The 55754-nt window shown below is 65.8% G+C and carries 54 protein-coding genes, 2 tRNA genes and 2 pseudogenes (1 of these 58 running past the window's edge); 36 read left to right on the forward strand and 22 right to left on the reverse strand.

What is annotated here, in order from left to right; translation table 11 throughout:
• The 5 genes and pseudogenes from AB3X89_RS30155 to AB3X89_RS30175 all read left to right on the forward strand — a co-directional run.
• Nucleotides 1-1072: pseudogene (locus tag AB3X89_RS30155) on the forward strand (ribonuclease E/G); the annotation flags it as partial.
• 191 nt (nt 1073-1263) lie between these two features.
• A complete protein-coding gene (moaA, locus tag AB3X89_RS30160; RefSeq protein WP_368586541.1) occupies nt 1264-2373 on the forward strand; it encodes a GTP 3',8-cyclase MoaA in 1110 nt (369 codons plus the stop codon).
• Between the two features lie 11 nt (nt 2374-2384).
• Nucleotides 2385-3011, forward strand: a complete 627-nt coding sequence (gene mobA / locus AB3X89_RS30165; protein ID WP_368586542.1) for a molybdenum cofactor guanylyltransferase MobA — start codon at nt 2385-2387, stop codon at nt 3009-3011.
• Between the two features lie 61 nt (nt 3012-3072).
• Nucleotides 3073-4389 (forward strand): gephyrin-like molybdotransferase Glp, encoded by a 1317-nt coding sequence (glp, locus tag AB3X89_RS30170; protein ID WP_368586543.1) that lies wholly within the window; start codon nt 3073-3075, stop codon nt 4387-4389.
• Between the two features lie 102 nt (nt 4390-4491).
• Nucleotides 4492-4767 (forward strand): hypothetical protein, encoded by a 276-nt coding sequence (locus tag AB3X89_RS30175; RefSeq protein ID WP_008923126.1) that lies wholly within the window; start codon nt 4492-4494, stop codon nt 4765-4767.
• Between the two features lie 56 nt (nt 4768-4823).
• Here AB3X89_RS30175 and AB3X89_RS30180 read toward each other — a convergent pair whose 3' ends face one another.
• The 5 genes from AB3X89_RS30180 to pncB form a co-directional block, all read right to left on the reverse strand.
• Nucleotides 4824-6272 (reverse strand): DNA recombination protein RmuC, encoded by a 1449-nt coding sequence (locus tag AB3X89_RS30180; protein ID WP_368586544.1) that lies wholly within the window; start codon nt 6270-6272, stop codon nt 4824-4826.
• Nucleotides 6269-7258 carry a 2-hydroxyacid dehydrogenase gene (locus tag AB3X89_RS30185; protein ID WP_368586545.1) on the reverse strand — a complete coding sequence of 330 codons (990 nt, stop codon included), beginning with the start codon at nt 7256-7258 and terminating at the stop codon, nt 6269-6271. The genes AB3X89_RS30180 and AB3X89_RS30185 overlap by 4 nt, the downstream gene beginning before the upstream one ends.
• Before the next feature lie 48 nt (nt 7259-7306).
• Nucleotides 7307-8743: a sodium:proton antiporter gene (locus tag AB3X89_RS30190; protein ID WP_368586546.1), complete on the reverse strand. Its 1437-nt coding sequence runs from the start codon at nt 8741-8743 to the stop codon at nt 7307-7309.
• Between the two features lie 91 nt (nt 8744-8834).
• Nucleotides 8835-9497, reverse strand: a complete 663-nt coding sequence (locus tag AB3X89_RS30195; RefSeq protein WP_368586547.1) for a lactate utilization protein C — start codon at nt 9495-9497, stop codon at nt 8835-8837.
• A 188-nt stretch (nt 9498-9685) separates the two neighbouring features.
• Nucleotides 9686-10882 carry a nicotinate phosphoribosyltransferase gene (gene pncB / locus AB3X89_RS30200; protein ID WP_368586548.1) on the reverse strand — a complete coding sequence of 399 codons (1197 nt, stop codon included), beginning with the start codon at nt 10880-10882 and terminating at the stop codon, nt 9686-9688.
• A gap of 290 nt (nt 10883-11172) precedes the next feature.
• Here pncB and fdxA point away from each other — a divergent pair, with 290 nt between their 5' ends.
• The 8 genes from fdxA to AB3X89_RS30240 all read left to right on the forward strand — a co-directional run bounded on the left by fdxA (nt 11173) and on the right by AB3X89_RS30240 (nt 15731).
• Complete coding sequence (gene fdxA / locus AB3X89_RS30205; RefSeq protein ID WP_090801209.1) at nt 11173-11496, forward strand: ferredoxin FdxA; 324 nt, start codon at nt 11173-11175, stop codon at nt 11494-11496.
• Nucleotides 11497-11613: 117 nt separating this feature from the next.
• Nucleotides 11614-11689 (forward strand) — tRNA-Asn (locus tag AB3X89_RS30210).
• A gap of 62 nt (nt 11690-11751) precedes the next feature.
• A tRNA-Asn gene (locus AB3X89_RS30215) sits at nt 11752-11827 on the forward strand.
• Nucleotides 11828-11980: 153 nt separating this feature from the next.
• Nucleotides 11981-12457: a CreA family protein gene (locus AB3X89_RS30220; protein ID WP_368586549.1), complete on the forward strand. Its 477-nt coding sequence runs from the start codon at nt 11981-11983 to the stop codon at nt 12455-12457.
• 126 nt (nt 12458-12583) lie between these two features.
• Complete coding sequence (locus tag AB3X89_RS30225) at nt 12584-13426, forward strand: AraC family transcriptional regulator (RefSeq protein WP_368586550.1); 843 nt, start codon at nt 12584-12586, stop codon at nt 13424-13426.
• A 188-nt stretch (nt 13427-13614) separates the two neighbouring features.
• Nucleotides 13615-14376: an AzlC family ABC transporter permease gene (locus tag AB3X89_RS30230; protein ID WP_368586551.1), complete on the forward strand. Its 762-nt coding sequence runs from the start codon at nt 13615-13617 to the stop codon at nt 14374-14376.
• Nucleotides 14373-14696 carry an AzlD domain-containing protein gene (locus AB3X89_RS30235; RefSeq protein ID WP_368586552.1) on the forward strand — a complete coding sequence of 108 codons (324 nt, stop codon included), beginning with the start codon at nt 14373-14375 and terminating at the stop codon, nt 14694-14696. The genes AB3X89_RS30230 and AB3X89_RS30235 overlap by 4 nt, the downstream gene beginning before the upstream one ends.
• Nucleotides 14697-14963: 267 nt before the next feature.
• Nucleotides 14964-15731, forward strand: a complete 768-nt coding sequence (locus AB3X89_RS30240; RefSeq protein ID WP_176105434.1) for a DUF4088 family protein — start codon at nt 14964-14966, stop codon at nt 15729-15731.
• Between the two features lie 30 nt (nt 15732-15761).
• On the opposite strand, the gene AB3X89_RS30245 is transcribed toward AB3X89_RS30240, so the two are convergent.
• The 4 genes and pseudogenes from AB3X89_RS30245 to AB3X89_RS30260 all read right to left on the reverse strand — a co-directional run bounded on the left by AB3X89_RS30245 (nt 15762) and on the right by AB3X89_RS30260 (nt 18896).
• Complete coding sequence (locus tag AB3X89_RS30245) at nt 15762-16877, reverse strand: 3'-5' exonuclease (RefSeq protein WP_368586588.1); 1116 nt, start codon at nt 16875-16877, stop codon at nt 15762-15764.
• A 172-nt stretch (nt 16878-17049) separates the two neighbouring features.
• Nucleotides 17050-17901, reverse strand: a pseudogene (locus AB3X89_RS30250) (ATP-dependent helicase); the annotation flags it as partial.
• A 120-nt stretch (nt 17902-18021) separates the two neighbouring features.
• Nucleotides 18022-18285 carry a hypothetical protein gene (locus tag AB3X89_RS30255; protein ID WP_368586553.1) on the reverse strand — a complete coding sequence of 88 codons (264 nt, stop codon included), beginning with the start codon at nt 18283-18285 and terminating at the stop codon, nt 18022-18024.
• 92 nt (nt 18286-18377) lie between these two features.
• A complete protein-coding gene (locus AB3X89_RS30260; RefSeq protein WP_368586554.1) occupies nt 18378-18896 on the reverse strand; it encodes a hypothetical protein in 519 nt (172 codons plus the stop codon).
• A 358-nt stretch (nt 18897-19254) separates the two neighbouring features.
• Here AB3X89_RS30260 and AB3X89_RS30265 point away from each other — a divergent pair, with 358 nt between their 5' ends.
• From AB3X89_RS30265 to fumC, 5 genes are all read left to right on the forward strand, one after another.
• On the forward strand, nt 19255-19473 hold the full coding sequence (locus AB3X89_RS30265) for an RNA-binding S4 domain-containing protein (protein ID WP_013090085.1): 219 nt from the start codon (nt 19255-19257) through the stop codon (nt 19471-19473).
• A gap of 295 nt (nt 19474-19768) precedes the next feature.
• Nucleotides 19769-21184, forward strand: coding sequence for an MATE family efflux transporter (locus AB3X89_RS30270; RefSeq protein ID WP_368586555.1), 1416 nt, complete (start codon nt 19769-19771; stop codon nt 21182-21184).
• 343 nt (nt 21185-21527) lie between these two features.
• Nucleotides 21528-22487 carry a bile acid:sodium symporter family protein gene (locus AB3X89_RS30275; protein WP_368586556.1) on the forward strand — a complete coding sequence of 320 codons (960 nt, stop codon included), beginning with the start codon at nt 21528-21530 and terminating at the stop codon, nt 22485-22487.
• Between the two features lie 128 nt (nt 22488-22615).
• Nucleotides 22616-24337: a phospholipase D family protein gene (locus AB3X89_RS30280; protein WP_368586557.1), complete on the forward strand. Its 1722-nt coding sequence runs from the start codon at nt 22616-22618 to the stop codon at nt 24335-24337.
• 15 nt (nt 24338-24352) lie between these two features.
• The gene (gene fumC, locus AB3X89_RS30285; RefSeq protein ID WP_368586558.1) at nt 24353-25750 is read left to right on the forward strand and encodes a class II fumarate hydratase; all 1398 of its coding nucleotides are present in this window, start codon (nt 24353-24355) and stop codon (nt 25748-25750) included.
• A gap of 73 nt (nt 25751-25823) precedes the next feature.
• Here fumC and AB3X89_RS30290 read toward each other — a convergent pair whose 3' ends face one another.
• Nucleotides 25824-26330: an acyl-CoA thioesterase gene (locus AB3X89_RS30290; protein ID WP_368586559.1), complete on the reverse strand. Its 507-nt coding sequence runs from the start codon at nt 26328-26330 to the stop codon at nt 25824-25826.
• 119 nt (nt 26331-26449) lie between these two features.
• Nucleotides 26450-26590, reverse strand: a complete 141-nt coding sequence (locus AB3X89_RS30295; RefSeq protein ID WP_368586560.1) for a hypothetical protein — start codon at nt 26588-26590, stop codon at nt 26450-26452.
• A gap of 186 nt (nt 26591-26776) precedes the next feature.
• Here AB3X89_RS30295 and AB3X89_RS30300 point away from each other — a divergent pair, with 186 nt between their 5' ends.
• On the forward strand, nt 26777-27490 hold the full coding sequence (locus AB3X89_RS30300; RefSeq protein WP_368586561.1) for an ArsR/SmtB family transcription factor: 714 nt from the start codon (nt 26777-26779) through the stop codon (nt 27488-27490).
• Between the two features lie 172 nt (nt 27491-27662).
• On the forward strand, nt 27663-30272 hold the full coding sequence (locus AB3X89_RS30305; RefSeq protein WP_368586562.1) for a DUF6600 domain-containing protein: 2610 nt from the start codon (nt 27663-27665) through the stop codon (nt 30270-30272).
• A 104-nt stretch (nt 30273-30376) separates the two neighbouring features.
• On the opposite strand, the gene AB3X89_RS30310 is transcribed toward AB3X89_RS30305, so the two are convergent.
• A complete protein-coding gene (locus AB3X89_RS30310; protein ID WP_176380321.1) occupies nt 30377-31348 on the reverse strand; it encodes a thymidylate synthase in 972 nt (323 codons plus the stop codon).
• A 246-nt stretch (nt 31349-31594) separates the two neighbouring features.
• Nucleotides 31595-32989 carry a sigma 54-interacting transcriptional regulator gene (locus AB3X89_RS30315; protein WP_368586563.1) on the reverse strand — a complete coding sequence of 465 codons (1395 nt, stop codon included), beginning with the start codon at nt 32987-32989 and terminating at the stop codon, nt 31595-31597.
• A 539-nt stretch (nt 32990-33528) separates the two neighbouring features.
• Between AB3X89_RS30315 and AB3X89_RS30320 the strand changes: the two genes are divergently transcribed.
• The 9 genes from AB3X89_RS30320 (at nt 33529) to AB3X89_RS30360 (ending at nt 42068) form a co-directional block, all read left to right on the forward strand.
• The gene (locus tag AB3X89_RS30320) at nt 33529-34005 is read left to right on the forward strand and encodes a hypothetical protein (RefSeq protein WP_368586564.1); all 477 of its coding nucleotides are present in this window, start codon (nt 33529-33531) and stop codon (nt 34003-34005) included.
• A 119-nt stretch (nt 34006-34124) separates the two neighbouring features.
• A complete protein-coding gene (locus tag AB3X89_RS30325) occupies nt 34125-34676 on the forward strand; it encodes a hypothetical protein (protein ID WP_368586565.1) in 552 nt (183 codons plus the stop codon).
• Nucleotides 34673-35377 carry a hypothetical protein gene (locus AB3X89_RS30330; RefSeq protein WP_368586566.1) on the forward strand — a complete coding sequence of 235 codons (705 nt, stop codon included), beginning with the start codon at nt 34673-34675 and terminating at the stop codon, nt 35375-35377. The genes AB3X89_RS30325 and AB3X89_RS30330 overlap by 4 nt, the downstream gene beginning before the upstream one ends.
• Before the next feature lie 25 nt (nt 35378-35402).
• Nucleotides 35403-36752 carry a hypothetical protein gene (locus AB3X89_RS30335; protein WP_368586567.1) on the forward strand — a complete coding sequence of 450 codons (1350 nt, stop codon included), beginning with the start codon at nt 35403-35405 and terminating at the stop codon, nt 36750-36752.
• Between the two features lie 105 nt (nt 36753-36857).
• Entirely contained in the window at nt 36858-37571 is a 714-nt protein-coding gene (locus AB3X89_RS30340; RefSeq protein WP_368586568.1) for a C39 family peptidase, read from the forward strand.
• Nucleotides 37572-37578: 7 nt separating this feature from the next.
• Complete coding sequence (locus AB3X89_RS30345) at nt 37579-38388, forward strand: peptidase C39 (protein WP_368586569.1); 810 nt, start codon at nt 37579-37581, stop codon at nt 38386-38388.
• A gap of 95 nt (nt 38389-38483) precedes the next feature.
• Nucleotides 38484-39935, forward strand: a complete 1452-nt coding sequence (locus tag AB3X89_RS30350; RefSeq protein WP_368586570.1) for a hypothetical protein — start codon at nt 38484-38486, stop codon at nt 39933-39935.
• A gap of 24 nt (nt 39936-39959) precedes the next feature.
• The gene (locus AB3X89_RS30355) at nt 39960-41474 is read left to right on the forward strand and encodes a sigma 54-interacting transcriptional regulator (protein WP_368586571.1); all 1515 of its coding nucleotides are present in this window, start codon (nt 39960-39962) and stop codon (nt 41472-41474) included.
• Nucleotides 41475-41567: 93 nt separating this feature from the next.
• Nucleotides 41568-42068 (forward strand): dihydrofolate reductase, encoded by a 501-nt coding sequence (locus AB3X89_RS30360; RefSeq protein ID WP_368586572.1) that lies wholly within the window; start codon nt 41568-41570, stop codon nt 42066-42068.
• Nucleotides 42069-42167: 99 nt separating this feature from the next.
• Here the strand turns inward: AB3X89_RS30360 and pmbA are convergent, their stop codons facing one another.
• Nucleotides 42168-43538, reverse strand: coding sequence for a metalloprotease PmbA (pmbA, locus tag AB3X89_RS30365; RefSeq protein ID WP_368586573.1), 1371 nt, complete (start codon nt 43536-43538; stop codon nt 42168-42170).
• Nucleotides 43539-43689: 151 nt separating this feature from the next.
• Between pmbA and yjgA the strand changes: the two genes are divergently transcribed.
• Both yjgA and mog read left to right on the forward strand, forming a co-directional pair.
• Nucleotides 43690-44298, forward strand: coding sequence for a ribosome biogenesis factor YjgA (gene yjgA / locus AB3X89_RS30370; RefSeq protein ID WP_152853923.1), 609 nt, complete (start codon nt 43690-43692; stop codon nt 44296-44298).
• Nucleotides 44279-44920: a molybdopterin adenylyltransferase gene (gene mog / locus AB3X89_RS30375; RefSeq protein WP_368586574.1), complete on the forward strand. Its 642-nt coding sequence runs from the start codon at nt 44279-44281 to the stop codon at nt 44918-44920. The genes yjgA and mog overlap by 20 nt, the downstream gene beginning before the upstream one ends.
• Before the next feature lie 38 nt (nt 44921-44958).
• Here mog and orn read toward each other — a convergent pair whose 3' ends face one another.
• Nucleotides 44959-45570, reverse strand: coding sequence for an oligoribonuclease (gene orn / locus AB3X89_RS30380; protein ID WP_368586575.1), 612 nt, complete (start codon nt 45568-45570; stop codon nt 44959-44961).
• A gap of 227 nt (nt 45571-45797) precedes the next feature.
• Here orn and AB3X89_RS30385 point away from each other — a divergent pair, with 227 nt between their 5' ends.
• Genes AB3X89_RS30385 through AB3X89_RS30395 form a run of 3 tightly spaced genes read left to right on the forward strand, consistent with a single transcriptional unit; the run spans nt 45798 to nt 48365 of the window.
• Nucleotides 45798-47057: a M48 family metallopeptidase gene (locus AB3X89_RS30385; protein ID WP_368586576.1), complete on the forward strand. Its 1260-nt coding sequence runs from the start codon at nt 45798-45800 to the stop codon at nt 47055-47057.
• On the forward strand, nt 47054-48043 hold the full coding sequence (gene rsgA, locus AB3X89_RS30390) for a ribosome small subunit-dependent GTPase A (protein WP_368586577.1): 990 nt from the start codon (nt 47054-47056) through the stop codon (nt 48041-48043). Before AB3X89_RS30385 ends, rsgA begins: the two co-directional genes overlap by 4 nt.
• A gap of 1 nt (nt 48044) precedes the next feature.
• The gene (locus tag AB3X89_RS30395; RefSeq protein WP_176380308.1) at nt 48045-48365 is read left to right on the forward strand and encodes a DUF2007 domain-containing protein; all 321 of its coding nucleotides are present in this window, start codon (nt 48045-48047) and stop codon (nt 48363-48365) included.
• 72 nt (nt 48366-48437) lie between these two features.
• Here the strand turns inward: AB3X89_RS30395 and AB3X89_RS30400 are convergent, their stop codons facing one another.
• The 6 genes from AB3X89_RS30400 to rpsP all read right to left on the reverse strand — a co-directional run bounded on the left by AB3X89_RS30400 (nt 48438) and on the right by rpsP (nt 52821).
• Nucleotides 48438-49376, reverse strand: a complete 939-nt coding sequence (locus tag AB3X89_RS30400) for a CobD/CbiB family protein (protein ID WP_368586578.1) — start codon at nt 49374-49376, stop codon at nt 48438-48440.
• 149 nt (nt 49377-49525) lie between these two features.
• The gene (locus tag AB3X89_RS30405) at nt 49526-50284 is read right to left on the reverse strand and encodes a CoA pyrophosphatase (protein WP_368586579.1); all 759 of its coding nucleotides are present in this window, start codon (nt 50282-50284) and stop codon (nt 49526-49528) included.
• A gap of 87 nt (nt 50285-50371) precedes the next feature.
• On the reverse strand, nt 50372-50758 hold the full coding sequence (gene rplS / locus AB3X89_RS30410; RefSeq protein WP_167050256.1) for a 50S ribosomal protein L19: 387 nt from the start codon (nt 50756-50758) through the stop codon (nt 50372-50374).
• A gap of 146 nt (nt 50759-50904) precedes the next feature.
• Nucleotides 50905-51672, reverse strand: coding sequence for a tRNA (guanosine(37)-N1)-methyltransferase TrmD (gene trmD / locus AB3X89_RS30415; RefSeq protein ID WP_368586580.1), 768 nt, complete (start codon nt 51670-51672; stop codon nt 50905-50907).
• A gap of 25 nt (nt 51673-51697) precedes the next feature.
• On the reverse strand, nt 51698-52432 hold the full coding sequence (rimM, locus tag AB3X89_RS30420) for a ribosome maturation factor RimM (protein WP_368586581.1): 735 nt from the start codon (nt 52430-52432) through the stop codon (nt 51698-51700).
• A gap of 134 nt (nt 52433-52566) precedes the next feature.
• Nucleotides 52567-52821: a 30S ribosomal protein S16 gene (gene rpsP / locus AB3X89_RS30425; RefSeq protein ID WP_013090118.1), complete on the reverse strand. Its 255-nt coding sequence runs from the start codon at nt 52819-52821 to the stop codon at nt 52567-52569.
• Nucleotides 52822-52992: 171 nt separating this feature from the next.
• Between rpsP and AB3X89_RS30430 the strand changes: the two genes are divergently transcribed.
• A complete protein-coding gene (locus AB3X89_RS30430; RefSeq protein WP_368586582.1) occupies nt 52993-54177 on the forward strand; it encodes a sorbosone dehydrogenase family protein in 1185 nt (394 codons plus the stop codon).
• A 197-nt stretch (nt 54178-54374) separates the two neighbouring features.
• On the forward strand, nt 54375-54842 hold the full coding sequence (locus AB3X89_RS30435) for a TM2 domain-containing protein (RefSeq protein WP_368586583.1): 468 nt from the start codon (nt 54375-54377) through the stop codon (nt 54840-54842).
• A gap of 35 nt (nt 54843-54877) precedes the next feature.
• Here AB3X89_RS30435 and AB3X89_RS30440 read toward each other — a convergent pair whose 3' ends face one another.
• Nucleotides 54878-55754, reverse strand: the 3' portion of a protein-coding gene (locus tag AB3X89_RS30440) for a PA0069 family radical SAM protein (protein ID WP_368586584.1). It continues 275 nt past the right edge of the window; the window shows 877 of its 1152 coding nt (coding positions 276-1152); its start codon lies beyond the right edge, outside the window — the gene reads right to left on this strand; its stop codon occupies nt 54878-54880.

Consider the following 55754-nt stretch of genomic DNA (forward strand, 5'->3'; position numbering starts at 1 on the left):
GCGCCGCGAGCGTGGTGAACGCGCTGAACGCGTCGAGCGTGGCGAGCGTCGCAAGCCGCAGGCGGAAGCCGCCGCGGCGCTAACCCAAACCGACACGCAAGCCGCCGACGAACTCGCGCGCAACCGCGCCGCAGCCGGTGAAAACGGCGTGCCGGTCGACCAGGAAGCGGTCGCGCGTGACGGTGAAGAGCGTCGTCGTCGCCGTCGCGGCCGTCGTGGTGGTCGTCGCGAGCGTGAAGAGGACGTGAATGGCAACCTCGCGGCGGACGTCGCGGAAGCGGAAGGTGACAACGTTGCCGCCAGCGACGAAGCGCCGGTGCGTATCGAGCAGCCTGTCGAGCACACGCCTGCGGCCAGTGAAGCGAAGGACGTGACCCCGGTCGAAGTGGTGGTCGCCGCTGTCGCAACGCAAAGCGCCGTCGTGACCGAACTGCATGCGGCAGCCGAAACGCCGGCTCTCGCCGCGGAAAATGCCGCGAAGACCGAAAAGGTCGTGCCGGTCGAGCAGGCTCCGGTGGCGGCGCAACCGGCTATCGAAACGCCGGCGCAAGCAGAGCAAGCCGCGCCGGCCGCGAGCGAACCGGTCGCGCCGGTTGCCCCGGTCGAACCTGCCGCACATGCCGAATCGCCGGCAGTCGAGCCGGCGCTGGAAGCGCAACCGGCCGTCCCGAGCGAACCGCAAGCCGCCCCGGCTGCGCTCGACACCGCGGCTCCGGCCACGATCGTCGAGGCACCGGCAGCCGTGCCGGCACCGCAGGCCGAGATCGTCGAGCCGCAACCGGTCGTCGCACCGGAACCGGCCGTGGCCGAACCGGCGCACGTCGCTGCGGCCCCGCAGCCGGCGCCCGTGCGCAGCGCAGCGCCCGCCGCCGCATCGGCCGATGCATTGCAGCCGATCCTCGAGCAAGCTGGCCTGATCTGGGTGAACACCGACGCCGACAAACTGCGTGCCGCGCAGGAAGCGGCGGCGCAGACGGTCAAGCCGCCGCGCGTCGTCCGCGAGCGCAAAGCGCTGCCGCCGGTCGACAACACTCCGATGCAACAGGTCGAGACGATCAAGCATCCGCAGTAAGCCGCGTCGTTGTACGTGAAAAAGCCCGCCCTTCCCGGCGGGCTTTTTTTTGGGACGTTTTGTCCTGGCCGCAAGGCGCGCCACGTCGCTCCCCGTATACCCCGACAACGCGCGCCGTCCGCCTGCCATCACGGGCATTTCCGATAGAATTAATCATCCGCGATCCGTTCAAGCCTCTGACGAAGCACTCCATGCCACGACGCATCATCCCTGTTGCCGATCTCAGCGCGGCGCCGGTCATCACCGGCCCAGTGCAGGCGCCTAGCGGCGCGCTGCACGATGCGCTCGCGCGTCCGCTGCACGACCTGCGCATCTCGGTGACGGACCGCTGCAACTTCCGCTGCGTCTACTGCATGCCGCGCGCGGTGTTCGACAAGGACTATGCGTTCCTGCCGCACAGCGCGCTGCTGAGTTTCGAGGAGATCGAGCGGCTCGCGCAGCAATTCGTCGCGCATGGCGTCGAGAAGATTCGCCTGACGGGCGGCGAACCGCTGCTGCGCAAGAACCTCGAGTTCCTGATCGACCGGCTCGCCCGCTTGACCACCCCTGCCGGCCGCCCGCTCGATCTCACGCTGACCACCAACGGCTCGCTGCTCGCGCGCAAGGCGCGCAGCCTGAAGGACGCCGGCCTCACGCGCGTGACCGTCAGCCTCGACGCGCTCGACGACGCACTGTTTCGCCGCATGAACGACGCCGACTTCGCGGTCGCCGACGTGCTCGACGGCATCGCCGCCGCTCAGGCGGTCGGGCTCGCCCCGATCAAGGTGAACATGGTCGTCAAACGTGGTACCAACGACGGCGAAATCGTCCCGATGGCGCGTCATTTCAGAGGCACGGGCGCGGTGCTGCGCTTCATCGAGTACATGGACGTCGGCACCTCGAACGGCTGGAACATGACCGAAGTGCTGCCTTCCGCCGACGTCGTCACGCGCATCGCCGAGCATTTCCCGCTCGTTCCGCTCGAAGCGCACAGCGCCGCCGAAACCGCGCAACGCTGGGGTTATGCCGACGGCGGCGGCGAGATCGGCGTCATTTCGAGCGTCACCCGCGCGTTCTGCGGCAATTGCACGCGCGCGCGTTTGTCGACCGAGGGCAAGCTGTACCTGTGCCTATTCGCATCGGGCGGGCATGACCTGCGCGCGCTGTTGCGCGGCGGTGCGAGCGATGCCGAGATCGCCACCGCGATCGCCGAAATCTGGCAGGGCCGCAGTGACCGCTACTCGCAGCTGCGCGGCAGCCAGCCGGCCGATTCGAGCGAGCCGGCCGGGCGTCGCGTCGAAATGTCCTACATCGGCGGCTGAGCGGCCGGCGCATGTCCATCCCCCGCGAACAGATCACCGGCCTCGTGCTTGCGGGCGGGCGCGGCACGCGCATGCGCGGCGTCGACAAGGGGCTGCAGCCGCTGCACGGCGAAGCGCTCGCCGCTCACGTGCTACGACGCCTCGCGCCGCAGACCGGCCCGCTGATGATCAGCGCGAACCGCCATCCCGACATCTATGCCGCGCTCGGCGCGCCGTATCGCGCGACGGTCGTCGCTGATCCGCTGCCCGACTTTCCCGGCCCGCTCGCCGGCATGCTCGCCGGACTGCGTGCCGCCGGCACGGCCTACCTGCTGAGCGCGCCCTGCGATTCGCCGTGGCTGCCGGCCGACCTCGCCGTGCGCCTCGCTGATGCGCTCGACGCGAACCACGCCGATATCGCGACCGTCACCACCGTCGACACTCATGGCGAAACTTCGCTGCACCCAGTGTTCGCGTTGATGCGCACCGCCGTCGCGGACGACCTGGCCGCCTGTCTGGCCGCAGGGGAACGCAAGGTCCGCGCGTGGTACGCGCGCCACAAGACGGTCGAAGTCGTCTTTGCCGACGAGCGCGCGTTCTACAATGCCAACTCGTTACAAGAACTCGCCGACCTCGAACGTAATCGAGGCCCCGGCTGACATCCGCTCCGGCCGCACGGCAATAGCCGCGCCCGTCTCCGGTCGCGACGCCCAGCCATTCATGACCACGCTCAACGACTTTTCACGCTGCGTCGCGCAGTACGATCCTCATGCGCTACCCGTCCCGGCCGCTCAGGCGATCGTCCGGCAGTGGGCGACGCCCGTGGCGGCCGTCGAGCGCGTGGCGTTGCGCGATGCGCTCGAGCGCGTGCTCGCCGCCGACATCGTGTCGCCGATCGACGTGCCCGCGCACGACAACTCCGCGATGGACGGTTACGCGTTTAATCACGCGGCGCTCACGGCCGGTATGCGAGGCGGCGCGGACAGCGTCGAGCTGACCGTCGCCGGCAAGGCGCTCGCGGGCCATCCGTTCACGGGCCGCGTCGCGGCGAACCAGTGCGTGCGCGTGATGACGGGCGCCTGCATACCCGCCGGCTGCGACACCGTCGTGCCGCAAGAGCGGGTCGAGCGCGACAGCGCAGATTCCCCTTCGATCCGCTTCGCGGCCAGCGCGGTCGCGGCGGGCGCGAACCGCCGTCGCGCCGGCGAAGATCTCGCGCGCGGCCACGTCGCGCTGCATGCCGGGCGCATCGTGCGCGCGTCGGACCTCGGCCTGCTCGCGTCGCTCGGCATCGGCGAAGTCAGCGTGCGGCGGCGTCTGCGGGTTGCGTTCTTTTCGACCGGCGACGAGCTGCGCTCGCTCGGCGAGCCGCTCGACGCCGGCTCGGTCTACGACAGCAACCGCTACACGCTGTTTGCAATGCTGCGGCGCCTGAACGTCGACGCGCTCGATCTCGGCGTCGTGCGTGACGAGCCGGCCGCGCTCGAAGCCGCGCTGCGCAGTGCCGCGGCCAATGCCGACGTGGTGCTGACTTCGGGCGGCGTGTCGGTCGGCGAAGCGGACTTCACGAAGCAACTGCTGCAGACTTTCGGCGACGTCGCCTTCTGGAGTCTCGCGATGCGCCCCGGCCGGCCGCTCGCGTTCGGCCGCCTGTGGTCCGGCGCCCAGCCAGGGCTCGGCAAACCTGCGTTATTCTTCGGCCTGCCCGGCAATCCGGTCGCCGTGATGGTGACGTTCTATCAGATCGTGCGCGAAGCGCTGCTGCTGATGGCCGGCGCGACGCCGCGGCCATTGCCGGTGATTCACGCGACGAGCCGCGCGGCGGTGAACAAGCGCGCGGGCCGCACCGAATTCCAGCGCGGCATCGCCGAACAGGACGCGCACGGACACTGGCACGTGAGCCCGACCGGTTCGCAAAGCTCCGGCGTGCTGAGTTCGATGAGCGAAGCGAACTGCTTCATCGTGCTCGGCCACGACGAGGGCGAAATCGACGTCGGCGATCGCGTGTCGATCATGCTGTTCGACGGTCTCATCTGACGTTCCAGGCGGCGCATCGATCGCACGACATCGGCACTACATCAGCATCTGATCCGCACTCCACCCACTACCACTACTAAGACACACTGGGGTTTGACTTACATGAAAAAACAGATCTCGTTCATCGCACCAGGACAGACGGCCAAAGCGCTGATCCTCGTGTATCTGACGTTCTCGGTGCCGATCGTGCTGCTCGGCGTGGTGGTCGCTTTCGTTCGCTACGGTTCGGTGGAGCTGAGCACGGTATTCAGCGCGCTGCTGTTGAACGCGATCCTCGGCTTCGTGCTGTTGTGGATCGCGTGCCACGCCTACAACTGGGTCGCGTCGCGCTTCGGTGGTATCGAAATCCATCTGGCCGACGCACCGGAAGAAGCGTGACGGGCGATGCGCTGGCGCGTCGGGCCAAAAGAACCCGGATTCCAGCGCTTCACCCGTCATTGCTCATCGGGTTCCACACCCGACAGCGCATCCCCGAGCAACCCGCTCGCCTCCTCGCCCGGTAACGCCTCGACGTCGCGCAGTTTGCGGTTCATCATGCGCGTGCGCGTTTCGGCGGCCTCGATCGAACGTGTGACCGTTTCGAGCTGCGCCTTGGTCTTCGCGAGCACGTCGCCGAATTTGCCGAACTCCGTCTTCACTGCGCCGAGCACCTGCCACACCTCGCTCGAACGCTTTTCGATCGCGAGCGTGCGGAAACCCATCTGCAGACTGTTGAGCAACGCGGTCAGCGTGGTCGGCCCCGCAATCGTCACGCGATAGTCGCGCTGCAGCAGATCCGAGAGCCCCGGCCGGCGCAGCACTTCGGCGTACAGGCCTTCGGTCGGCAAAAACAGCAGCGCGAAGTCGGTCGTATGCGGCGGCGCCACGTACTTCTCCGCGATGGTGCGCGCCTCGGCGCGAATCCGCACTTCGAGTGCGCGCGATGCTTCCTCGACCGCAACGGGATCGGCGCGCTCCTGCGCTTCGATCAGCCGCTCGTAATCCTCGCGCGGGAATTTGGCGTCGATCGGCAGCCATACCGGCGTATTCGCGCCGCCGGGTTCCGGACGCCCCGGCAGTCGAATCGCAAACTCCACGCGATCAGCGCTCTTCGGCACGGTCGCAACGTTCTTCGCGTATTGATCGGCGGTGAGCAGTTGTTCGAGCAAGGCTTCGAGCTGCACTTCACCCCACGTGCCGCGCGTCTTCACGTTGGTCAGCACGCGCTTCAGATCGCCGACACCGGCCGCCAGCGTCTGCATTTCGCCGAGCCCGCGATGCACCTGTTCGAGCCGGTCGGACACCAGCTTGAACGATTCGCCGAGCCGTTGCTCTAGCGTCGCATGCAGTTTTTCGTCGACGGTGCGGCGCATCTCCTCGAGCCGCGTCGCGTTGTTCGCCTCGATGTCCTTCAGACGCTGCTCGATCGTCGCGCGCACTTCGGCGAAGCGCCGGTCGTTCGCCTCGGTCAGTTGGCCGAGTTGCAGGCTCAGCGTGTCGCCGAACTGCTTGAGCGAGCGGCCCTGCTCGTCGCGCGCCTGCTGCGCCTGCGCCTGCAGGCTGTGACGCACGGCATCGAGCTGCTGCGCGAAGCCGTCGATCTTGCCCCCCTGCACCGTGGTCATGCTGCTGAACTGCGCGGCGAGGGTCTGCTGAAACTGCGCGAAGCCGCCGCTCTGCTCGGTGCGCGACACGCGCGCGGTCTCGGCGATGTCGTTGCGCAGTTGCCGCTCGAGCCGCTCGGCGATATGCACCTGGGCGTCGACGACGGCATCGACGCGTGCGTTCAGCATCTCGAACTGCTCGTGCTGCTCCGTGCGGTCGTGACCGCGCATCAGCAAGGCCAATGCGATCACGAGGGCGACCGCCAGCACCGCGACGGCCGCCACCAGAATCATCGTCATGAACGCGCCTTGCCGATCACGTCGGGGTTGATCGGATTCGGCGGCTGACCGGCGCGCGGTCCTGCGCCGAGCCCGGCGATCAGATTGTCCGCGGCGAGGTTCGCCATCGCGCGGCGAGTGGTTTCGGTCGCGCTCGCGATGTGCGGCGTCAGCACGACGTTCGGCACGCTTAGCAGCGCCGGATGCAGATTCGGTTCGCCCTCGAACACGTCGAGACCAGCGGCCGCGATGCGCCTGTCGCGCAGCGCTTCGGCCAATGCCGCATCGTCGACGATGCCGCCGCGCGCGATGTTCGTCAGCGTCGCGCTCGGCTTCATCAGCGCGAGTTCGGCCGCGCCGATCGTGTGGTGGTTGTCTTTGGTGTACGGCAGCACCAGCACGACGTGGTCGGCGCGCCGCAGCAGATCCTCTTTCGACACGTATTCCGCGTTCAGCTCGGCCTCGATTTGCGGCGCGACGCGCGAGCGGTTGTGATAAATGACTCGCATATTGAAGCCCTGCGCGCGACGCGCGAGCGCCTGACCGATGCGGCCCATGCCGATCACACCGAGCGTCGAGCCGTACAGGTCGCTGCCGAGGAAGCCGTCGTAGCTCCACTTCTGCCAGAGTCCCGCGCGCAGCCAGTGCTCCGACTCGGCGATGCGGCGCGCGGCGGCCATCATCAGCGCCCAGCCGAAGTCGGCGGTCGATTCGTTCAGCACGTCCGGCGTGTTGGTGCCGAGCACGTTCGCCGCGTTGAACGCGGCCATGTCGAAGTTGTTGTAGCCGACCGCCATGTTCGACACGACGCGCAGACGCGGTGCCGCGGCGAGCACGCTCGCGTCGATCATCTCGCCGGCCGTCAGAGCGCCGTCCTTGTCCGCGAGACGGCGCTTCAGCTCGTCGGCGGGCAACACGTCGCCCTCGTTCCAGTCGACGTCGAAGTATTGTTTGAGCCGCTCGATCACATCGGGAAAGATCGAACGGGCAACGAGGATTTTCTGCATTGCAAGTCTCCGTATCGCACGTCGAGGGAGTGCCTCGGCGTTGCAGAGTCAGCGTCCAAAAAAGAGCCAGCCGGTGAGCGCGAACAACGGCAGCAACATCGCGCCCGACCAACCCATATACGCGAAAAAGCTTGGCATGCGCACGCCGCGCGATTGCGCCATCGCCTTCACCATGAAGTTCGGCGCGTTGCCAATATAGGTGTTCGCACCCATGAACACGGCGCCGGCTGAAATCGCCGCGAGCGTGGTTGCTCCGGTGGTCATCAACGTCTGCGCGTCGCCGCCGGCCAGGTTGAAGAACACGAGGTAAGTCGGCGCGTTGTCGAGAAACGAAGATAGCAGGCCGGTCGCCCAGAAGTACATGATGTCGCGCGGTTCACCGGACGGATCGTTGACCAGATGGACGATGCCCGCGAACGCGCCGGCATCTCCCGCGCGCAGGATCATGATGACCGGCACGATCGTCACGAAGATGCCGGCGAACAGTTTGGCGACTTCCTCGATCGGCGCCCAGTTGAAGTCGTTACCGGCACGGGCGGCGCGCGGCGTCCACACGAGCGATAGCAGCGTGACGACGATCAGCGCGGCGTCGCGCACGATGTTTTGCAACGCGACGTGAGTGCCGAGCAGGTCGAATGTGATTTGCGGGCGCCACAGTCCGCTCATCAGCACGAGCGCGATCGCCGCGGCGAGCAGCACGAAATTGATCTTGCCGTCGATGCCGAGCGGCGCGCCGTCGGGCGTCGGGTCGAGGAAGGCCGAACGTGCCTCCTCGCGCTGGTGAAAGTAGTACGAGTCGAGCGCGTAGAAAGCGGCGAGCAGCATGCCGCTCACGAACAGCATCGGAGCCGCCAGATGCGTGGTGGTCCAGAAAAAACTCACGCCTTCGAGAAAGCCGAGGAAGAGCGGCGGATCGCCGAGCGGCGACAGCGCGCCCCCAATGTTCGCGACTAGGAAGATAAAGAACACGACCACGTGGGTCACATGGCGGCGATTGTCGTTGGCGCGCAGCAGCGGGCGGATTAGCAGCATCGCCGCGCCGGTCGTTCCCATCACGCTCGCGAGCAACGTGCCGAGCGCGAGAATCGCGGTGTTCAGGCGCGGCGTGCCGTGCAGATTGCCGCGTACGCAAATGCCGCCCGCGACGGTGTAGAGCGCGGTCAGCAGAATGATGAACGGGATGTACTCGTCGAGCATGGCATGTGCGAGCGCGCCTAGCGCGGCGCTCGTGCCGAAGCTCACGGCGAACGGCACGATGAACGCGAGCGCCCACGCCGCGGCGATCTTGCCGTAATGGTGATGCCAGAAGGCTGGCGCGATCAGCGGAAAGATCGCGATCGACAGCAGCACACCCGCGAAGGGCAAGCCCCACAGCGCAGACAAGCGCGCACCGTCGAGCGTCGCGGCATGCACGGACGGCGCGCACAGCGCGAGCGTGGAGGCAACGGCGAGCCACAGGCTCAGACGACCAGACTGTGAACTCATGCCGATACAGGACTTGCCACGGTTTGCCAGCGCACATACGACAGATACCGCGTGCTTCGCACATGCGTTAGCAAGTCGCCGCCCGACGCGTTCAAGCATCCTGCACGACGATCGCATGCACCCGGTAAGGGCCGTGCGCGCCCAGCACGATGGTCTGCTCGATATCGCCGGTGCGCGACGGCCCCGACACGAAATTGACCGCACGCGGCAGCTCGCCGCGTTCCTTGCGGATCAGGCCGAACGCCTCCTCATGACCCGCGACGATGCGCGACGCCGGCACGATCGCGATATGCGTCTCCGGCAGCAGCCCGGCCGACGCATACGTCTCGGGTCCGGAGAGCAACACGAGCGTGCCGGTCTCCGCGGTCGCGCAGAAGCAGCCGGTGAGACCGACCACGTCGTTGTCTTGGGGTTTGCGAAATTCGACGGCGAGGCCGGCTTCGGCCCACGGCAGATCGCGCAGCGTTTGCCACGCGATGGCCTGCAGCGGCAAGCCGTGTTGGGTCAGGTAGCGATGCGCGGCGGCGGGCACATCGGCGAGGGTTTGAACGGTGTCGACGGTGGTCGACATCTTCTGCGCTTCTTCGATGAACTGTGCGCGCAGATCGACGGGGATGTCCGGACGCGGACCGGCCGGATGACGCGCGAGATAGTCCGCCGCGGCTTCGCGCTCGGCGGCGCTCGGCTCGGGCTCGCGCCCTTGCGCGGCGCGGATACGCGCCAGGATGTTGCGGCGGGCAATCGATGTGTCCATGGGCGAAATCCTCGTGTCGACAGCCGTGCGATATGGCGAGGATTATACCGGCGGCCTTGCAAGCAAACACCCTGGCCGAACGGCATATTGCCGGGCGTCGAGAGTGCGGCGACACTGTTCCCTACACCACCCCGAACGCGAGCCGATCATGAACAGGCGATGAACCGAAAAGCAGGCCGCGAAGCGTGCTACTTGGCCGCCTCTTCTTCCGGCTGCGCGATGCCGAACACCTGGCGCAGATACGCGAGATACGCCTTGTCCTCGCACATGTTCTTGCCCGGCGAGTCCGACAATTTCGCGACAGGCTGACCGTTGCAGCGGACCATCTTGATCACGATCTGCAGCGGGTTGTAGCCGAGGTCGTTGGTCAGATTGGTGCCCACGCCGAACGCGAGCTTGCAGCGGCCGCGGAAGCGCTCGTATAGCTGCAGCACCTTCGGGATATCGAGCGCGTCGGAGAACACGAGGACCTTGGTGCGCGGGTCGCAGCGATTCGCCTCGTAGTGCTTGAGCAGGCGCTCGCCCCAGTCGAACGGATCGCCGGAATCGTGGCGAGCGCCGTCGAACAGCTTGCAGAAGTACATGTCGAAGTCGCGCAGGAACGCCTGCATGCCGTACACGTCGGAGAGCGCAATCCCGAGGTCGCCGCGATATTCCTTCGCCCACATCTCGAAGCCGAAGATCTGCGAGTCGCGCAGCCGCGGACCGAGCGCCTGGCAAGCCTGCAGGTACTCGTGCGCCATCGTGCCGAGCGGCGTCAGGCTGTGCTTCATCGCGTAGAAGACATTGCTCGTGCCGGCGAACTGCTCGCCGAGGCCGTCCTTCAGCGTGAGGATCACCTCCTCGTGCCATTGCTTCGAGAAACGGCGGCGCGTGCCGTAATCGGCGATCTTGCAGTCGGCGTATTCGGGACGCGCGCCGAGCAGTTGGATCTTGTCGAGCAGACGGCCGCGACCTACGTGATAGTCGGGCGTTTGCTGCGTGTTGCGGAAATACACTTCGTTGACGATCGCAAGCACCGGGATCTCGAAGAGGATGGTATGCAGCCACGGCCCCTTGATGTCGATGTCGATTTCGCCATTGCCCTTCGGCGACGGCGTGATCGAAATGTACTTCTCGTTCAGATGGAACAGCGCGAGGAACTCGATGAAGTCGCCCTTGATGAAGCGCATGCGGTGCAGATAGTCGAGCTCGTCGTCAGTGAAACGCAGCTCGCAGAGCTTGCGCACTTCGTCGCGAATCTCGCCGATGTACGGCACCAGATCGACGTTCGGCGTGCGGCAGCGGAAGCGGTACTCCACGTTCGCGGCGGGAAAATGATGCAGCACCACCTGCATCATCGTGAACTTGTACAGATCGGTATCGAGCAGCGAAGTAATAATCATGATGGTACGAACTGGACCGCTGAAAAAACGAAAAGGGCTCACGGCACCCTTGCAACGGACGCGCTGAGGCGAGCGGCGCGCCAACCTGACGCATGTTACCCGAATGCATCCGCATCCATCGTGCCACCGGCCTGCGCCGGTTGTCCGGGGCCGCTCGCGGCACCCCATAAACTAATCACAAAAACATATAAGACGCATGGGCCGATGTTTCATCTGCCTGTTGACGTTAAGTTACAATAACTCTTTTGGCGTCCGCGCCTTCCCTGATTCCGCATGCAGGAGCTGCCTGAATGACTCACGTTGTGACCGAAAGCTGCATCAAGTGCCGCTATACCGACTGCGTCGATGTGTGCCCGGTGGACTGCTTTCGCGAAGGTCCCAACTTCCTCGCGATCGACCCCGATGAATGCATCGACTGCGCTGTGTGCGTGGCCGAGTGCCCGGTGAACGCCATCTATGCCGAAGAAGACGTGCCGGGCGACCAGCAGGACTTCATCGCGCTGAACGCCGACCTGGCGAAAGCGTGGCCCAGCATCACGAAGACCAAGGCGCCGCTGCCGGAAGCCGAGGAATTCAAGGACGTGAAGGAAAAGCTCGCGCTGCTCGCGCGCTGAGCGTGGCCGCCTGTCGCGCGCCTGCCCATTCAGATTTGATATGAAGATGCGCGCAGGGGTATTGACAGGCGTTTAAGCCGCCTCTACAATTTCGCTTCTCTGCTGTTGTTGTTCTGTTCCTCGATAGCTCAGTCGGTAGAGCGCCGGACTGTTAATCCGTAGGTCCCTGGTTCGAGCCCAGGTCGAGGAGCCAAGAATTGCAAAAGCCCGTTAACCAAGACGGGTTTTTTTATGTAGATCAAGTTGTACTGCTGTTCCTCGATAGCTCAGTCGGTAGAGCGCCGGACTGTTAATCCGTAGGTCCCTGGTTCGAGCCCAGGTCGAGGAGCCAAAATATTGAAAGGCCCGCATCCGTGCGGGCCTTTTTGTTTTTGCGCGCCGATCATCCCCTCACGCGCGCCGAACGCCGTTATAGGATGGCAGCTTCACGGCGCACGTTTTACCCTCGGCGCCGGCTCACTCCAGACACTCAACCGGCACGCTCATGAAATCCACCTCGCTACACATCGCGCTCACGGGGATCGGCGCCCTGCTGCTCTCGTCGGCGCACGGCGAAGAAATTGCCAGCGTCAATACGAATTTTCACGTTACCGGCTCCGATCGGGTGGTCGTCGAAGCCTATGACGATCCCGCCGTGCAAGGCGTTACCTGCTACGTGTCGCGGGCGCGGACCGGCGGCGTCAAAGGCACGCTCGGAATCGCCGAAGATCCTACCGAGGCGTCGATCGCGTGTCGCCAGGTCGGGGAGCTGCATTTCACCGGCCCCATCAAGCAGAAGGACGACGTGTTCTCGGTCAGCATGTCGCTGATCTTCAAGTCGCTGCACGTGGTGCGAGTAGTCGACACGAAGCGCAACGCGCTGGTCTATCTGACCTACAGCGACCGTGTGGTCAGCGGCAGTGCGAAAAACAGCGTGAGCGCCGTGCCGATGCCGACCGGCACGACGATTCCGCTCAAATAACGCAAGTATCGTCAATTGACGGCGCGAGCGGCACGCGGCGCGACGCTGCGCGCCCGCGCGCCCATCGCCGTGCACACCCACGACACCACGACGCGTTAAACTGACCGGTCCTGCCGGACTTTCGTCATGACCGCCACCCCTCGTTTCCGCGATTCCGCCCGCTACTGGCGCACGCCGCTCCTGCCCGGCGCGGATCTGCTCACCGCCGAATATCACGACCACGAGTTCGCGCCGCATTGGCACGACGCCTACACGATCCCGGTGATCGTCGCGGGTGCGGAATGCTATCGGTATCGCGGCGAGAACCATGTCGCCGAAGCGGGCAGCGTGCCGATCATCAATCCGGGCGAGTTGCATACGGGGTCGAAGGCGGTCGAGGCAGGCTGGCGGTATCGCGTGATGTATGCGCCGGTCGAGTTCCTCCGCGCGCTTGCCGACGAAGTCGCCGGGAAACCGCAGGCCTTGCCGTGGTTTGCGCCCGGCGTGATCCGCGATCCCGATCTCGCGATGCGGCTCGGGCACGCGCACCGTCTGCTCGAAGCCGGCGACGACGCGCTCGCCGCCGAAGCCGCGATGCTCGACGCACTGTCCACCTTGCTGGTCCGCTATGCGCAGACGCGCCCCGCCTCCGCGCGCGTCGCCACCGACGATACCCGCGTCGCACTGATGCAGGAGCGGCTGACCGGCGACCTCGTCGAACCGGTGACGCTCGCCGAAGTCGCGAAGTCCGCGGGTCTGTCGCCGTTCCACGCGGCGCGGCTGTTCACGCAATCGACCGGCCTGCCGCCTCATGCGTGGCGCAATCAGGTGCGCCTGCAGCGCGCGCTCGCGCCGTTGCGCGCCGGCGTCCCGGTGACCGACGTCGCTGCCGCGAGCGGCTTCACCGATCAGAGCCATTTCACGCGGCATTTCCGGCGCATGTTCGGCGTGCCGCCGGGCCAATGGCAGGGCACACAGCGCGGCTCGTAACGCGACGCGGCACCGCCGTCGCGTGCGCCGCGCGCGGTGAGCATCGAGCCACAATTCACCGGACTTCGCCAGCCCTTCACCAGCCATCCCCCCGCTACGCGGTAGCACCGCATCAGCACCCCGCCGCAAGAACGTACAAGTCCGAGCGCCGGTCAGTCGCTATGCTTCCGAAATCAAGGAGGCTCAGATTGACCGATTCCACCCAAGGCCAGCCCACCCACGGCAGCCATCTCAAAGAATTCGCCGCCGGCGCGCGCGACATCATCCCGATGATGGTCGGTGCCGCGCCGTTTGGCGTCATTTTCGGCACGCTCGTGACGTCCGGCCCGCTGCATCTGTGGCACGGCCAGTTGATGTCGCTCGTCGTCTTCGCGGGCTCCGCTCAGTTCATCGCGCTCGGTCTGATCGCCGGACATGCGAGCTTCGCCGTGATCTGGGCGACCACGCTCGTCGTCAATCTGCGTCACGTGCTGTATAGCGCCACGCTCGCGCCGCACGTCGCGCATCTGCCGAAGCGCTGGCGTTGGGCGCTCGGCGCGCTGCTCACCGACGAAGTCTTCGCGGTCGCGTGGGAGCACTACCGGCATCGCGAGCCGGGCACCGTCGGTCCGTACTACTTCTTCGGCGCCGGCGTCGCGATGTATCTGAACTGGCAGCTGTGGACCGTCGCCGGCCTGCTGTTCGGCGCGGCCTTCCCGGGGCTGCAGTCGCTCGGCCTCGACTTCGCGATGGTCGCGACGTTCATCGCGATCGTCGTGCCGCAACTGGTCGCGCTGCGCTATATCGCGGCGGCCGTCACCGCGGGCACACTGGCATTTTTCTGGCAAGCTTGGCCGTACAAGCTCGGCCTGCTCGGCGCGGTGTTCGCTGGGGTCGCGGTCGGCGTACTGCTGTCGATGTCGCGTCTGAACCCGCGTGGCGCGCGCCGTCCGGTGGAGGCCACGCGATGAACTACGTCGTTCTGATCGTCGGCATGGCCGCGATTACATGGCTGATCCGCGCGGCCGTGTTCGTGCTCGGCGACCGCCTCGTGTTCCCGCCGCTGATGCGCACCGCGCTCAGCTTCGTGCCGGTGACCGTGCTAACCGCGATCATCGTCCCGATGGCCGTGTCGCCGCACGGCAACAACGCCGAGTTGACCTGGCGCAATCCGCAGCTGGTCGGCGCGCTCGCCGCGGTCGTCGTCAGTGCCGTGACGCGCAGGCCGCTGCTGACCATCGCAGTCGGTCTCGTGGTGTTCTTCGTGTGGCAGTGCGTGGTACTGAAGTAAGCGCGCCCCTCCCCAGTCGCAGCGAGGCGCGCAAGCGCCCGAAGCACCCCTCCAAAGCCCGCACCCGTCGCCGGGCCGCCCTCAAGTTTCCCGCCACCCCGCCGATATGCAGTCGAGGTCCGCTCATCGGGAATCGTCCCGTTGGTTACGCGGCAACAGCTTGAAATCGAGCGCGTCGGCAGCCGGCGTCGCGTCGCCTCGGTCCGGAAGTGACCGGGCGATCGTGCCACGGCGTGCCGCGCGCGGCCGCATTAAACGGGATAACACATGGGTCAAATCACCCTGAAACTGAAGGACGAGACCGTCGCGTCGCTGCGCAAAGACTTCGAGGCCTTTTTGCGGGTCTCGCTGAAGCTCGATCCGCAGTTCGCGACGCCGTCGTTCGAAGATTTCTTGCGCGCGAAGCTGCTCGACAACATGGTGCCGCTCACCGAACACGCGGTGCAGCGGATGCTGCAAGGCGGCCAGTACGCTTGGGCCAAACGCACGTTGGACAAAGAGTTTCCCGACGTCGTGTCGATCCTGATGCGCCAGGCGAGCGAGTTCGGCTTCGGTTTCGCGGCGCGCTCGGAATGGACGCCCGAGGAACTCACCAAGCAATGCCGCGACTGGGCCGCCGCGATCGTCAAGGAAGCGGAAGGCGACGCGACGCTGGTCGATCCGCTCGCCTCGCAGATCAAGAGCACGGTGCAGGACATCCAGGCGCTCGAGGAAGTGATGCAGACGCCGGCATGGCGGCTCGTCGAATCGCTGCGCCAACGCGTTTACGAGGCGAAGATCGCGTGCGAGACGAGCGTGGGCAGCACCGCGCGCGAGAAGCTCGGTGAACTGCGCGGGCTGTTGCGGCTCGGCATTTCGCACGGCACGTTTCAGAAGCAGGAAGCGCAGCAGATCATGGAGTATCTGCGGCTATTGAAGCCGGAGATTTTCGTCGAGGAGCCGTACGACGTGTTCTCGCGGCTCGCGGCATGGCTGCGCAATTTCTTCGTGCCGCCGCCTCCGGTCGCGCAGCAACAGCAGCGGCAGCCGCGTTGAGCTGCCACTGACCCGAGCGGCGCTAGCCGCTCAGTCCCACATCTTCCTGAGCTTCGCCGCGATCTCGATCTTCGCCTGCGCTGCGGCGGCAAGCCCCGCCGCGCTCGGCGCGCTCGCCACCGGCACGCGCGGCCACGCGTAGGCGTCGAAAAGCGGCAGCATCGGCGTGGCGATGAAGCGGGTGCGCGACGCCCACACATGGCGGTCGCCCAGATGCGTCTGGTTGTGCACGTAAAAGCGCTGCGGCACGACGATATGCAGGTCTTCCTTCGCGCGCGTCATCGCCACGTAGAGCAGGCGCCGCTCCTCGTCGATTTCCTCGTCGCTACCGGTGCCCAGATCGGACGGAATGCAGCCGTCGACGCCATTCAGCACGAACACGTTGCGCCACTCCTGGCCCTTCGCCGAATGGATCGTCGACAGGATCAGGTAGTCCTCGTCGATCAGCGGCACGCCGGATTCGTCGCTAGTGGCGTCGGGCGGATCGAGCGTCAGTTCGGTCAGGAAGCGCTCTCGCGACGGATACGTGCCCGCGATGCTTTCCATCTGCAGCAGGTCCGCGTGACGGACCGCGGCGTCCTCGTGATTGCGCTCCAGATGCGGTTCGTACCAGCGCCGCACCATCTCGAACTCGGCGGGCCACGGCGTTTGCCGGCCGTACACGCTCGACATCAGCTTGACGAACGGATGCCAGTCTTCCTGCGCCCTTGCGGGCGCCGCAAACGCGGCCAGTACACCGCCCGCGGTCGCGACCGGATCGCCGCCACCCGCGCGCGCGACGATGTCGTCGAGCACCTTCGCCGCGGTGGCCGGACCGACGCCGGGCAGCAGTTGCACGACGCGAAAGCCGGCGACGCGGTCGCGCGGATTCTCGGCCCAGCGCAGCACCGCGAGCACGTCCTTCACATGCACCGAGTCGAGAAATTTGAGCCCGCCGAACTTGACGAACGGAATGTTGCGGCGCGTGAGTTCGATCTCGAGCGCGGCGCTGTGATGCGCGGCGCGAAACAGCACCGCCTGCGACTTCAGCTTCACACCCTGCTCGCGCGCTTCGAGTACCTGCTCGACGACGTAGCGAGCTTGCGCCGCGTCGTCGGCGACCGTGACGAGGCGCGGGCGCTGCGCCGACGCCTTGTCGGTCCACAGATTCTTCTGTGTAGCGCTCGCTCGCGAGTTCGATCACCGCGTTCGACGCCGCGAGAATCGGCTCGGTCGAGCGATAGTTGCGCTCGAGCGTGACCTGCTTCGCGGGCGGCTCGAACTGCGTGGGGAAATCGAGGATATTGCGCACGGTCGCGCCGCGAAACGAATAGATCGACTGCGCGTCGTCGCCGACCACGGTCAGGCCGCGGCCGTCCGGCTTCAGCGCGAGCAGGATCGACGCCTGCAGGCGGTTGGTGTCCTGGTATTCGTCGACCAGCACATGGTCGAAGCGCGCCGACAGATCGGCCGCGATGCTGGGCTCGGCGGCCATGTGCGACCAGTAGAGCAGCAGATCGTCGTAGTCGAGCACGCTCTGCTTCTGCTTGGCGTCGACGTACGCGGCGAACAGCCGGCGCAGATCGTCTTCCCACTCGCGACACCACGGAAACGCGCTGTCCAACACCTGGCCGAGCGATGCGCCGGTGTTGACGACGCGCGAGTAGATCGCGAAGCAGGTGCCCTTCGCCGGAAAGCGCCGCTCTTTCGCGGACAGTCCGAGCTCGTGGCGCACGAGGTTCATCAGGTCGGCGGAGTCTTCGCGGTCGTTGATCGTGAACGCGGGTGCGAGGCCGATCAGATCCGCGTATTCGCGCAACAGCCGCGCGCCGACGCTGTGAAACGTGCCCGCCCACGTCAGCCCTTGCGCGAGCGCGGCGCGTGCACCGACGGTGGTAGCCGCGGCGCCGGTGATGCGTGTCACGCGGCGGGTCATTTCGAGCGCCGCGCGGCGCGAAAAGGTCAACAGCAGGATGTGCTGCGGATCGGCGCCCTTCACCACCAGATTGGCGACGCGATGCGCGAGCGTGTTGGTCTTGCCGGAGCCGGCGCCCGCGATCACGAGCAGCGCGCCGGGCAGCGCGTCTGGCGTGTCGGTCCCGTATTCGACGGCTTCGCGTTGAGCGTCGTTGAGCTTGGCGAGCCAGGCGGCGGTATCGAACGACGGAGCGGATTCGGCGACGGTGGACACTGAGCGGTTTTTAACGGGTTGGATGGATTTTCAGGATGCGACGCATACTGTATATCCATACAACCCCATGCGACAAGCGCCCCTTTTTTGGGGTGCCTGCGCGCCGGTCCAAACCGCCCGCTACTGCTTCTTCGCGTCCTTCACGTTGGCATCAGCGGCGGCCTTGTCGGCGTCGGCCTGCGCGTCGGTTTTGGTCTTGTCCGCCTTCGCCTGGGCGACCGCGGCTTTCTTGTCGGCCTTCGCCTGTTCCTTCGCGGCCTTCTTGTCCGCGTGCGTGGCGGGTGCCGAAGCCGGGTCCGCGGTCTGCGCGAATACGGTCGATGACAGGCAAGCCGCGATCAGCGCGGCGTAAATGCGATTTCGGCTGGAACGGTCGATGTTCATTTTGAATTCTCCATGAGGCACAGCTTGCAAAGTGACAGACGCCTGCGGCGGGCGAGCCTCGCCGACCCACGCGCCGCGGCATCCTGCGGGGCTTAGTGCTTGACGTCCGCGCCGTCGGCCTGCGCGGCAGCCTGCCCTTCCATCTCCATCTTCATTTCGTTATTGGCGCTCTGTTTGTCAGCCTTCTGGTTCAGCTTGGCGCCGCGCACCTGCTCCTTGTACTGGTCCTTCGCGGCCTTTTGCTCCGCCTTCAGTTCCGCTTTCGAGGACTTCTTCGCCGCGCGATACTCGGCGTTGGCCTTCGCGTCGGCGTCGCGCTTCTGCACGAGCGGGTCGGTCGAGCCCGAAGCCGTCAGACGTGCCGGCGGCGGCGCGGCGACGCCTTGCGCGGCGGGCGCGCCTGGGACTTGCTGCATGCCTTGCGCCGAAGGCGGCACCTGCATGCCCTGGGCACCGGCCGCCGACGGCGGCGCCATCCCGGCGGCCCCCTGGCTCTGGATCTGCGCCTGACCGCCGATGCCTGTTGACGGCTGCGCGGTCTGCGCGACGGCGGCCGTCGCGGCAAAAGCAGTGAGGGCGGTACCGATCAGGAGCGTACGAATCTGGGTCATGGCAATCCTCTCTAGACTTAGTTGTGACTCGGGCGGACTCTCTGGCGTCGTGAAGACTGAATGGTCCACGCGCCCCGCCAGGTCTGTGCGTCGCTGGATGGGTGGCCGGGGAGCGATCCCGGAGTACCAGCGGGCTTTGCTGCTGAGGTGCACTTTAGGAGTGAAATCCATCCGGTGCGACCAGCGTTACGGAACGTTTCACTTTCCGACAACTGAATAACATCTACTTTCATTTGCTTGCGTGATGGCTCGCTGGATGCATCCAGAACAGGCGCGACGGCCCCGAGCCGCCGCGCCGCCGTGCACTTGCTTTATGATGCGAACCCCCAACGCGACCCGTGCCCAAGGTGCAAACGCCATGCCCAATCTCAATTTCACCCTGACCGGCGAGTACGTCGAACTGCACAATCTGCTGAAGATCACGGGCCTCGCGGATAGCGGCGGCTCCGCGAAGATGATGGTCGCGGACGGCGCGGTGATGGTCGATGGCCGGGTCGAGACGCGCAAAACCTGCAAGATCCGCGCGGGCCAGGTCGTGCTGCTCGGCGATACGCGGATCGCGGTCCACGAAGGCTGACGTCACTCCGGAAATTCGCAGGACGCCGCGCACCGGAACTGTGCGTTGTCCATCGACATCGCCCGGGCGAGGCAATAAGCTGTCGGTTTCGACAGGTAAACGACGGACCGCGCCACTGGCGAGGAGTCGGCTGACCGGCTCGCCGCCGCGCCGCGGAATTTCCCCGCCCGCTGCGCCACCGCTCCAACGCCCGTCGGAGCGCGGCGCGATGCAATGCGGCGCCGCTCGCGCCCGCCTTTCGCTGTCGCCACTGCTGTTGCCACCGCAGTGGCCAACTTTCGCCGCCAGGCATTCGATGACTCAACCCAGCTTCGCCCACGCGGCCAGCCGGCCGCCGACCCTATCCCGCCACGCGGCCGACACCGCGCGGCTCGCCGCGCCGCTCGCGATCGCGCAACTGTCGCAGATGGCGATGAGCGTGACGGACACGATCCTGCTCGGCTCGCTGGGCCCCGACGCGCTCGCCGCAGGCGGCCTCGGCGCCAACCTCTTTTTCGTCGTCGTCACGCTGCTGCAAGGCGTGCTGACCTCGGTCAGCATCAGCGTCGCGCACGCACGCGGCGCGCAGGACGACGGCCGCGTGCCGCATATCTACTGGACCGGTTTCCTGCTATCCGTGCTGCTCGCGGTGCCCGCGTTCATCCTGTTGTCGTTCGCGTCGCACATCCTGCTCGCGTTCGGCGAGCCGGGCCTGCTCGCGCACAACGTCGGCCAATACGCGGCGGTGTTGCGCTGGGGCGCGCCCGCGAGCCTGATCGGCGTCGGCCTGATGCGCTCGTTCCTGCCGGCGATCGGCGCGGCGCGGCGGCTGCTGTGGGTGTCGATCGTGAGCGTCGGCGTGAACGGCTTTCTGAACTACGGGCTGATTCACGGCGCGTATGGGCTGCCGCGGCTCGGTTTTCTCGGCTCGGCTGCCGCGACCACGATCACCGTGTGGCTGACCGCGCTCGTGCTGATGGCGCTGCTGCATCTGCGGCCGCGCTTCCGGCATTTCGTCGTCGCGACGCGGCCAAAGCTGCCGCTGATGGGCGAGCTGTTCGGCATCGGCTGGCCGGTCGCGATCACCTACGGCGTCGAGTCGACGCTGTTCCTTGCCACCGGTCTGATGGTCGGCCTGCTCGGCGAATCGCAACTCGCCGCGCATCAGATCGCGCTGAACGTCGCGTCGGTCGCGTTCATGGTGCCGCTGTCGATCGGCCAGGCGGCCAATGTGCGGGTCGGCTACTGGGCCGGCGCCGGTCAGCCGCTCGCCGCGCGCCACGCGGGCTTCGTCGCGCTCGCGCTCGGCGTCGGCTTCATGTCGATGTCGGGTCTCGTGCTGATCACCGCGCCGCATTGGATCGTCGGGCTGTATCTGCATCTCGACGATCCCGCCAACGCGCCGACCATCGCGCTCGCCAGTTCACTGCTCGGCGTGGCGGCGATCTTCCAGATCGTCGACGGGATGCAGGCGGTAGGCTCCGGCTGTCTGCGCGGCCTGAAAGACACCCGCATCCCGATGATCGCCGCCGCATTCGGCTACTGGGTGATCGGTTTTCCGACCGGCTATCTGCTCGCGTTTCGCGCCGGCCTCGGCGCGCGCGGCTTGTGGTGGGGGCTCGCCGCAGGCCTCGCGAGCGTCGCGCTGCTGATGACGCTGCGTTTTCACAAGCTGAGCGGGCGGCAGCCGCCGACGGTGGCATCGGCCACACCGCCCGCGCACTCGGTCTGAGCAGTAGCGGCAAGCTTCGCTCCTGAAGCACTCCCTGTAAAAGGTAAAATGCCCGCCGCTGCACGCGAGCGCTAACCCGCGCTCATGCCACGAACCGCACGACGGCGCGCCTCACGAAGGCAGGCGCCGGACTGGCGCCGCCGGGACACCCCACCATTGCCCGCGACGCGTGCGGCTCCGACTGGCCGCCCGCGTCTGCCGCGCTTTCGCCACGGCGCTTGCCGTAGCCGCTTCACCCGCTTCACCGTGCTTCGGCGCGGCGAACGCCGCAACGCCGGCCGACACCCGGCCGCGCCGCGGCCCCCGCTTTCTCGCGATACAACATAACCAAGGACCACCCCTCATGCTTGCCCGCGTCACCCGCCTGTTTCCGCTCTGGGCCGTGCTCGTCTCGGTCGCCGCGTACTTCTCGCCGGCCTCGTTTTCCGGCGTCGCACCGCACGTCACCACGCTCCTCACGATCATCATGCTGGCGATGGGCGTCACGCTGTCGGCCGGCGATTTCCTGCGCGTGTTCACGCGCCCCGCGCCGGTGATCGCCGGCATCGTGCTGCACTACCACGTGATGCCGCTCGCCGCATGGGTCATCGCGAAGGCGCTGCGCATGCCGCCCGACCTGACCGCCGGCATGGTGCTGGTCGGCAGCGTTGCGAGCGGCACCGCGTCGAACGTGATGATTTATCTCGCGCGCGGCGACGTCGCGTTGTCGGTGACGATCAGCGCGCTGTCGACGCTCGTCGGCGTATTCGCGACGCCGCTGCTCACGCGCCTTTACGTCGACGCGTCGATCTCTGTCGATGTGCACGGCATGCTGATGAGCATCCTGCAGATCGTCGCGCTGCCGATCGTCGTCGGTCTCGTCGTCAATCATCTGTTCGGCAAGCTGGTGCGCAAGATCGAACCGATCCTGCCGCTCGTGTCGATGGTCGCGATCGTGCTGATCATCGGCGCGGTGGTGGGCGGCACGCAGAAGAGCATCGCGTCGGTGGGCTTCCTCGTGATGATCGGCGTCGTGCTGCACAACGGTATCGGCCTGCTCGGCGGCTACTGGGGCGGCCGTCTGCTCGGTTTCGACGAAGCCGTCTGCCGTACGCTCGCGATCGAAGTCGGCATGCAGAACTCCGGCCTCGCCGCGACGCTCGGCAAGCGCTACTTCACGCCGATCGCCGCGCTGCCGGGCGCGCTGTTCTCGGTCTGGCACAACCTGTCGGGCTCGCTGCTCGCGGGCGTGTGGGCGGGCCGACCGGCGAAAGGCTCGACCCATCCCGAGGGCGAGCGCGCGCTGCACGCCGAGCGCGTCTGATACAGCGTTCGCGCGCCGTGGTTCGTAACAGGTGATGGATCACCGAACCGCGGTGCCCGCGCGACCAACGCGCGGCACTCCGCTGCGTTTGCCGACGTACGCGGAACCCGCGCCCCAATTCCCTTAGAATGGTTTTCTCGACAGCGTGCACAGGCCTGCGCTGTCGCCACGCGAAAAGCTTGCAACAAGGGGAAAACAGCGTGCAGGGCCAATTCGAACAACATAGGCGGGCCGCGCGCCGCCGCTCGATAGTCAGCACAACGAGGCAAATCTTCCTGCTCTGTTGCGCGGCGGCATTTTTGACCGCCTGCGCGACGAAGCCGCCCGCCACCGCATTCGACCGCCAGGTGACGCACGCGCTGCCGGCCACCGCCGATACGCCGCTGCGCGAAGCGCTCGCGCCGCTCGAGGCGAAGCATCCGGAGCAGTCGGGTTTCCGTGTGCTGGCGAACGGCACCGACGCGCTGCAAATGCGCATCGCGCTCGCGCGCGCGGCGACCAAAACCCTCGACATGCAGTACTACATTGCCAACGAGGACACCACCGGCAAGCTGCTGCTCGGCGCCGCGTTATATGCGGCCGATCACGGCGTGCGGGTGCGCATGCTGGTCGACGATCTGAACTTCAAGGACATCGACAGCATCATGGCGGGTCTGGATACGCACCAAAACATCGAGATCCGCGTGTTCAACCCGTTCGGCAGCGCGCAGGAAGGCTTGTTCGAGCGCACCGCGAACGTGTTCACGCAGATCGGCCACTTCACGCGCCGCATGCACAACAAGGCGATGATCGCGGACAACCAGCTCGCGATCGTCGGCGGGCGCAATCTGGGCGACGAGTACTTCAGCGCGAGCGAAACGCTGCAGTTCCGCGATCTCGACGTGCTCGCGGCGGGCCCGATCGTCGCCGACGTCTCCGCGAGTTTCGACGACTACTGGAACAGCGACCTCGCCTATCCGCTGCGCGCGCTGAACAAGCAGAAGTTCGATCAGAACGAACTCGACCAGACGCGCGACGACCTGCGCCATCACTGGCGCACCAACGCCGATCCGTACAACGCGAAACCGCTGAACGCGACGCCGCTCGCCGCGCAGATCACGAGCGAGCAGCTCGGCCTCACGTGGGCGCGCGCGGAATTCAGGGTGGACCTGCCGGAGAAGATCGAGCATCCGTCGCCAGACTACGTGAGCCCGCCGCTCGCGCGGCTGCGCGAACTGATGCGCGACGCGCAGCACGACTTCCTGATCGTGTCGCCCTACTTCGTGCCGCATGCCTCTGGCGTGCAGGCGGCCAGCGAGCTCACGCATCGCGGCATCCGTATCGCGGTGCTGACCAACTCGCTCGCGGCCACCGACGCAGTCGCCGTGCAGGCCGGCTACAGTCCGTTTCGCGTGCCGCTGCTCAAGGCTGGCGTCGAGCTGTACGAATTCAGGCCGCGCCAGGAAACGCCGAACGTGGGGCTGGTCGGCTCCCGTTCGCGCGCGAGCCTGCATGCGAAGACCTACGTGATCGACCACCAGATACTTGTGATCGGCTCGATGAACCTCGATCCGCGCTCGGCCAATCTGAACACCGAGCTGCTGCTCGTGATCCACAGCCCCGAACTCGCGAATCAGGTCGCGAAGATCTTCGAGCGTGCAACGCAGCCGGACCAGAGCTACCGCGTGACGCTCGCCGACTCTGCCCAGCTCGCCTATCTGCGCTCGATCGGCGCGCCGCTGTCGCCGCTCGTCTGGACCGACGTCGAGAACGGCGAGACACGCACCTACATTTTCGATCCGCAGGCCGGTTTTTACCGGAATGCGCTAACCGGTCTATTCTCCTTATTGCCTGTCAACTCGGAACTTTGAGAAGCGGAGTCAACCATGACTGAAGACGTACGGATGGAGCGCGACACCTTCGGCGAAATCGCGGTGCCGAACGCTCGCCTGTGGGGCGCGCAGACGCAGCGCTCGCTGCAGAACTTCAAGATCTCGACGGAAAAGCAGTCGCCTGAACTGATCACCGCGCTCGCGGTGATCAAGCGCGCGGCCGCCGAGGTCAACCTCGGCCTCGGGGTGCTCGACGAGCAGAAGGCCCGCGCGATCATGCAGGCGGCCGACGAGATCATCGACGGCAAGCATCCGGGTGAATTTCCGCTCGCGGTCTGGCAGACCGGCTCGGGCACGCAGACCAACATGAACCTGAACGAGGTGATCGCGAACCGCGCGAGCGAGCTGCTCGGCGGCGAGCGCGGCGAAGCGCGCAAGGTGCATCCGAACGATGACGTGAATCGCGGGCAGTCGTCGAACGACGTATTTCCGACCGCGATGCACGTGGCCGCCGCGGACGCGATCGTCAAGCATCTGCTGCCCGCGCTGAAAACGTTGCGCGATACGCTCGACGCCAAGGCGAAAGCATTCACCGATATCGTCAAGATCGGCCGCACGCACCTGCAGGACGCGACGCCGCTCACGCTCGGCCAGGAATTCTCCGGCTATGTCGCGCAGCTCGAGCACGGCATCCGGCACGTCGAGTCGGCGCTGCCGCATCTGTACGAACTCGCGCAGGGCGGCACCGCGGTCGGCACGGGACTGAACGCGCATCCGAAGTTCGCCGACAGCGTCGCCGCCGCGATCGGCAAGCTGACCGGTTTGCCGTTCGTGTCGGCGCCGAACAAGTTCGAGGTGATGGCGGCCGCCGATGCGCTGGTATTCGCGCACGGCGCGCTCAAAACGGTGGCGGCGAGCCTGAACAAGATCGCCAACGACATCCGCTGGCTCGCGAGCGGCCCGCGCTGCGGTCTCGGCGAGCTGTCGATCCCCGAAAACGAGCCGGGCAGCTCGATCATGCCGGGCAAGGTCAATCCGACCCAGTCCGAAGCGCTGACGATGCTGTGCGCACAGGTGTTCGGCAATGACGTCGCGGTGAACATCGGCGGCGCGAGCGGCAACTTCGAGCTGAACGTGTTCCGTCCGATGATCGCGCACAACGTGCTGCAGTCGGTGCGGCTGCTCGCCGACGGTGCGCAGAGCTTCAACGACAACTGCGCGGTCGGCATCGAGCCGAATCACGAGCGCATCGATACCTTGCTGAACGAATCGCTGATGCTGGTGACGGCGCTCAATCCGCACATCGGCTACGACAAGGCCGCGCAGATCGCGAAAAAGGCGCACAAGGAAGGCACGACGCTGAAGGCGTCCGCACTGGCGCTCGGCTATGTCACCGAGCAGCAGTTCGACGAGTGGGTGCGACCGAAGGATATGGTCGGACGCACGGCATGATGATGCGCGAGGCGGCGTGACAGAAGGCGCGAGAAACGGGCGCAGCGCCCGCCGCCCTGCCGCCCCACCGCGCTCAGATCTTTCCCTGCGCGACTTCTTCCGGCTTGAGCTCGACGATCGCGTCGAGCGCTTCCTTCACGTCCATCGCGTACTTGGCGAGGCGCTTCTGCTCCTCGGTCTCGGGCAAGAAAGCGGGTACCGGCACCGGATGGCCGTTCTCGTTGACGGCGACCATCACGACCAGACAGTCGGTGGTTTGCCGCAGATCGCCGCCCTTCGGGTCGCCCGCGTGCACCGACACGTGGATGTGCATGCTGGTGCGGCCCGTCGCGACGACGCGCGCGCGCAGCTCTACCAGATTGCCGACGAGAATCGGCCGACGAAAACGGATATTGCCGACGCTGACCGTCACGCAATAGCGCCCCGACCATACCGCCGCGCATGCGTAGGCGGTTTCGTCGATCCACTTCATCAGCGCGCCGCCGTGCACCTTGCCGCCGAAGTTGACCGAGGTCGGCTCGGCGAGAAAGCGGAAGGTGGTTTCCGAACGGTCCAGCGGTGCGGTGGGAACAGTGCTCATCTTGACTCCGGTCAATCGGATGCATTGAAAGGAGGCGATTATACGAGCGCAATATTGCGCGCGGCGCGGCGTCGCATGGAACACGCCGCGCGCGGCACGCCGAGGGGCCGGTGGTCGGCCTAATTGTGGATGGTGATCCCTTGGTCGATGGTGCCGTACATACTGATGCTGCCGCTGCCGGCCGAGCCCGAGCCGGCTCCGCCCCCTGCGCAGGCGGTGAACAGCAGAACCGTCGCGGCGACGGCCAGAAGCGTTTTCATCACATCGTATTCCTGCAAGAACAGGCTTCGATTCTAGCCTGGCGGCACGAGACGGCGCGGGAACGCGGGCGAGCGTGACACCTCCGTCACATTGATTGTTCACGCAAAGCTGAAACATCGAATACCGGATGCGCGTAGAGTGGAAATCGTGGCGGCGCCCTTTGCCGCCCCTTCAGGAGACGCGCCATGACCGCCCCCCTCTTAGACGACCAGAACCACTTCCCCGGCCTGAGCCGCATCGGCGCGCTACTCGCCGATCCCGGCCGCGCCGCGATGCTGTGGGCGCTGATGGACGGCAGCGCGCGCCCCGCGGGCGAACTGACGATGATCGCGGGGCTGTCGCCATCGGCGGCGAGCGCCCATCTCGGACGGCTTACCGACGGCGGGCTGCTCGCGCTCGAAGTGCGCGGCCGGCATCGCTATTTCCGGATCGCGTCGGCGGATATCGCCGCCTCGATCGAAGCACTCGCGAACGTCGCGCAAGTCAGCGCGCCGCAGCGCTCCGTGCCGCGTCCGGCACGCACCGTGCCGGTGGAAATGCGCTTTGCGCGCACCTGCTACGACCACATGGCGGGCGAGCTGTCGGTGCGGATGTTCGAGCGCATGCTCGAGCGCGGGCTGCTGACGCAAAACGGCGAATCGCTCGAAGCGACCGCTCAGGGCGCCGCCCGCTTCGCCGACTGGGGCATCGACCTCGCCGCGCAGAAGACCCGGCGGCGGCGCTTCGCGTGCACCTGCCTCGATTGGAGCATGCGCCGGCCGCATCTGGGCGGCGCGCTCGGCGCGGCGTTGCTCGACGCGTGGTCGGCGCATGGCTGGGTCGAGCGGACCGAGCGGCCTCGCGTGCTGCGCGTCACGCCAGCCGGCCATCAGCAATTCGATGCGTTTTTGACCCGATAGGCCGCTGAACTGACGGTGCCGGCGGAGCCGCGAGACCCGCGCGAGACCCGCGCGAGACCTTTTGTTACAGGCGAGCGAATCCACCTTACAAATGTGCGGGCCTTGAAACATAGGTGGCAGGTACAGTAACTGAACGGACTCGGCCGATTGCCGCGTCCGTCGGAGATCAGTCATGACACACGCCAAGCAACCCATACGGCAAGCGGGGATTCATCGCCGGATCAGCGGCTATACGCTGATCGCGTCCGCTGTCGTTGCGCTCGCTGCGCAAACCGCTCTCGCACAGGAAGCGCCACCTGCGCCACCCGCCGCGGTAGCCGTCGGGGCGGGCGGCGAACCGTCGGGGGGCGATCCTCCTGGGCGCATCGCGCGTCTGAACTACACGGCCGGCGCAGTGACCACCGAGCCAGCCGGCGCAACCGACTGGTCGTATGCGCAGATCAACCGGCCGCTGACGACCGGCGACCAGCTGTGGAACGACCAGAACGCCCGCTCCGAACTGCACATCGGCTCGACCGCGGTGCGCCTCGGCCAGAACACGAGCCTCGACGTGCTCAATCTCGACGATACGACCGCGCAACTGAAAGTCGCGCAAGGCACGCTGTCGACGCGCGTGCGCGAACTCGCGCCGGGGTCGTCGTATGAAATCGACACGCCGAACCTTGCGCTCGGCGTGAACGGTCCCGGCGACTACCGCGTCGACGTCGCGCCCGACGGCAGCAGCACGACCGTCACCGTGCGCAGCGGCAGCGCGATTGCGTACGGCGACGGCGGCCAGGTGCCGGTCGCGGCGGGCCAGCAGATCCGCTTTGCCGGTACCGACCTGCAGCAGCTCGCCGACAGCCGCGCGCCCACTGCCGACGAACTCGACCAGTGGGCCGCCAGCCGCGACGCCACCGAAGACCGCTCGCTGTCGGCGCGCTACGTGTCGCGCGACATCCCCGGCTACGAGGATCTCGATGCCAACGGCACATGGCGCGAGACGCCGCAGTACGGCGCGGTGTGGGTGCCGAACGCGACGCCGGCCGGCTGGGTGCCGTATCACGACGGCCACTGGGTCTGGCAGGCGCCTTGGGGCTGGACCTGGGTCGACGACCAGCCTTGGGGATTCGCGCCGTACCACTACGGCCGCTGGGCTGACATCGACGGCACGTGGGCCTGGGTGCCCGGTCCGCTCGAAGCCGACGTGGCGCCGGCCTATGCGCCGGCGCTGGTCGCGTTCGTCGGTGATGACGGCGGCGGCGCCGACTGGGGTGTCAACCTGGCGGTCGGCGGCGTCATCGCGGCGGGGGTCGCGTGGTTTCCGCTCGGGCCGGGCGAGCCGTGGCATCCGCATTGGCGCGGTCACGATCGCTGGAGCGCCGGGTATTACAACCGCGTGAACCGCACGTCGATCTTCAACGACTACCACCGCAACGTGAACACGTACGTGAACTATCGCGTGCCGGGCTGTGTGACGGCCGTGCCGGCGACCGCGTTCGTGCACGGTCAGCCGGTCCGACGCTTCTCGCAGAAAGTCGACCCGGCGCAGTGGCGCAACGCGCGGATCAATCCGGGTGCACCGGGGATCGCGCCGGTGCGCGAAAGCTTCGGGTCGGATCTGCGGCGCGCGAACTATCGGCCACCGGCGAGCGTCGTCGGCCGGCCCGTAGTCGCGACCCGCAATCCCGTCATGCCCGCTGCTTATCACGACGAACTCGCGCAACGCTTCGCGCAAAGCGGCGGTCGAGTGCCCGGCGGCGGCCAGCCGGTCGTGCGCACCTCGGTGCCCGCGCATATGACCGGCGCTCCGGGCGCGCTGCCGATGGCGAATGTGCGGGTCGTGCAATCGCACGTGCCGGGACGTCCGCCGGGGATGGCGGCGGGTGCGCCTGGTACGCCAGGCGCAATCGGCGGCAACGCGCCGCATGGCGTCGAGCAGGCCGGTCAGCGGCCCGGTGAAGCTGGCGCCGTGGGGCCGCGTGGCGAAGCGCCTCCGCAAGCGCGCGCGGGCATGCCGCCGCAGATGATCGGCAACGCGCGTCCGCCGCAGCCTGGAGAGAGCGGGTTCGCGGGCAATCTGGGCCATCCGTCGAACGGAGTGCCGCGGCCGCCGCAAGCAGGCGGCGGTAATCCGGCCGACGCGGCGGCGCACGCACGGCAGCATGGCGCGCCGCAGGAATGGGGTGCGGTCGGTCGGTCTCAGCCCGCATGGACGCAGCCGCATACGCCGATGGCGCAGCAGGCGCCGCGCATCGAACAGCCCGGCCGTCCGCAGCAGCCGAGCGTCGCGCCGCAGTCCGGTGTGCCGCATCCACCGGAAAACCCGTCCGCGCAGCAACAGGCGCGTGGGTCGAACTGGCATCCGCCTGCGATGCAACAGGTGCCGCGCGCCGTCGCGCCGCAGCAACCGCGTGCCGAACCACAAATGCAGCAGGCGCAACAGCCGCATTTCGAACTGCGTCCGCAGCCGATGCCGCAAGCCCCTCGGCCCGAGCCGCAGTTGCAGCAGGCGCAGCAGCCGCATTTCGAGCCGCGTCCGCAGCCAATGCCGCAAGCCCCTCGGCCCCAGCCGCAATTCCAGCAGGCGCAACAGCCGCATTTCGAGCCGCGACCGCAGCCAATGCCGATGCCGCAAGCCCGGCCAGAGCCGCGTCCGCAGATTCAGATGCAGCAGCCCCGCCCCGAACCGCGGCCTCAGCCGGTGCAGCAAGCACGTCCGCAACCCCAGCCGCAACCGCAACCGCAACACGTCGAGCAGCACCAGGGCGGCGGCAATCGCGACGACCATCACAGGAGCTGAGCAGGACACCTGCCGTTGCGACAAAAAAACCCCGCGATGCAAACCATCGCGGGGCTTTTCTGTATTCGACGGGGGCGAACGCTAGCGCCCCGCTTCCACCGACATCAGATCGCCATTGGCGCTGTCAGCGGCTCGTGATGCTGATAGCCGATCAGCGAGAAATCCGCCGGCTCGATCTTCTCGAGCCATTCCGGCTCGTACACGCCGGTCTTCGCGTAGTCGGGCACGCGATCGGAAATCGCGAGCCGCGGACTCTCGTACGGCTCGCGCTTGAGCTGCTGGTGCAGCATATCGAGCTGATTCTCGTAGATGTGCGCATCGCCGATGAAATAGCTGAACCAGCGCGGCGTATAGCCCGTCAAGCGTCCGACCAGATGCAGCAGCGCCGCGCCCTCCGTCAGATTGAACGGCGTGCCGAGCCCGACGTCGTTGCTGCGGATATACAAACACAGCGAAATTTCGCGGCGCGTAACGTTGGGCAGAAACTGATACAGCAGATGGCAAGCCGGCAGCGCGATCTGATCGAGCACGGCCGGATTCCAGGCATGGAACAGAATCCGTCGATCGGCGGGGTTCTGCATGATGGTGTCGAGACACTGGCGCAGTTGATCGATCGCCTTGTAAAGCAGCACCTTCGAACGGCCATCTTCGTCGAACTGCGTGATCACGCGAAAACCGCGCGCTTGCGCGTCGGCCAGCTGCGCGCTCGCGCTGGCGTCGAGCACCTTGTAGGCGGGCCACTTGCGCCATTGCACGCCGTACACGTCACCGAGATCATCCGGGCCCTCGCGATACGGATTGGCGAGCCACTGCGCGTTCTGATTCGCGTTGCCGTCCCACACCTTGCAGCCGAGCTCGCGGAAGTCCGCGGCGCTGCGCGAAGCGCGCAGAAACCCGACCAGCTCGCCGATCGCCGACTTGAACGCGAGCTTCTTCGTCGTGACCGCGGGAAAGCCTTGCTGCAGATCGAAGCGCAGCATCGCGCCGGGCATGCTGATGGTGCGGATGCCGGTGCGGTTTTCCTGCCACGTGCCGGTGTCGAGAATCGTGCGGACGAGGTCCAGGTATTGTTTCATGCGGTTTCCTTCGACGCGGCGCGAACCCGATCAGGCGCGCTCACGGAATTGAGCAAAGCCCGATTCTAACAAGCGCGACCGGACGACGCCGGGGCATGGCGCGCCGCCTGGGAAATATCGAGGGGGAATATCAGACGGAAAGGAAAACCACGCGGTAAACGATAGATGCGAGCGGCAAACGTGCACGCAAAAGTGCTTCGAGGCGACGCGCCAGACCTTCACATGCCGCGTCGCCAGCCTCGCCGCCTACAGATGCTGCACCGACGCCGGCAAATCGCCGTGCGGCGCCGACATCGGCTCGCCTTCCATATGACGCATGCCGTGCGAGCACAGCAGCCGGTACAGCGTCACCCGGGAGATACCGAGTTCCTGCGCCGCATCCCCGAGCCGCCCGCGATGCCGCAGCAACGCGAGTTCGATAGCCTGACGTTCGGCCGCTTCGCGCGCCTGCGCGAGTGACACCGGCACGATCTCGACGTATTCGGCGAGTTCGAGGTCGCGCGCGGTGATCGCACGTCCCTCCGACATCACGATCGCGCGCCGCACCCGGTTGATCAGCTCGCGCACGTTGCCGGGCCAACCGTAGTTATGAAGTGCGGCGATTGCGTCGGGCGCGAAGCCACGCAGACGGCGGCTCGCGTCCTTCTTGAAACGTTCGAGCATGTGCCGAGCGAGCAGTTCGATGTCCTTGCCGCGCGCGCGCAGCGGCGGCTCGTCGATCTGCAACACGCAGAGGCGGTGATACAGGTCGGAACGGAAGCGCCCTTCGATCATCGCCGCGGTCATGTCCACGTGCGTAGCCGAAATGATGCGCACGTCGACATCGATCGCGGTATGTCCGCCGAGCCGCTCGACCTTGCGCTCCTGCAGGAAGCGCAACAGGCTCGCCTGGCTTTCGAGCGGCAGATCGCCGATTTCATCGAGAAACAGCGTGCCGCCGTTGGCCGCCTCGACGCGGCCGATCTTGCGCTGGTTCGCGCCGGTGAACGCACCGCGCTCGTAGCCGAACAGTTCCGATTGCAGAAGATGCGGCGGAATCGCGCCGCAATTGATCGGCACGAACGGCGCGTTGCGCCGCGCCGAGCGTTCATGAATCGCGACCGCCGTCAGCTCCTTGCCGGTGCCCGATTCGCCGGAGATGAACACCGGCGCGTCGGTCATCGCGACTTTGCGGATCGAGCGGAACAGCGCGAGCATCGCGTCGCACGAGCCGACCATCTCGCCCTCGGCGCCTTGCAAGCCGTCGTGCGAGGTCGTGTCGCTCAGCGAAATCATGCCGTATGCATGACCGACCGAGTCGACGATACGGTCGCCAGAAGACGGCACCGTCACGTAATCAAAGCAGTAGTCGCGCACGAGCCGGCGCAACGCGGCGTCTTTCAGTTGGCCAGGCGTGGTCGCAGCAACCCAGCCGACGTTCGGCATGGTCAAACAGGATTCAAAAGCGGCGATTTCGTGCGGCTGGAAATCACTGGACAAATCGAGCAGGCCGCCAGCTGCCGAGCCGGTGCGCACTGCCCGGCGCGCATCGCGCGCGGATCCCACGACTTCCACATGCCAGCCACGCTGCATAAAACGCGTATTCAGTTCCGCGCTCGGGTCACGCGAAACGTAAATCAGTTGCCGCGTTGCGGGTTCCATTATTCAGATCCTCTCGTCAACGAACGTTAAGGACGACGCATGCACCTGAAACTGCGGTTCAGACACGCTGACTCGTCCGGGATTCGCGAATCGCAAAACCCGAACGGCCATTCCATTCCGTGCGGACAGCTGATCCCCAAGAAAGCGGCGTGTGTGTTTGAGACGGCCTGATATGGGCCTTTTTTTAAATCTGAAGCTGTTTTCGAGAGCTTACTATACGTGCGCCGCTTCGAAAACAATTATGCGAATTTAATCGATGGACCCCTTGCCCATCATGGTTTAGCGGCCGATCTCCATTTATTCAGCCGACAAATAAAACATTAGTGGAAGCGCTTTTCGTGGCGTTCTCGCGACGGTAGTTCGTACCTTACGGATTATCGAATTATAGGTATTTTCTGCTGACCCGTTTCAGTGCTGCAACGTTTTTTCCCGATTTCGAACGCATTAGTTGTCATTCCGCTGGTGGCGGCCAGACGCATCAATGGATTGCGAGCGATGGCACATGTTTCGCTAAATGGCGAACACCAGGGAGACACATCATGCGACTCGCGTTCCGCATCGATCTGATAAGCTGCCGCGCGCCATTTTTCGCAATTTGCGCAGCCCTCGCGCTCAGCGCTCTGCCGGCGGGTGCCGGCACCCCGACAGCGCCAACCGCTCCGACGCGATCCGTCACGCTGGCGAATTTCAACGATGCCACCGAGCCCGCCTCCCCCAGCCTACAAACCGCTTCGCCGGTTGCCGCGGAAGACGACAGCCAGCTTGCCGCCAACGCGTCGAACCCGGCTGCCGATGCTGCATCGATAAACGATATTTCGCTCGACGACCAGATCCTGTCGCGGCAACGCGGCGGCGCAGTCGGCATGTTGATGGTCGCCGCGCCGCCGCGGCTGATGCAAAGCGGCGGCAACCAGGTGACGTTGTGGGACGAGATCGCCCCGCCCTCGCCGCTGCCCGTGCCCGTCGATGCAGCACGCGCCGCCCAGGGCAACGTCGCGGCATACCAGCGCAGGTAAGCAGGACGAAGCAACGAACCGATAGCAAACAACCAGGGAATGCGGGACCGGTGGCCGCGCCAAAATTGACGCGCCCCACGACGGCGGGACACAAGCAACAACAGAGAAGGGACCGGGACATGAGCACGAACCACCAGAAGCCGCACGCCCTCGGGCTGCCGGCGGCTTCGTTCAGCATCGCTCCCGTCTTGCCGCGCGCCGCTTTGGCCGGCACCGCCCTCCTCGCCAGCGTCCTCGTCAGCGCCTGCTTCGCGAGCCAGGCGGATGCCGAGCAGGTCGCCAATCCCGGCGACATCATCGTCGAGCGCAGCGTCACGCCGCGCGACGCGTTCGTCCCGGTGCCGCGCGACCAGGACCCGGTCGCGGTGCGCGCCACCACGTTCCCGGCCAATTCGTTCGACCCGACGATCGCGACGCTCGTCGGCGACACCGATCTGACCAACGCACACGGCTCGAACGGCGTCGTCGCGGGTGGCATGTTCGGCGGCACCGGCATGCAGGCCGTCACGCAGATCCTCTCCGGCAAGGCGACCGGCAACACGATCCCGCTGAACGCGGGCGGTATCGGCGGACCGGCGACGGGCGTCGGCGGCACGATCAGCTCGTCGGTGACGGGTGCGCTCGCGCCGCTGTCGAACGTGCTCGGCGGCGCGCTCGGAGGTCTGAAATGAGCACGCGCCTGCGCCCCTCGCTGCAATCGCTGCAATCGCTGCAATCGCTGCAATCGCTGCAATCGCTGCAATTCACTTCGGCGCGCACTGCCCTGCACGTCTGCGCGTGCCTGTGCATGGGCGTCGCTGCGCTCGTCGCCGGCGAGTCCCGCGCGCAGTCGCCGGCGGTGCCGGTCGTCGGCCCCACCGCGACGATCGGCAGCGGCGCGGGCATGGGCGCGACGGGCGCGCTCTCGGTCAACGAAACCGCAGGCCTCGACAACGCGCAGATCAACCAGATCACGGTGACGAAAGGCGCCGCCGTCGGCAACGCGAACGCGAGCCTGCAAAGCGCGTCGGTGGTCGCGAACGTGCCGCGCGCACAAGCGTCGATCGAGGCCCATGCGTTTTCGAACACCTCCGGCGCGGTGCTGGTGAACCAGTCGGCCGGAGCAGGGAATCTGCAGCGCAACAGCACCCAGATCGGGACTGCGGCGCTCGGAGTCGAGACTGTCTCGGATGGGGAGCTATCCGCGACGGCCCCGAAAAACGGCAGTCCGGGGCAGTCGAACACGATTCACGGCGTGCGCGAGGCAAGCATTTCCAGCGATGCCTTCCGTAACGCGAGCGGAATCGTGCAGATCAACCAGGCAGCCGGCGCCGGTAATGCCACGGCAAACAGTTTTGTGCTCCGTCCCCCGGCGGGCACTTTTTTTAACTGACCACACTTAAGTATCGGAGCGAATCATGAAGCGCACTCTTATTGCCACGGCCGTTCTCGTTGCCGCGTCCGGCAGCGTGCTTGCCGCGCCGCAGAAGGCCTACCTGTTCAATACGACGGTCGTCGGCGAGATGGTCGGCGTCGAGGGTATGGTCGGACTGTTTGGCTGCGTGCATGTCTCCAGCACGGCTAACGCGGTGATCAACAACAACCAGATGGTCAACGTGAACGCGACGCTCGATCCGCAGGCGCAGACCTACACCACCGGCACCGTGACCACGACCATCAACAACAACAGGAGCTTGCTCAGAGGCGGTGGCGCGGCATTCGCGTTCACGACGCAAAGCCATACCTCGTCGAGTTCGAACGCGCAGGGCTTCGAAGCTTCGGGCAGCTATGCGTACGGCAGTCAGAGCGCGAGCGTGACGAAGAGCGGCTATGAAACCAGCCAGCAGGCAGCCGGCATCGCGGGCAGCTTCTCGCACACGAGTCAGAACTCGGGCGGCCATCTCTCGGCGGGCGGCTCGATCGGCGGCAGTTACAGCTATCAGGACCACAACACGCCCTCGCACGGCAGCGGCTCGTTCAGCGCCCACGGCGGCCTGCACGCCGGTTATCGCGAATCGAGCTACTCGAACTCGTCGGACGTCGCCGGCGCCTTCGAGGCGAGCGAAGGCTCCGGCTTTGCGAGGATCGGCGAGCAATCGTCGAGCTACTCGCGCAGCAGCTCTTCGTCGACCAACGCGTACGGCGCCGTCTGGGGCATCGACGAAGGCATGACGACGACCGACGTGACGACGCGCGGCTCGATCACGCAGCACATCAACAACGAAGCGGCCGCCACGCTGAACGCGACCACCGGCACCAACGCGGCCAGCAACGTGTCGGGCAACCTCGGCATCAACATCGCGGAAGGCATCGACAACGCGCAGAGCAACGACGTGTCGCTCGCGTCGGTCGACGTCGGCAACGTGTTCGGCAACGCGCAGGACTTCAACGTGCAGTCCTCGAGCGGCAGCGCGGCGATCCACAACTTCAATCTGAACGCGTCGGTCGGCAACGGGTCGCTGTCGGGCGTGACAGGCAACGTCGGCGTGAACATCGCTTCCGGCATCGGCAACGCGCAGGACAACGCGCTCGCCGGCGCGGTGACGACGACCTCGCCGGGCAAGGCGCTGACCACCGCGATGGACGCAACGGATGACAACTCGCAATCCGCCACGATGGTCGTTCACGGGCAGTTCCAGGGCACCGCGAGTCTCGGGGCCGATACGTTGAAAGGCGCCTCCGGCAACATCGGCGTGAACATCGCCGGCGGCGCGGGCAATCTGCAGCACAACGGACTTGCCATCGCGGCGCTGAACAGCGGCAAGTAAGCCGACGACGCGACGACCGCGGGCCAGCAGAAGAAGCACAAAGCAGTCGGAAGGGCGCGCCGGCAGCCATAGAAGCTGCCGGCGCGGATCGGGCAGGAGACCAGCATGACCGGGTTTAAGGGGTTCCCGGCGCTACCGCTCGCCGTAGCGCTGGCAGGCTATGTGCTGTGCGCGAATCACGCCGCCGCACAGTCGAGCATCGACACGTCCACGTTCGTCGGCGTGCCATTGACGAAAACGGTCCGTTCGATGAAGGACCTGCGCTACAACCACATCGTCAATCAACAGTTCGACTACAGCTGCGGCGCGGCGGCGCTCGCCACCCTCCTCAAGTACGGCTACGGCATCGATATTCCGGAAACCGAACTGATCCGCCGGATGATGGTTTTTTCTACGCCCGAAGTCGTCGTCAAGAACGGCTTCTCGATGCTCGACATGAAGCATTTCGTCGAGACCATCGGACTGCGCGGCCGCGGCTTTCGCGTCAACGTCGACGCGCTCCACCATCTTCAGATCCCCGTGATGGTCCTGATGAACATCGACGGCTACGAGCATTTCGTGATCGTCAAGCATGCGCAGGACGGCCGCGTGTTCATCGCGGACCCGGCGCTCGGCAATCGCATCGTGCTCGAAGACGACTTCGCGAAGACCTGGAACGGCCTCGTGTTCGCGGTCCTCGGCAAACCCTTCAGGGAGGATTCACCGCTGTTGCAGGACAACGAGTCGCTCGCGCTGAAGCTGCGCGCTGCCGCGCTGGCGGCCGGCAGCGCGGCGACGCCCTTTTTCGAGTACGGCTTGAACAAGGCAGACATGTTCTGATCCAGCCATGAAGTCACACCTCACACCGCTTGGGTTAGTGCTCTGTGCCGTCGCCTATGGCGCAAGCAGCGTTGCCCATGCTTCGGAGGGCGCCGCCTCGCCACCGGCTCCCGAACTTTCGATACGGTCCGAGCCAGGCGCCGAGCCGCTGCGAGTGCAACTGGTCGGCGACGATGTGCTCGCGACCCAGACCGGCAAATACGCCGGCGCGACGATGATCTCCGGCTTCATGCTGAACGTCATTTCGCAATGGCGCTTGCCCAACGGCGCGAGCGCGCTCGCTCAAGGCTCGCTGAGCGCGGTACAGAACGGTGGCGGCCAACTCACGAGTTCCGTCAGCACGTTCGCGAGCGTGAGCGGCGGCACGCACGGCCATGCAGGCGATTCGGGCGCCAACCCGAATGCGCAGGCGCGCGGCGGCCAGAGCATCGGCGTCAACGGCGTGTCGCAGGTTACCCAGGTCGCGGGCGATCGCAACAGCGGCACCAACTCCGCGCTGATCGACTTCAATAACAGCGCCGCGACGCTGACGGGCTCCGCCAACGCGCCGTCGGCGACGGCCAGCAATTCGACCGGCTCCGTGAAAGCCGGCATTTCGTTCGGCAGCAACGGCGTGAACGTCGCGCTGCAGACACCCGCTGGGCTCGCCACCCAGACCATCGCGCCGAGCAACGGGCAGATCGCCCAGTTGCTGCAGATCGCAGGCAATAACCAGCAAGTCGCCAACGCCCTGCAACTGCATCTGCAAACCCAGCAGATGTCGGCTTCGATGCTTCGTCAGTTGGGCGTACTGCAGGCACTGCAAAACAGGAGATAACGGCGCGGGGCCGTCACCCGCCAGTTGCACCACAAGCAGTGAAGAGAAGGCCGCGCAGGCAGCACCGCGCGGCCGGACCACCGGGGGAGCAAAAAATGAAAAAAGTGTCATCGACCAGGGTGCCGCGCATGGCTCTCGCGGCCATTCCGGCCGCCGTCATGCTTTGGGCTCTTTCTCAGCCGGCGAGCGCGCAGGCGCTCGCCGGTCAATCCGTGGAGGACCGTCTGAATACGCTGATGCGCGTCGTCGACGAGCAGCAGCGGCAAATCCATTCGCTCGAACGCCAGGTCACCGAACTCGAGATGGCGCAACGCGGCCGCGGCGTGCCGGGCGCCGGCGCTCCGGCGGGCAGCGGCACGGTGGCCGAGCAGCCCGGCGCCGACGGCCTGCCGGTGCCGCTGCCGCCGCTCGCGCAGATCGCGCCTGGCGCGCCCGCGCCGGCGGGCACCACCGGCACCGCGACCGGCGTGCCGGTCAATCCGCCGACACCGGACGGCAGCAACGCGGGCAACGCCAGCGCCGGCGGCCTGCCCGCCGCCACCGACGGCAGCGGCGCGGTCGGCCAGACCCAGCGCGCGAACGAACCGGTGCGCACCCAGGCCGAGCAGGCGGTCGTGCAGCGCGAGCATGCGCCACTGTTCGACCACAAGCTGACGATGGACTTCGGCATCAGCGACACCTACTACGACCGTCGCCAGTTGCAGTTGTCGGGCTTCCTCGCGCTCGATGCGATCTTCCTCGGCAACATCAACCTCGGCCAGACCAAGTCGCATCAGGTGATGGCAGACCTCGACACGCGCTACGGCGTGTCCGACCGCATCAACGTCGACGTCGACGTGCCGTACGTGTACCGGCGCAGCACCTTCATCGTCGGCGGCGCGGGCGGCGCGGCGAGCACGCTGTCGGACGCGACGGTGTCGAGCCACGACATCGGCGACGTGAATTTCGGCATCTACTATCAGTTCGTCAGGGAAACCAACGCGCTGCCGGACGTGGTCGGCAGTCTGCGCGTGAAGGCGCCGACCGGCAGCTCGCCGTTCGGCGAAAAAGTCGTGCAGGTCGACGCGGACAACACCAACCTCGTCGCGCCGACCCGACTACCGACCGGCACCGGTTTCTGGAACATCACCGCGGGTCTGTCGGTGCTGAAGACCTACGACCCGGTCGTGCTGTTCGGCAGCGTTTCCTACACCTACAACCTCGCGCGTTCGTTCGCGGACATTTCGTCGGTGCAGGGACAAACCGAACCGGCGACGGTCAAGCTCGGCGATATCGTCCAGTTCGGCGGCGGCGTCGCGCTCGCGTTCTCCGACAAGGATTCGGCCAGCGTGTCGTTCACGATGGCGCTCGAACCCGAGTCGCAGACCAAGGCGCCGGGCGGCAGCTACCAGAAGGTGCCGGGCAGCGAGACCACGGCCGCGGCGATGAATTTTGGCCTGAACCACGTCGTGAACAAGCACCTGACCATCAACGGCTCGGTATCGATCGGACTCACACCCGACGCGCCGAACTTCGTGGTCGGCGTGCGCTTTCCGTACACCTTCTGACGTGCCAACGATACGAGGTCGAACGTGCGTGAATCACCTCATCTGAGCAGTGTGACTTCCGTCGCGGCAGCGGGATCGCATCTGCCGCTCGCGGCGCCGGCAGCCGCTCCACCGGCGAGCAATGAAACCGGCGCCCAAGCGAGCGCCGCGATGCCAGGCGTCGCGCGACAGCTGCTATACGTCGCGCGCACTCCTGACGAAACTTTGATCGCGCATCTGAAAAGCCGCGGCTGGCAGGTCGCGGCCGCGCGCTCGGCGCACGAACTCGGGCGGCTCTTGAAGCCGGACCTCGCGTGCGCGGGCATCGTCGATCTGGCGAGCTTCGCGCCGCGCGACATCGGCGGACTCGAGGCGAGCCTGCGTCAGCAGCAGATCGGCTGGATCGCGCTCGCGAGCAACGAGCGGCTCAACGATCCGCTGGTGCGACGCCTCGTGCGCCACTACTGCTTCGACTTCGTGAAGCTGCCGGTCGCGCACGCGACGATCGACTATCTGGCCGGCCACGCGTTCGGCATGGTCACGCTGTGCGACCCGGAATTCCCGCCGCCCGCCGGCGAAGCAGGCGACGAGGAAATGGTCGGCACCTGCGAGGCGATGCAGCAGCTCTTTCGCACGATCCGCAAGGTCGCGAACACCGACGCGAGCGTGTTCATCGCGGGCGAATCCGGCACCGGCAAGGAGCTGACCGCGCTGGCGATCCACGAGCGCTCGCCGCGCCGCAAGGCGCCGTTCATGCCGATCAACTGCGGCGCGATTCCGCATCACCTTCTTCAATCCGAACTGTTCGGCTACGAGCGCGGCGCCTTTACCGGCGCGAATCAGCGCAAGATCGGCCGAGTCGAGGCGGCCGACGGCGGCACGCTGTTTCTCGACGAGATCGGCGACCTGCCGCTCGAAAGCCAGGCGAGCCTGCTGCGCTTTCTGCAGGAAGGCAAGATCGAGCGGCTCGGCGCACGCGAATCGATTCCGGTCGACGTGCGCATCATCTCGGCGACCCACGTCGATCTCGAGGGCGCGATGCGCGACGGCCAGTTCCGCGCGGACCTGTTTCATCGCCTGTGCGTGCTGCGCGTCGACGAGCCGCCGCTGCGCGCGCGTGCGCGGGACATCGAGATTCTCGCGTACCACATCCTGCACAAGTTCAAGACCGACAACGCGCGCAAGATTCGCGGCTTCACGCCGTCGGCGATCGAGGCGCTCTACAACTACAACTGGCCCGGCAACGTGCGCGAGCTGATCAACCGCGTGCGCCGCGCGATCGTGATGGCCGAGAACAAGCTGATCTCAGCCGACGATCTCGACCTCGCCGGTTTTACCGAACAGCAAAGCATGACGCTCACGCAGGCGCGCGAGGCCGCCGAGAAGCGCGCGATCGAGGCCGCGCTGCTGCGCCACCGGCACCGCTTGAACGAGGCGGCGGTGGATCTGAACATTTCGCGCGTGACGCTGTATCGGCTGATGGGCGTGCACGGTTTGCGCGAACCGGGCGGCGCCGATGACAAGGAAGGGCTCGCCACGGACGGGCCGGCGGGAGGGTGAGCGGCGGCTGAACGGCGGCTGAGCGGCGGGCGGGCATCGGTGCGCATCGGAGCGTCGGGTAGAATCGCCCGGTTACCCTCCTCTTTCCATTCGATGACGACGCTCACCCTGATCGTCGCTCGCGCCAGCAACGGCGTGATCGGCCGCGACAACCAGTTGCCCTGGCGACTGCCCGAAGACCTCAAGTTCTTTAAGCGCACGACGATGGGCGCGCCCATCATCATGGGCCGCAAGACGCATGAATCGATCGGCCGGCCGCTGCCCGGACGCCGCAACATCGTCGTCACGCGCGATGGCTCGCGGCGTTTTCAGGGCTGCGACACTGCGACCAATCTCGACGAAGCGCTCGCGCTCGCCTCGCAGGACCAGGCGCCGCAGGCGTTTCTGATCGGCGGCGCGGAGTTGTACGACGAAGGGCTGCGCCACGCGGACAAGCTGATCGTCACCGAAATCGCCGCCGACTTCCCCGGCGATGCGACCTTCCCTGCGATCGACCCGCACGTGTGGGAAGAAATCGCGCGTGAAGCGCATCACTCGAATGCGCCGAACGACTTCGATTACGCGTTCGTCACCTATCAACGCAAGGACGTCTGACGGCACGCGCCACGGCATGCAATAAAAAAACGCCACGCAACGTTGAGCTGCGTGGCGTTTTCGTTTGATACGAGGCGGCGCCGAAACGCGCCGCCCGGCTTACTGCCCCGCGATCGTCATCCGTTCGATCAACACCGAGCCGGTCTGCTTGGTGCCGCGCGTGATCGTATCCGCGCCGATCGCGACGATATGGCGGAACATCTCCTGCAGCGTGCTCGCGACCGTGATCTCCTCGACCGGGTACTGGATCTTGCCGTTCTCGACCCAGAAGCCCGACGCGCCGCGCGAGTAGTCGCCCGTCACGTAGTTGACGCCCTGCCCCATCAGCTCGGTCAGCAAGAGACCGGTGCCGAGCTTCTTCAGCATCGCCTCGAAGTCGTCTTCGGGACGCGTGTTCGAGCTGAGCAGCGACAGGTTGTGCGAGCCGCCCGCGTTGCCGGTGGTCTTCATGCCGAGCTTGCGCGCCGAGTAGGTGGACAGGAAGTAACCCTCGACGACGCCGTCCTTCACGACCGATCGCTGGTGCGTGCGCACGCCTTCCTCGTCGAACGGCGCGCTGCCCATCGCGCGCGCGACGTGCGGATCTTCGACCACCTGCACGTGCGGCGCGAACACCGGCTTGCCGAGGCTGTCGACCAGAAATGAAGTCTTGCGATACAGCGCGCCGCCGCTCGTCGCCTGCACGAATGCTCCGAGCAGGCCCGCCGCGAGCGGCGCTTCGAACAGCACCGGCACCTTGCGCGTATCGAGGCCGCGCGCGCCGATGCGCGCGAGCGCACGCTGCGCCGCGTAACGGCCCACTGCCTCGGGATCGGCGAGTTCGCCGGCGCTGCGCGTCGACGTGTACCAGTCGTCGCGCTGCATGTTGCGGCCGCTGCCGGCGATCGGCGCGCACGCGATGTAGTGGCGCGAATACGGATAGCCGGCGAGGAAGCCGCGCGAGGTCGCCAGCACGAACTGCGAGTGCTGCGCCGACACGCACGCGCCTTCGGAGTTCTTGATCTGCGGATCGGTCGCGAACGCGGCGTCTTCGGCGCGGCGCGCGATTTCGACGGCTTCGTCGGCCGACAGATTCCATGGGTGATACAGATCGAGGTCGCGCGGCGCGGTTTCGAGCAGTTCGGCTTCGGCGAGGCCCGCGCAATCGTCTTCGGCGGTGAAGCGCGCGATGTTGTACGCGGCCGCGACCGTGTCCTTCAACGCCTGCGGCGAGAAGTCCGAGGTGCTCGCGTTGCCGCGCTTGTTGCCGATGAACACCGTCACGCCGACCATCTTGTCGCGGTTGTGCTCGATCGTCTCGACTTCGCCGCGCCGCACGGAGACGGACAGGCCGTCGCCCTCGGAGATTTCGGTTGCGGCGTCGGTACCGCCGAGCGCCTTCGCGTGACGGAGGATGTCCGAGGCGATTTCCTTCAGCTCATCCTGGGTATGCGGAAAAAAGCGCTGCTTGACGTCCATGTCTGCTGCCATTGTGGTTGCCGTCCTGTTGGGGCCGCGCGGCCCAGGGTATGCGCACCGTGTTCGGCGCGAGGCGCGCGGGTGCGGGATAAATGCATCCCGCGATCATAGCAAGGTACGCGCCGCCGCGGGTCGGGCCGGCGCGGCAAGTTACAATACCGCCATGACACGCAAAACCCGCATTCAACCGATCGAATCCGTCGTCACGGAAGTCGACGAAAACGGCTACGATCGTCCGAGCAAGTCCCAGGTCAAACGCGAAATGCAGGCGTTGCAGGATCTGGGCGCGGCGCTCGTCGCGCTGCCGAAAGACGCGCTCAAGCGCATGCCGATGCCCGAAAAGCTCGACGAAGCCGTGCGCGAAGCGCGCCGCATCACCGATCATGAAGGCAAGCGCCGCCAGATCCAGTACGTCGGCCGCGTGATGCGCTCGCTGCTCGATACCGAAACCGCCGCGCTGCGTACCGCGCTCGACACCTACAACGGCGTCAACAAGACGGAAACGGCGAAGCTCCACTGGATCGAACGCACCCGCGAAAAGCTGCTTGCCGACGACGCCGCACTGACCGAGTTCATCCGCCAGCACCCGGCCGCCGACCCGCAGCAGGGTCGCACGCTGATCCGCAACGCGCGCAAGGAAGCGCAGCAGAGCAAGCCGCCGCGCTATTTCCGCGAGCTGTTCCAGTGGATCAAGAACGCAGCCGGCGCCGGCGACGAAGCCGAAGACGCTGACCTCGCCCCGGAACACGACGATGACGACCGCGACGCCTGATCAACATAAGCAACGTAACCACCCCGACGAAATCGTGATCGGCCTCGTGTCGATCAGCGACCGCGCGTCGACGGGCGTGTACGAGGACAAGGGCATTCCGGCGCTGCAGGAATGGCTCGGCGCGGCCTTGAGCTCGCCGTGGCAAGTCGTCACGCGGCTGATCGCCGACGACGCGCCGACCATTTCGGCGACGCTGATCGAACTGGTCGACGAAGTGGGCTGCGATCTGGTGCTGACGACTGGCGGCACCGGCCCGTCGCGCCGCGACGTGACGCCCGAGGCGACGCTCGCGGTGGCGACGAAGGAGATGCCCGGCTTCGGCGAGCAGATGCGGCAGATCAGCCTGAATTTCGTGCCGACCGCGATCCTGTCACGCCAGGTCGCGGTGATCCGCGAAACGGCGCAGCACGCCGCGCTGATCATCAACCTGCCCGGCCAGCCGAAATCGATCCGGGAAACGCTGGAAGGCCTGCGCGATGACGGCGTGGTCAAGGTGCCGGGGATTTTCGCGGCGGTGCCCTACTGTATCGACCTGATCGGCGGGCCTTACGTGGAAACCAACGCCGACGTCGTGAAGGCGTTCCGGCCGAAAAGCGCGCAACGCGCGCCGCGGCAGGACTGAGGTTCGAGGATTGGGGCCTGCCGGTGCAGGCCCGCGCTTTATTTGCCGCTCGCGGCGGCGTCGGGCGCCGACGGCACGAGGAAATGCTCGCGGTAGTACTTCAGTTCGTCGATCGACTCGTGAATATCGGCCAGCGCGGTGTGCATCGCGCGCTTCTGGAAGCCCTTGTAGATCACCGGCTGCCAGCGCCGGCACAGCTCCTTCAGCGTGCTCACGTCGAGGTTGCGGTAGTGGAAGAAGCTCTCCAGGTCCGGCATCCAGCGCGCCATGAAGCGGCGGTCCTGGCAGATCGAGTTGCCGCACATCGGCGACTTGCCCGGCGGCACGTACTGGCCGAGGAATTCGCGAATCTGCGCGGTCGCATCGGCCTCGCTAACCGTCGACGCCTTCACGCGATCGATCAGCCCCGAGCGGCCATGCGTGTTCTGGTTCCACTCGTCCATCTTCGCGAGCGTCTCATCGCTCTGATGAATCGCGAGCACTGGACCTTCGACCATCCTGTCGAGCGTCGAATTCGTCACCACCACCGCGATCTCGATAATGCGGTCGGAGTCGGGCTCGAGCCCGGTCATTTCCATGTCCAGCCAGACGAGATTCATGTCGCTGCGCACGAGCGGCGGCTGTTCGGTGGATGCGAGGATGTCAGTCATGAAGGCAACCCTGAGGGCCGCGCCGCGGGCTTCGCTGCAAACCCGCGCGGCGCGGCATGTGTTCGTTTGAAATGGATTCGCGCGGTTCGAGCCGGGCCGGCCGCGCTGAAGCGCCGCCTTGAACTGCTGCCCGGAGCTAATGCGTTAAACCGTCGCGTTAAACCGTATCTCCGCCCTGAGGCGGGAAGAAACATATAATTCTCGCATAGATACCACGGAATCCTCGGATGCCTACCCTGTACTTCACCGCCCTCTTCATCGTCGCCGTCATCGCGATGGTCGGCACCAAACTCTGGCTCGCATCGCGGCAGATCCGCTTCGTCGTCGCGCATCGCGAACAGGTGCCCAGCCAGTTCGTGAACACCATCGCGCTCACTGCGCATCAGCGCGCGGCCGACTACACCGTCGAGCGCACGCGGCTCGCGATGGTCGAGATCGTCGTCGGCGCGGTCGTCCTGATCTGGCTCACGCTGCTCGGCGGCGTGCAGATGCTCGATCTCGCGATCTCCGACTGGCTCGGCCGCGGCTACGTCGGCCAGATCGTGCTGGTTGCCGCCGTGATCGCGATCACGAGCGCGATCGACCTGCCGTTCGACTACTACCGGCAGTTCGGCGTCGAGCAGCGCTTCGGCTTCAATCGCATGAGCAAGAGCCTGTTCTTCCTGGACCGCCTGAAGGGCGCGCTGCTCGGCATCGCGTTCGGCCTGCCGCTGCTGTTCGTCGTGCTGTGGCTGATGAACCGCGCGGGCAACCTGTGGTGGCTGTGGGCATGGGTCGTGTGGGTCGCGTTCCAGATGTTCGGCCTGCTGATTTTCCCGACCTTTATCGCGCCGCTCTTCAACAAGTTCGAGCCGCTGAAAGATGAAGCGCTCGTGACCCGCATCGAGGCGCTGATGAAGCGCTGCGGCTTCGCCGCGAAGGGGCTGTTCGTGATGGACGGCAGCCGCCGTTCGGCGCACGGCAACGCGTACTTCACCGGCTTCGGCGCGAGCAAGCGCATCGTGTTCTTCGACACACTGCTCGCGCGGCTGTCCGGCCGCGAGATCGAGGCGGTGCTCGCGCACGAGCTCGGCCACTTCAAGCGTCGTCACGTGATGAAGCGCATGCTCGTCACGTTCGCGATCAGCCTCGCGATGCTCGCGCTGCTCGGCTGGCTGACGCAATGCGTGTGGTTCTACGAAGGGCTCGGCGTGCGGCCGTCGCTCATTGGCGGCAACAGCGGACTCGCGCTCGTGCTGTTCTTCCTCGCGCTGCCGGTGTTCATGTTCTTCGTCACGCCGCTCGGCAGCCTCAGCTCGCGCAAGCACGAGTTCGAAGCCGACGCGTTCGCCGCGTCGCAAACAGACGCGCACGATCTGATCAACGCGCTCGTCAAGCTGTATGAGGACAACGCGTCGACATTGACGCCCGATCCGCTCTACACCGCGTTCTACTATTCGCATCCGCCAGCCTCGCAGCGGATCGACCGACTGCTGCAGCACGCATGAGCGGCCGCGCTCCGAAAAAAGCGGCGCGCGGTGCCGGGTCCGGCATGCACGGCGCGCGCACGGGCGGCCTCGTGGTGGCCGCGCACGGCCGCCACTATCTGGTCGCGCCTGAAGACGGCGGCGCGCTGCTGCAATGTTTCCCCCGCGGCAAGCGCAGCGAGGTCGCGGTCGGCGATCGCGTGATCTACGAGCCGACTTCCGCGGACCAAGGCGTGATCGTCGAGATCGGCGAGCGGCGCAATCTGCTGTATCGCTCGGACCAGTACAAGTCGAAGTTGTTCGCCGCGAACCTGGATCAGCTGCTGATCGTGCTCGCGACCGAGCCGCATTTCAGCGAGGATCTGCTCGGCCGCGCGCTCGTCGCCGCCGAGGCGAACGAACTGAAGCCGCTGATCGTGCTGAACAAGATCGACGTTACCGCTGCTCTGGACGGCGCGCGCAAGCGGCTCGAGCCGTATCGCGCGCTCGGCTATCCGGTGCTCGAAGTGTCGATCCGCATGCAGCCCGAGGCCGCCCGCGCCACGCTGACTGAGCATCTGCACGGTCACGCGACGCTGTTGCTCGGTCAGTCCGGCATGGGCAAATCGACGCTCGTGAACCTGCTGATTCCCGATGCCGAAGTGGCGACGCGCGAGATCTCGACCGCGTTGAACAGCGGGCGCCATACGACGACGTTCACGCGTCTTTATCCGCTGCCTCCGTCGGCGGGTACGGCCGATGTGAATCACGTCAACGGCGCGGCCGGTGCGCTGATCGACTCGCCGGGCTTCCAGGAATTCGGCCTGCACCATCTGACCGAAGGCCGGCTCGAACGCGCGTTCCCCGAGTTCCGACCGCTGCTGCCGAACTGCCGTTTCTACAACTGCCATCATCTGCACGAGCCTGGCTGCGCGATCCTCGAAGCAGTCGCCGACGGCCGGATCCGCCGCGAACGGCATGCGCTTTATGCGCAACTCGTGCACGAGGCGAGCCAGATAGTCCGCTGACATGAAACTGATGCGCGCGCCGAACCTGATCATCGGACAGCATTGGGTCAATGTGCTGGAGACCGCGGGCATCGCGTGCGAGCTGCATAACCGCTATCTGAACGGCGCGCTCGGCGAGATTCCGGCCGATCAATGCGCCCCGGAGCTGTGGCTGGTCGATGAACGCGATGAGGCGGTCGCGCGGCGGCTGATCGAAGCGGCGTCGCGAGGACCGGCGCCAGGCGCGCCGCAATGGCAATGTCAGCAGTGCGGCGAGATGCTCGAGGCGCAGTTCACCGTATGCTGGCAATGCGGGACTGTGCGCGATCCGTTGAAGGGGTGAAGCGTCGTCGGGAATTAAAAAAGCCGGGTAATGCCCGGCTTTTTCTTGCGCTGCGCGCGTGCGTGGGCCGCTTCAGGCGAGCCACACCGCGATGGTCAGCATCAACAGCAGGATCATCCACAGCACGACTGCGCGCCACACGAGGCCCACCGCCGATTGCAGCGTGCGCGGCGTGCAGTCGTCGCCGACTTGCATCGGACCGCCATCGCCAGTGGCGAGCGCGTCGAGGCTCGACGGCTCCGCGAGTGGCCCGGCCAGGCGCGCGCCGAGCGCCCCGCTGCCCGCGGCGAGCAACACGCCGTCGTTCGTATCGGGCCACTGCCGCGCATGATTGCGCCACGCGTAAATCGCATCCTCGAAATTGCCGACGATCGCAAAGCCCAGCGACGTCAGCCGCGCCGGCACCCAGTCGATCACGAAGAACGCACGCTGCGCGAAGCTCGAAAACGCGACGGTGCGGTCGTCGGCCGGCCGCGCCCATGCGCGCGCGAGGTATTCCGCGCAACGGTACAGCACCGCGCCGGCAGGACCGACCGGAATCAGGAACCAGAAGAACACGCCGAACACGTGGCGATGCGACGCGACCACCGCGTGAATCAGCGTGTGACGCACGATTTCGCTGACCGGCATGTCGACTGTCTCGAGCCCGGTCCATTCGTTGAGAATTTCGCGCGCGTGCGGCACGTCATCGTTGTTCAACGCGAGATGGATGTCGGTGAAGTAATGGCTGAACTGCCGAAAGCCGAGCGTGAAGTAAAGCACCACGACGTTCCACAGGAACGCGAGCATGAAGTGAATGTGATACAGCACGTAGTAGACGAGCGCGACCGCCAGCGTCCAAGGCACCACCACGACGAGCCACGCGAGCAGACCGTGACGTTGCTTGCCGGCATCGAATCCGTGCGCCGCCGACTCCGCATGGTATTGAAGCAACGCGGACACCGGATTGTTCGGCGAGAGCGCGCGTACCTGTTCAATGATCAGAGCCAGCAATACGGAGAAAAAAGTCATGCGATGCGCCGTGCTTTTTAAGTTTTTACGATTGTTTTATAACGATAGCACAGGGTCGGATGAGTCTGAACGCGGACGCTGACAAAGCGCCGACAAGTGCGTCGTCCGCGCAACTCGCATCGTCGGCGCGTCGATGCGGGTCATATCAATCATGCGGCGAGGAACCGATACAGGTTGCGCAGCATCGCGGCCGTCGCGCCCCAGATGAAATGCTGGCCGCTTTGCACGGCCGCTGGCGTGGCCGTCTGCGCGTGTTGCGGGCCGTGCTGCTCGGCGGCTTCCGGAGCCACCGTCAATTCGCCGCGCGGATACGGCATCGCGAAGAAGCGGCGCTCCCCGCCCTCGTAGCGGAACAGCCGCTCTTCATGGTTGGACGGGTCCATCAGGAACGCGAGCGGCACTTCGAAAACCTCGGCCACTTCGAGCGGATCGATCTCCAGGGAGAACGGCGGGTGCACGAGAGCGATGATCGGTGACACGCGAAAGCCGGTGCCAGTCAGATAGTCGGGCAACGCGCCGAGAACTTCGACGCGCGAAGCGTCGAGACCCACCTCTTCGCGCGCTTCGCGCAGCGCCGTGGCAGTCGCATCGGCGTCGAACGGTTCCTGGCGGCCGCCGGGAAAACTCACCTGGCCGGCGTGATCGCTCAGATGGTCCGCGCGCTGCGTGAGCAACACGGTAACGCCTCGCGCGCGCACGACGAGCGGCACCAGCACCGCGGCCACGCGTGGATCGAGGTCGGTGTTGCGCCACGGCGCATCGGCGATCTTCTCAGGGGTCCAGGCAAGTTGCCGATCGAAGCGCGCCCGCAGTGCATCGGGCGTCAGACGCTCGCCCGTGACCGGTGGCAGATCGGCGCCCGTCGCGATGACAGGCAGAGTTTCGGGCTCAAAGACGGGGCGGATCAACGGGTCTCTCTGATGAGCGGGGACATGCCGCTATTTTGACCTGGCCAACAAAAAAGCACCCGCGAGGGGTGCTTTTTCTTACAGCAGTTACGCTTCGGAAGCAGCGCGGTCCTTCGAGACCAGCTTTTCCTTGATTCGAGCCGACTTGCCCGAACGCTCGCGCAGATAGTACAGCTTCGCACGACGCACATCGCCGCGACGCTTGACGACGATGCTTGCCAGCAGCGGCGAATACGTCTGGAACGTACGCTCGACGCCTTCGCCCGACGAAATCTTGCGGACGATGAACGACGAATTCAGACCACGGTTACGCTTGGCGATCACGACGCCTTCGTAAGCCTGCACACGCTTACGCGTGCCTTCAACCACGTTCACGCTGACGATGACCGTATCGCCCGGACCAAAATCCGGAATGGTCTTTTCGCCGAGAACGCGCGCGATTTCTTCCTGCTCGAGTTTTGCAATCAGATTCATCACTGACTCCTAGATCCATCTTGTCGGCGTTCGTACCTGCCCGCGCTTGCTGCGTTGGGCTACGGCCCCGATAGAGGATGGGTTCACATCTGGCACCGCACACGCATGTACGGCACCGCCTCTTGTCCGCTCGAAAGACCGGAGCCTCAGGCCTTCGGCTCTTCCTTCGCGAGACTTGCGAGCCACGCCTCGTCGGCACGGCTCAGCATTCTGTTCTTTCTGGCCTTCACGATCAGATCGGGCCGTTTGTTCAACGTGTTGCGCAGTGCTTCGCGCCGCCGCCACGCTTCGATTTCCGCATGATGGCCGCCGAGCAGCACATCGGGAACCCGCACGCCCTCGTATTCCTCGGGACGTGTGTAGTGCGGACAATCGAGCAGCACGTCGACGAAACTATCCTGCACCGCCGACTGCGAGTCGTTCAGCACTCCGGGCAACTGACGCACGACCGCATCCATCAACGCCATTGCGGGCAGCTCGCCGCCCGATAACACGAAGTCGCCAAGGCTGACTTCTTCGTCGACGACACGGTCGAGCAAACGCTGGTCGATCGCTTCGTAACGCCCGCACAACAGGATCAGACCGGGTTCGGCCGCGAACTTCATCACGCGCTCGTGATTCAGCGTCGCGCCTTGCGGAGACATCATAACGACGCGCGACGCACCGATGCCCTGCTCCGACTGCGCCGCTTTCGCGGCCGTGATCGCATCTTCGAGGGGCCGAGCCAACATGACCATGCCGGGGCCTCCGCCGTACGGGCGATCGTCGATCGTGCGGTAGTTGTCGGTCGTGAAATCGCGCGGATTCCACGTACGCAACCCATAACGCTGCTGCTTCGCGGCCCGGCTGGTGATACCCCAGTCAGTCAGCGCGCGGAACATTTCTGGAAAGAGCGTCACGACATCGAACTGCATCGCTCTCCCCACTCAACGATAGATTTCAATAGTCTGCTTCCCAGTCGACGACGATCTGCTTAGCCGTCTGGTCCACAGTTTTGACAAAGACGCCGACGAACGGGATCAAACGCTCGCCTGCGATCGGCTTGCCGCTTTTATCGGTAGCCGGATACTCGATGCGCAGCACCGACTGCGCGCCGTTGTCGATCATGCTGGCGACCTTGCCGAGGCTGAGCCCAGCGAGATTCACCACGTCCAGGCCGATCAAATCGACCCAGTAGAATTCATCTGCTTCGAGCGCCGGAAATTCGCTACGGCTGATGTACACGCGAGAGCCGCGCAAAGCCAGCGCTACATCGCGGTCAGCGACACCACCCAGACGGGCGACCACGCTGTCGCTATGCGTTTTGGCCTGCAAGGACGGCGTCGATTTGCGCTCCTGGCCTTTCAGCAACCACCAGCGCTGCGCGCTCAGCAAGGCGTCTCCGCCCTGCCCGGCATCCGCGTGCGCGGCTACCTTGACCCATCCTTTGAGACCATAGGCGTCGACGATCGCGCCCACCTCGACCGCATCGGCCGGCCAGCTCGCCGCCGTTTCGATACGCATTTCTGCAGCTTCGGAAGCAGCGTTCGCGACGTTGGCTTGCGCCTCTTTCGCCTTGCCGTCGGTTCGTTCGACCGGCTTGCGGACGAATGCACCGAACGACGCCTGACCAGACGCCTTTGCGCGCGAAGCTGCCTTGGCGGTACCAGAACTGCCGGAATCACGCTCAGACATCGAATAACCTCGACGACAACTTCGCAGCCTGCTTTGGCGTCTGCTTCAGTAAAACAAATCGCGCATCGGACTGCTCACGCGAGTTGCGCGAGCCGCCGGCTGAACCGACGACGATACGCCTGCGGGCCGCCATATCAAGCAGCCGGCTGGGCCTTTTGGGCTTCCTTCACGAGACGCTCGACGGTCGGCGACAGTTGCGCGCCAACACCTTGCCAGTACGTCAGGCGATCCTGAGCGATACGCAGGGATTCGCCCTTCGTAGCGACCGGGTTGTAGAAACCGACGCGCTCGATGAAGCGGCCGTCACGACGGCTACGCGAGTCGGTGGCGACGATGTTGTAGAACGGGCGCTTCTTGGAGCCGCCACGAGCCAAGCGGATGATGACCATACTAGAATCCTTGAAAACCGGGGTTCGGAACGACTGAAACACGCGATTATAGCGGGAAACCGACGCCATAACAAACACTTACCGGGATAAACTGAGCAACCGGGCCGCACCGGCCTTCTACAAGAGGTGCGCAACCCCGCTCAAACGCCCGAATTATCTGAAGGAGCGCGTGTGCAACGCCAGCCGAACCTCCTGTTTCGATTCGCCTTTTTTGCCTTTTTCGTGCGCTTTGCTGGAGTTTCGCGCACCCCGCGCAGCCGGATTCTACGCGTGGCGGCGGCCACGTTGCTCACCGCGCAGGCGTTGACCGCAAACGCCGCGCTACCCATCGAAAAAATCAAACTACCGCCGGGCTTTCACATCGAGGTGTTGTCGGACGACGTGCCGAGCGCACGCGCGATGACGTTCTCGCCCAAGGGCATTCTGTACGTGGGCAGCGAGGATGGGCACGTCTATGCGCTGGAACTGCGAAACGGCCGCGTGACGGGCCGCCACGTGATCGCGTCCGGGCTGCAGATGCCAACCGGCGTAGCGTGGCACGATGGCGCGCTGTACGTGTCGGCCGTGTCGAAAATCGTGCGCTTCGATGCGATCGACTCGCACCTGAACGATCCGCCGAAACCGCTCGTCGTCACTGACAAGCTGCCGACCGACACGCATCACGGCTGGAAATTCATCGCGTTCGGCCCGGATGGCAAGCTGTACGTGCCGCAAGGCGCGCCGTGCAACATTTGCCAGAGAGATCCGGACCGCTTCGCGCTGATTGGCCGCATGGACCCGGACGGTAGCCACTACGAGGTCGTCGCGCGCGGCATCCGCAATTCGGTCGGCTTCGCGTGGCATCCGGTCACCCACGAACTGTGGTTCACCGACAACGGTCGCGACCTGCTCGGCGACGACGTTCCGAGCGACAAGCTCAGCCGCGCGTCACGAGTCGGAATGAACTTCGGCTTTCCGTACTGTCACGGCGGCGACACGCCCGACCCCGAGTTCGGCAAGGATCATCCATGCAGCGAATTCACGCCGCCCGTGGTCAAGCTTGGCGCGCACGTGGCGGCGCTTGGCATGCGCTTCTACGACGGCCCGATGTTTCCGGCCGACTATCGCAACAACATCTTCATCGCCGAGCACGGCTCCTGGAACCGCAGCAAGAAGGTCGGCTACCGCGTGGTGCGCGTGATCACCGACCCTGACGGCAGCCACGCACGCCAGCAAGTCTTTGCCGAAGGCTGGCTGCAACCCGGCGAATCGGTGTGGGGCCGTCCCGCCGACGTGCTGCCGCTGCCGGACGGTTCGCTGCTGATCAGCGACGATACCGCCGGCGCGATCTATCGCGTCACATATTCGGCGCCGTAGCGCGCGGATGCATGCGCGTGTGGCTGAGAGGCTGCACCAGTCTTCAGCCAGGTCCGGCGCGTTTCGCCACCGCGCTTTCAGCGCGGGCGCTCGCCCTCAACGTGACCACCCGCCCGCCGCAGGCGTAGAATGCGCGTCGGTCCACGTCCTGCGGCGCGCCGCTCCTTTCGACCGCCTGTCACTCTGCCCACGCGTTCATGTCCACCATTGCCTCGACCTCCCCGCGCTTCAGATCCAAGACGCTCACCGCCGCGCTGGCGTTCCTGTTCGGCAGCCTTGGCGCCCACCGCTTCTATCTGCATGGCATGCGGGACATCTTCGGCTGGGCCCATCTGCTCGGCACGCTGATCGGCACTCCCGGCGTGATGCTGCTGATCGCGACCGAGCGCGCGTCGATCCTCGGCTGGGTGCTCGCGTCGATCGGCGCGGTTTCGCTGTTCGCCGCGTTTCTGGCCGCGCTCGTCTACGGGCTACGCCCGGATCAGAAATGGGATGCACAATTCAACGCCCACACGCAACGCAAAAGCCGCTCCGGCTGGACCGTCATTTTCGTCGTGATCTTTTCGCTGCTGATCGGTGCGTTTCTGCTGATGACCGGTCTCGCGCTCGCATTTCAGACCTACTTCGAAAGCCAGGTCGAAGCGGCCAAAGCAATTTCGCAGTAACGCACCGTAGCGGGACCAGCAGGTATTCCCGCACGCTAGAAAAGCCTCAGTTGCGGATTGTCGCGAGCCGGTTCGCTTGCCTGCTCGGCGCGCGGCGACTCGATCCGGCGAAACTGCGACATGTCGAGAATGCCGCGGTCACGTCCGCTCAGCCCCAACCGGCGCGCGGCCTTGTGAAATCGCTGCTTGAGCAGATCCGCCCATAAGCCCTCTCCCTTCATGCGGGTCGAGAACGACGAGTCGTAATCCTTGCCGCCCCGCATGTCGTGCACACGGTGCATCACGCGCTCGGCCCGATCCGGGAAGTGTGCGCTCAGCCAACCCTTGAACAGCGGCGCGACCTCCCACGGCAATCGCAGCACGATATAGCTCGCGTTGCTGGCGCCCGCTTCCGCGCATGCTTCGAGCACGCGCTCCATGTCCGGTTCGGTGATGAACGGGATCACCGGCGCGATGCTGACGCCGACCGGAATACCCGCCTCGCTGAGGGTACGGATCGTGCGTAGCCGGCGCGACGGCGTGGCTGCACGCGGTTCGAGCGTGCGCGCGATGTCGGCGTCCAGCGTGGTGATGGTGATCGCCGCCATGAATTGGCCGCGCTCCGCCATCGGCGCGAGCAGGTCGATGTCGCGCTCGATCAGCGACGACTTGGTGATCGCCGCGAACGGGTGATTGCGCTCGCTGAGCACCTCGATCACCCGCCGCGTAAGCCGCAAGTCGCGTTCGGCCGGCTGCCATGCGTCTGTCGCGACGCCGAGCGCAATCGCCTCGGGCACATATGATTTCTTCGACAGTTCCCGCTCGAGCAGTTCGGGCGCGTTGATCTTCGCGTAGATGCGGCTCTCGAAATCGAGCCCCGGCGACAACCCGAGGTAGCTGTGCGTGGGCCGCGCGAAGCAATAGATGCAGCCG

The sequence above is a fragment of the Paraburkholderia sp. BR14320 genome (genome assembly GCF_040948665.1).
Taxonomy (GTDB): domain Bacteria; phylum Pseudomonadota; class Gammaproteobacteria; order Burkholderiales; family Burkholderiaceae; genus Paraburkholderia; species Paraburkholderia youngii.

What these genes read in the sequence shown, in the direction of transcription:
- AB3X89_RS30180 (WP_368586544.1), bottom strand. Translation starts at nt 6,272, where the DNA reads ATGACGATGATTCTGGTGGCGGCCGTCGCGGTGCTGGCGGTCGCCCTC.
- AB3X89_RS30310 (WP_176380321.1), bottom strand. Translation starts at nt 31,348, where the DNA reads ATGAAACAATACCTGGACCTCGTCCGCACGATTCTCGACACCGGCACG.
- glp (WP_368586543.1), top strand. Translation starts at nt 3,073, where the DNA reads ATGACCACGCTCAACGACTTTTCACGCTGCGTCGCGCAGTACGATCCT.
- AB3X89_RS30175 (WP_008923126.1), top strand. Translation starts at nt 4,492, where the DNA reads ATGAAAAAACAGATCTCGTTCATCGCACCAGGACAGACGGCCAAAGCG.
- AB3X89_RS30395 (WP_176380308.1), top strand. Translation starts at nt 48,045, where the DNA reads ATGAAACTGATGCGCGCGCCGAACCTGATCATCGGACAGCATTGGGTC.
- trmD (WP_368586580.1), bottom strand. Translation starts at nt 51,672, where the DNA reads ATGCAGTTCGATGTCGTGACGCTCTTTCCAGAAATGTTCCGCGCGCTG.
- rsgA (WP_368586577.1), top strand. Translation starts at nt 47,054, where the DNA reads ATGAGCGGCCGCGCTCCGAAAAAAGCGGCGCGCGGTGCCGGGTCCGGC.
- AB3X89_RS30275 (WP_368586556.1), top strand. Translation starts at nt 21,528, where the DNA reads ATGCTTGCCCGCGTCACCCGCCTGTTTCCGCTCTGGGCCGTGCTCGTC.
- AB3X89_RS30195 (WP_368586547.1), bottom strand. Translation starts at nt 9,497, where the DNA reads ATGGACACATCGATTGCCCGCCGCAACATCCTGGCGCGTATCCGCGCC.
- AB3X89_RS30340 (WP_368586568.1), top strand. Translation starts at nt 36,858, where the DNA reads ATGACCGGGTTTAAGGGGTTCCCGGCGCTACCGCTCGCCGTAGCGCTG.
- AB3X89_RS30190 (WP_368586546.1), bottom strand. Translation starts at nt 8,743, where the DNA reads ATGAGTTCACAGTCTGGTCGTCTGAGCCTGTGGCTCGCCGTTGCCTCC.
- pmbA (WP_368586573.1), bottom strand. Translation starts at nt 43,538, where the DNA reads ATGGCAGCAGACATGGACGTCAAGCAGCGCTTTTTTCCGCATACCCAG.
- AB3X89_RS30185 (WP_368586545.1), bottom strand. Translation starts at nt 7,258, where the DNA reads ATGCAGAAAATCCTCGTTGCCCGTTCGATCTTTCCCGATGTGATCGAG.
- AB3X89_RS30335 (WP_368586567.1), top strand. Translation starts at nt 35,403, where the DNA reads ATGAAGCGCACTCTTATTGCCACGGCCGTTCTCGTTGCCGCGTCCGGC.
- AB3X89_RS30300 (WP_368586561.1), top strand. Translation starts at nt 26,777, where the DNA reads ATGACCGCCCCCCTCTTAGACGACCAGAACCACTTCCCCGGCCTGAGC.
- AB3X89_RS30255 (WP_368586553.1), bottom strand. Translation starts at nt 18,285, where the DNA reads ATGAACATCGACCGTTCCAGCCGAAATCGCATTTACGCCGCGCTGATC.
- AB3X89_RS30400 (WP_368586578.1), bottom strand. Translation starts at nt 49,376, where the DNA reads ATGACTTTTTTCTCCGTATTGCTGGCTCTGATCATTGAACAGGTACGC.
- fumC (WP_368586558.1), top strand. Translation starts at nt 24,353, where the DNA reads ATGACTGAAGACGTACGGATGGAGCGCGACACCTTCGGCGAAATCGCG.
- AB3X89_RS30270 (WP_368586555.1), top strand. Translation starts at nt 19,769, where the DNA reads ATGACTCAACCCAGCTTCGCCCACGCGGCCAGCCGGCCGCCGACCCTA.
- AB3X89_RS30290 (WP_368586559.1), bottom strand. Translation starts at nt 26,330, where the DNA reads ATGAGCACTGTTCCCACCGCACCGCTGGACCGTTCGGAAACCACCTTC.
- fdxA (WP_090801209.1), top strand. Translation starts at nt 11,173, where the DNA reads ATGACTCACGTTGTGACCGAAAGCTGCATCAAGTGCCGCTATACCGAC.
- rimM (WP_368586581.1), bottom strand. Translation starts at nt 52,432, where the DNA reads ATGTCTGAGCGTGATTCCGGCAGTTCTGGTACCGCCAAGGCAGCTTCG.
- AB3X89_RS30305 (WP_368586562.1), top strand. Translation starts at nt 27,663, where the DNA reads ATGACACACGCCAAGCAACCCATACGGCAAGCGGGGATTCATCGCCGG.
- AB3X89_RS30350 (WP_368586570.1), top strand. Translation starts at nt 38,484, where the DNA reads ATGAAAAAAGTGTCATCGACCAGGGTGCCGCGCATGGCTCTCGCGGCC.
- AB3X89_RS30325 (WP_368586565.1), top strand. Translation starts at nt 34,125, where the DNA reads ATGAGCACGAACCACCAGAAGCCGCACGCCCTCGGGCTGCCGGCGGCT.
- AB3X89_RS30320 (WP_368586564.1), top strand. Translation starts at nt 33,529, where the DNA reads ATGCGACTCGCGTTCCGCATCGATCTGATAAGCTGCCGCGCGCCATTT.
- AB3X89_RS30235 (WP_368586552.1), top strand. Translation starts at nt 14,373, where the DNA reads ATGAACTACGTCGTTCTGATCGTCGGCATGGCCGCGATTACATGGCTG.
- AB3X89_RS30220 (WP_368586549.1), top strand. Translation starts at nt 11,981, where the DNA reads ATGAAATCCACCTCGCTACACATCGCGCTCACGGGGATCGGCGCCCTG.
- rpsP (WP_013090118.1), bottom strand. Translation starts at nt 52,821, where the DNA reads ATGGTCATCATCCGCTTGGCTCGTGGCGGCTCCAAGAAGCGCCCGTTC.
- AB3X89_RS30240 (WP_176105434.1), top strand. Translation starts at nt 14,964, where the DNA reads ATGGGTCAAATCACCCTGAAACTGAAGGACGAGACCGTCGCGTCGCTG.
- mobA (WP_368586542.1), top strand. Translation starts at nt 2,385, where the DNA reads ATGTCCATCCCCCGCGAACAGATCACCGGCCTCGTGCTTGCGGGCGGG.
- pncB (WP_368586548.1), bottom strand. Translation starts at nt 10,882, where the DNA reads ATGATTATTACTTCGCTGCTCGATACCGATCTGTACAAGTTCACGATG.
- mog (WP_368586574.1), top strand. Translation starts at nt 44,279, where the DNA reads ATGACGACCGCGACGCCTGATCAACATAAGCAACGTAACCACCCCGAC.
- AB3X89_RS30295 (WP_368586560.1), bottom strand. Translation starts at nt 26,590, where the DNA reads ATGAAAACGCTTCTGGCCGTCGCCGCGACGGTTCTGCTGTTCACCGCC.
- AB3X89_RS30265 (WP_013090085.1), top strand. Translation starts at nt 19,255, where the DNA reads ATGCCCAATCTCAATTTCACCCTGACCGGCGAGTACGTCGAACTGCAC.
- moaA (WP_368586541.1), top strand. Translation starts at nt 1,264, where the DNA reads ATGCCACGACGCATCATCCCTGTTGCCGATCTCAGCGCGGCGCCGGTC.
- AB3X89_RS30315 (WP_368586563.1), bottom strand. Translation starts at nt 32,989, where the DNA reads ATGGAACCCGCAACGCGGCAACTGATTTACGTTTCGCGTGACCCGAGC.
- AB3X89_RS30435 (WP_368586583.1), top strand. Translation starts at nt 54,375, where the DNA reads ATGTCCACCATTGCCTCGACCTCCCCGCGCTTCAGATCCAAGACGCTC.
- orn (WP_368586575.1), bottom strand. Translation starts at nt 45,570, where the DNA reads ATGACTGACATCCTCGCATCCACCGAACAGCCGCCGCTCGTGCGCAGC.
- AB3X89_RS30360 (WP_368586572.1), top strand. Translation starts at nt 41,568, where the DNA reads ATGACGACGCTCACCCTGATCGTCGCTCGCGCCAGCAACGGCGTGATC.
- AB3X89_RS30385 (WP_368586576.1), top strand. Translation starts at nt 45,798, where the DNA reads ATGCCTACCCTGTACTTCACCGCCCTCTTCATCGTCGCCGTCATCGCG.
- rplS (WP_167050256.1), bottom strand. Translation starts at nt 50,758, where the DNA reads ATGAATCTGATTGCAAAACTCGAGCAGGAAGAAATCGCGCGCGTTCTC.
- AB3X89_RS30280 (WP_368586557.1), top strand. Translation starts at nt 22,616, where the DNA reads ATGGTTTTCTCGACAGCGTGCACAGGCCTGCGCTGTCGCCACGCGAAA.
- AB3X89_RS30260 (WP_368586554.1), bottom strand. Translation starts at nt 18,896, where the DNA reads ATGACCCAGATTCGTACGCTCCTGATCGGTACCGCCCTCACTGCTTTT.
- yjgA (WP_152853923.1), top strand. Translation starts at nt 43,690, where the DNA reads ATGACACGCAAAACCCGCATTCAACCGATCGAATCCGTCGTCACGGAA.
- AB3X89_RS30345 (WP_368586569.1), top strand. Translation starts at nt 37,579, where the DNA reads ATGAAGTCACACCTCACACCGCTTGGGTTAGTGCTCTGTGCCGTCGCC.
- AB3X89_RS30330 (WP_368586566.1), top strand. Translation starts at nt 34,673, where the DNA reads ATGAGCACGCGCCTGCGCCCCTCGCTGCAATCGCTGCAATCGCTGCAA.
- AB3X89_RS30225 (WP_368586550.1), top strand. Translation starts at nt 12,584, where the DNA reads ATGACCGCCACCCCTCGTTTCCGCGATTCCGCCCGCTACTGGCGCACG.